Raw genomic sequence first — 57,671 nt, forward strand, 5'->3', positions numbered from 1 at the left:
TTTGAATTTAATGAAGCTGCTTATTATCAATATTTTACATTGGAATTATTTTTAGTTTTATTCTTTTGTGTTAGGGATAGCAGCTTTGTTTGAGCTCTTTTGCCTAACAAAAAGCGAGTGCGAATAGCCCGACTTTCTTTTTAATTCTCAAAATTAAAAAGAAAGAAACACCCTTATTATCTATTTAAAGTGTACTTATTATATATATAACTTAAATTTATATTGTATGAATTGTACTTTTCTAATATCTTTGCACACTTAAATTATAAATATGATTCAGATTACATTACCAGATGGTTCGGTTAAGGAGTACGCTAAAGGCTCTACTCCTATGGATGTTGCAAAAAGTATTAGCGAAGGTTTAGCTAGAAACGTTATTTCTGCTAAATATAATGATACCACTGTTGAAACAACCACACCAATGACCCAAAATGGTAGTTTGACTTTATATACTTTTAATGATGATGAAGGTAAAAAAGCTTTTTGGCATTCTTCTGCTCACGTATTAGCTCAAGCTATTACCACGTTTTACCCAGATGTTAAATTAACTATTGGTCCAGCAATTGATAATGGTTTTTATTATGATTTGGATTTAGGTGATGATGTTATTTCGGAAAAGGACTTCCCAGCTATTGAGAAGAAATTTTTAGAATTGGCTAGAGGAAAACACGAATTTAAAATGCGTGAAGTAAGCAAAGCTGATGCTTTAGCTAAATATAAAGAGGAAGGAAACCAATATAAAGTTGAATTGATTGAAAATTTAACTGACGGAGATATTACTTTTTGTGACCATTCTGATTTTACTGATTTATGTAGAGGAGGACACATTCCAAATACAGGAATAATTAAAGCTGTAAAAATTACTAGTGCTGCTGGTGCTTATTGGAGAGGAGATGAAAAAAACAATCAACTTACACGTATATATGGTGTTTCGTTTCCAAAACAAAAAATGCTTACAGAGTATTTAGCTTTATTAGAGGAAGCAAAAAAACGTGACCATAGAAAATTAGGTAAAGAACTTGAATTGTTTGCATTTTCATCTAAAGTTGGTCAAGGTTTACCTTTATGGTTACCAAAAGGTGCTGCATTACGTGAGAGACTTGAAGGGTTTTTGAAAAAAGCTCAAAAAAAGGCAGGTTATCAAACAGTAATGACTCCACATATTGGCCAGAAAGAGTTATATGTTACATCTGGACATTATGCTAAATATGGTGAAGATAGTTTTCAACCTATAAGTACTCCGAAAGAAGGTGAAGAATTTTTATTAAAACCTATGAATTGCCCTCACCATTGTGAGATATTCAATAACAAACCATACTCTTATAAAGATTTACCAGTACGCTTTGCTGAATTTGGTACTGTTTATAGATATGAACAAAGTGGTGAACTACATGGTTTAACACGTGTTAGAGGTTTTACGCAAGATGATGCTCATATATTTTGTACTCCTGATCAATTAGATGAAGAATTTAAAAACGTTATTGATTTAGTGCTTTACGTATTTGGATCGTTAGGATTTGAAGATTTTACAGCACAAGTATCAATAAGAGATATGCAAAATCTGGATAAATATATAGGTAACGTTGAAAATTGGGAAAAAGCAGAACAAGCAATTATAAATGCTGCTACTGATAAAGGTTTAGATTTTGTTATTGAAGAAGGTGAAGCTGCTTTTTACGGTCCAAAATTAGACTTTATGGTAAAAGATGCTTTAGGAAGAAGTTGGCAACTAGGAACTATCCAGGTTGATTACAATTTACCTGAACGTTTTGAATTACAATATAAAGGAAGCGACAATCAATTACACAGACCTATAATGATACATAGAGCTCCATTTGGTTCTATGGAACGATTTATAGCTGTTTTATTAGAACATACAGGCGGAAAATTTCCACTTTGGTTAACTCCAGAGCAAGTTATCTTATTGCCAATCAGTGAGAAATATCAAAAATATGCGGAAAAAGTTTTACATTTGCTAGAAAATGACGAAATTCGCGCCCTTGTTGATGACAGAAATGAGAAAACTGGTAGAAAGATTAGAGATGCTGAAGTAAATAAAATTCCATTTATGCTTATTGTTGGAGAACAAGAAGAAAAAGATGGTACAGTTTCTGTTAGAAAACAAGGAGAAGGAGATATAGGAACATTTAAAATAGATGAATTTGTTTCATTTATTCAAAAAGAAATAAATAGTACAATAAAACAATTTTAGTTTAATTTAAAATTTTAAGTTATAGCAATTAGAAGAAATAGACCGAGAAAACCTTGGAGAGTAATTAAAGAGGATCAACACAGAATTAATGAAAAAATTAAGTTTGTTGATGAAGTTAGATTAGTAGGCGATAATGTTGAAGTTGGAGTTTATCCACTCGCAAAAGCCAAAGCAATTGCAAGAGAGCAAGAATTAGATTTGGTGGAAATTTCACCAAAGGCTGTACCTCCTGTTTGTAAAATAATAGATTATAAAAAGTTTCTTTACGAACAAAAAAAGAGAGAAAAAGCTCAAAAATCTAAAGCTTCAAAAGTTGTTGTGAAAGAAATTAGGTTTGGACCTAATACTGACGAGCATGATTTTGAATTTAAAAAGAAACATGCTATTAAGTTTTTACAAGATGGTGCTAAACTAAAAGCCTTTGTATTTTTTAAAGGGCGTTCAATTATATATAAAGACCAAGGTCATATATTATTATTGAGATTAGCTACTGAACTTGAAGAGTACGGAAAAGTTGAGCAAATGCCTAAATTAGAAGGTAAACGTATGATTATGTTTATCGCTCCAAAAAAGAAATAATACTTCAATTTTATTATTGAAGAAAAATATTAAGCAAGATAAAAATAGATAGAAATGCCGAAAATGAAAACCAAATCTAGTGCTAAAAAGCGTTTTAAGCTTACTGGTACTGGAAAAATTAAAAGAAAGCATGCTTTTAAAAGTCATATTTTGACTAAAAAAAGTAAAAAACGTAAATTAAAGTTAACACATGATGGTTTAGTTCATAAATCAGATACTGCTAACGTTTTACAACAATTAACTTTAAAATAATAAAGTTAAAGGGAATTTAATTATTAACCTTGGAGTAGAGCTCAAACAAGTGTATTAATTTACCGCCTACTACAAAAACACATTAAAATTATGCCAAGATCAGTAAATTCAGTTGCTTCAAGAGCTAAAAGAAAAAAGATATTGAAGCAAGCAAAGGGTTACTTTGGACGTAGAAAAAACGTTTATACAGTAGCAAAGAATGCGGTTGAAAAAGGAATGTCATATTCTTATAGAGACCGTAAAAATAAAAAGAGAACTTTCCGTGCTTTATGGATTCAACGTATTAACGCTGGAGCTCGTATGTATGGAATGTCTTACTCACAGTTTATGGGAAAAGTTAAAGCTAATAACATCGAATTAAACCGTAAGGTTTTAGCTGATTTAGCTATGAACAACCCAGAAGCTTTTAAGGCAGTTGTAGATCAAGTAAAATAAATTTTAATTTCTTGCTTATATATAAAAACCCAATCAAAAGATTGGGTTTTTTTATATTTAAAAAGATGTTACTTTTCTATTTCTTTAAGACTCTCCATTTTTTTTAGTTTCATAAAACTTGTTACAGTTTCAAAGTGCTCTTTCACTCTTTTGTTTCCAAATTCAAAAACTTTTTCTGCTAATCCATCTAAAAAATCTCTGTCATGAGAAACTAGTATTAAAGTTCCATCAAAGTCTTTTAAAGCACTTTTAATAATATCTTTAGTTCTCATATCTAAATGGTTTGTTGGCTCATCTAAAATTAAAACATTTACTGGTTCTAATAATAGTTTTATCATTGCTAACCTTGTTTTTTCTCCTCCAGACAGCACTTTAACTTTTTTAGTTGTATCATCTCCACTAAACATAAAAGCGCCTAATAAATTCTTTATTTGCGTTCTAATATCTCCAACTGCAATTTGATCTATTGTTTCAAATACTGTTAAATCTTCATCTAATAATGAAGCTTGATTTTGAGCAAAATATCCAATTTTTACATTATGACCAACTTCTAGCTTTCCTTCAAAAGGAATTTCGCCCATAATTGCTTTTATCATGGTAGATTTACCTTCTCCATTTTTACCTAAAAAAGCTACTTTTTCTCCTCGCTCAATAACCAAATTTGCATTTTTAAAAACTACGTGATCTCCATAGCTTTTAGATAACTCATTTACAACAACAGGGTATTGACCGCTTCGTGGCGATGGTGGAAACTTAATTCTTAATGCTGAAGTATCAATTTCATCCACTTCAACCAATTTCAACTTCTCCAACATTCTAACACGTGATTGCACTTGGTTGGTTTTAGAAAATGTTCCTTTAAATCGTTCAATAAAGTCTGTATTTTCAGCAATCATTTTTTGTTGTTCATCGTATGCTTTTTGTTGATGTACTCTTCGATCTTTTCGTAATTCTAAATAATGAGAATAATTTGCTTTGTAATCGTAAATTCTTCCCATAGTAACTTCAATAGTTCTATTGGTAATATTATCTACAAATGCTCTATCGTGCGAAATAACAATAACTGCTTTGGCTGAATTGATTAAAAAATCTTCTAACCATTGTACGCTTTCAATATCTATATGATTTGTTGGCTCATCTAACAGAATTAAATCTGGTTTTTGCAGCAAAATTTTTGCCAACTCAATTCGCATTCTCCATCCTCCAGAAAATTCAGAAGTTGATCTATTAAAATCTTCCCAATTAAAACCTAATCCTTTAAGTACTTTTTCAACTTCAGCTTCATAATTTACTTCTTCAATTGCATAAAATTTTTCGCTTAATTCTGAAACTTTTTCAATTAATTTCATGTACTCATCACTTTCGTAATCAGTTCTCACGGTTAAAGCTTCATTTATTTCATCAATTTCAGACTTCATTGTAAATATTTCTGAAAATGCTTTTGAAGTTTCTTCTAAAACTGTAGCTTCATCTTTTGCTAATAAATGTTGTGGCAAATATGCAATTTTAGCTTCTTTTGGTGCTGAAATATTTCCACTACTTGGTTTTTTAACACCTGCAACAATTTTTAATAAAGTAGATTTCCCTGCTCCATTTTTACCCATTAAAGCTATTTTATCGTTTTCATTTATTGCAAACGAAACATTTTCAAAAAGTGTTGTGCCACCAAATTGCACAGAAACATCATTAACTGTAATCATTATTTTAAATTTTTAAGGCGCAAATATACGCTTTGAACCTATATATTTTTAAATTCCATAAAAAAAGCAAGAACGTTAATTCTTGCTTTTTTTATAATTTTAATTCTTATTTAAAGAACTTCTCCTATCTCTTTAAGCTTTTCTGTATTTTCAGCAAGCTTTAATTCTTCAACTATTTTATGAATATCTCCATTAATTACATTAGATAAATCATATAATGTTAATCCAATTCTGTGTTCTGTAACTCTACCTTGTGGATAATTGTATGTTCTAATTTTTGCTGAACGATCTCCACTAGCAACTAAAGAGTTTCTTTTTTCAGAATCTGCAGCTAGTTTCTTTTCTAATTCTTGTTCATATAAACGAGAACGTAAAACCTTCATAGCTTTATCTTTATTTTTATGCTGTGATTTTTGATCTTGACATTGTGCTACTAAACCTGTTGGAACGTGTGTTAAACGTACTGCTGAATAGGTAGTGTTTACTGATTGACCTCCAGGACCTGACGAACAAAAATAATCTACACGAATATCACTTGGTTTTAATTCTACATCAAATTCTTCAGCCTCTGGTAATACCATAACTGTTGCTGCTGATGTATGCACACGACCTTGAGTTTCGGTTTGTGGAACACGTTGAACACGGTGAACACCAGATTCAAACTTCATATCTCCATACACATCAGATCCGGTAACACTAAAAATAATTTCTTTAAAACCTCCAGATGTTCCTTCACTTATATCTTCAACTTCAGTTTTCCAACCTTTATCTGAGCAGTATTTGGTGTACATTCTGTATAAATCTCCAGCAAAAATACTTGCTTCATCACCACCTGTTCCTGCTCTAATTTCAACAATTACATTTTTAGCATCTTCTGGATCTTTAGGAATCAACATGAATTTAATTTTTTCTTCAAGTTCAGGAATTTTATTAGTAGCATCGTCCAATTCCATTTTTGCCATTTCCATCATTTCAGCATCAGAACCATCAGCAATAATTTCTTTAGCTTCTTCAATGTTATTTAACAACCCTTCATACTCTTCGGCTATTTTCATAACAGCACTCAAATCTTTATATTCTTTATTAATTTGAATATATCGCTTTTGATCGGTAATAATATCTGGTTGAATAATTAAATCCGAAACCTCGTCAAATCTTTGTTTTACTATTTGTAATTTATCTAACATGTAATTTTTTCTTGGATTGCAAATTTACAAATTTTTAATTGAAAATCATTTTCTAAATAAAATCTGTATATTTAATATTTATGAAAAGCTTTTTTATTCTATTATTACTCTTTACTAGTTCATGTTCAACAGATAACAATTCTAAACCAACTTGGTTAATTGGACATTGGGAACGAATAAACAATCAACCAAATCAAAAAACTTATGAAAACTGGACTAAAAATTTAAAAGGTCTAGGCTTCACTTTAAAAGAATTCGATACCATTTTTAAAGAAAATCTTGAAATTCTAACTAAAAATGATTCGTTATACCTTAAGGTTTCAGGAGTAAATGAGCTACCTACACTATTTAAATTCTCACATCAAACAAAATTTAGCTTTATTTGTGAAAATTCAACTAATAAATTTCCAACAAAAATTGAATATTTATTGGTAAATGATACACTAAAAGCAATTGTTTCTAATAATGAATTTAGTATTGATTTTAAGTTTGTAAAAAAATAGATTTCCTCGCTATTGTTCGCAATTAGAGTTCTACTAATATTTAAAAGTTCCGTATTCGCTTTTAATTGTTAGCTTTTTACTTTCTGAAGCTTCTACTCTACCTATAATTTTAGCGTCTACGTTAAATGATTTTGAAATTTTAATCAAATCATTTGCTACTTCTGGAGCTACATACAATTCCATTCTATGTCCACAGTTAAATACTTGGTACATCTCTTTCCAGTCTGTTTTACTTTGCTCTTGAATTAATTTGAATAAAGGTGGAATTTGGAACATATTATCTTTTACAATGTGTAAATTATCTATAAAATGAAGAATTTTGGTTTGAGCTCCTCCACTACAATGTACCATACCATGAATATCTTTTGACGTAAATTGTTCTAATATTTTCTTAATAATTGGCGCATAGGTTCTTGTTGGTGATAAAACTAGTTTACCTGCATCTATTGGTGAGTTTTCAACCTCATCAGTTAACTTTACATTTCCTGAATACACTAACTCTGAAGGTACAGCAGCATCAAAACTTTCTGGAAATTTTTCAGCTAAATACTTACTAAATACATCGTGACGAGCAGAAGTTAATCCGTTAGAACCCATTCCGCCGTTATAACCTTTCTCATAAGTTGCCTGTCCAAAAGATTCTAAACCAACAATTACATCTCCAGGTTTTATATTAGCATTATCAATTACTTCGCTACGTTTCATTCTAGCAGTTACTGTAGAATCTACTATAATAGTTCTAACTAAATCACCAACATCAGCTGTTTCTCCACCAGTTGAATGAATTTCAACACCAAAACCTTTTAAATCTTCTAATAATTCTTCAGTTCCATTAATAATTGCTGAAATAACTTCGCCTGGAATTACATTTTTATTTCTACCAATTGTTGAAGAAAGCATAATATTATCAGTTGCTCCAACACATAACAAATCATCAATATTCATTATTAATGCATCTTGTGCAATTCCTTTCCATACAGAAACATCTCCTGTTTCTTTCCAATACATATATGCTAAAGATGATTTTGTACCTGCTCCATCTGCATGCATTATTAGGCAATAGTCTTCGTCCTTTGTTAAATAATCTGGAACTATTTTACAAAATGCTTTAGGAAATAAGCCTTTATTTACATTTTTAATTGCATTGTGAACATCCTCTTTTGAAGCTGATACACCTCTTTGACTATATCTTTTACTTATTTCTGAACTCATATTGATTTAGTTGTATTGTTTTGCAAAAATAATTTTTCTTTTTCAATAAACATAAAAAGACCGAATGATTCTTCATTCGGTCTTTTACTAAAGGAAATTTATATATATTTATTCCCAATCTGGCATAAATGCATTAGAGAAATATTGTTCACGCTCGTTATCGTCTTCTATTGTCATTGTATAAATATCTTTTTGTGAAACACCATCGTTTGAAGTATTTACAAATATAACTTCCGCTTCATTTGGAGAAAATCTTGGATCTAAATCATTTGTTCCGGCATCTTTTCCTCCTGATAAGTCTAAAGTTGTATTGTCTTCAAAATTATATATATATACATGTGTATCTAATTGTCTATTACTAGCATCTTCATATTCAGAAACGTCGTAGCTATAAAGAAGTAACTTATTATTAATAGATATATTTAATCCGCCAGCTGCACCATTTACTCCTGAAAGAACAGTATTTAATACATTACCAGCTATATCTATTGTGAAAATTGAAACGTTGTAACCTGAAATATTGTTTGTTTTTAGAGCTATCATACTTTCATCGTTACTCCAATCACATTCAGTTATAAAACTTCCGTCGGTAGTCTGATAAACCATTTCTAATCCACTACCATCTTTATTTATTACATATAATTTATCATAGCTTGGATAAAGTAGTCTGTCTCCATTTGAAGACCATGAAAAGTCAATTTCATTTAAATTAAAACCGTTAATAGGTACAGATGAAGTAACTTGAGATATGTTTGAGCCATCATTACCCATTGTAAATAAATGAGTTTCATTATTATATGTTCTCATAAATGCAATTAAGTTTGCTGCTTGGTTTTTTCGAGGTCTCCAACTATTTTGATCTTCTGAAGTTAACAATACTTCATTTGAAACTTCTTCGTCTATAATATCTGCGGAATAAATTACATTATTACCATTATCTGCTTTATTTACATAAAAATATCGATTTTCTGGATTTGATTTTGTGGTAAAAGTACTTACAGCACTTAAAACTTCATCATTTATTTCATCTGTAGCAGCTACTTGCCAGAAATATTTTGTTCCATATTTTAAATCTGAAACTACATATGTTGTATCTGATAATTCTTCAACTGCTATTACTTCATCATTATAATCATTTTTTATTTCTAGTCTATAAACTATTGGATCTTCATCTGGATCTGTAGATTCCCAAATTAATTCAATAGATAGTTCTTGTTCATCACTTCCATCTTCAGGTGTTACTAAATTAGGTGCTGAAGGTGGTCTATTTAATGCTGTTTCATCTTCCATTTCAAAAATAACATTAACTTCAATACCATCAGACACTGTTGCTGCTTGGTAATCTGTTAAATAAGTATCTTTTTCAGCGCTAACTGAATATTCTCCAACTTCAACATCTTCAACTGTAAAATAACCATCAGCATCGGTAAATGTGGCATTATTTGTTGGGCTTAATGTAATTTTTGCATTTTCAATAGGGTTAAAAGTTTCGGCTTCAACAACTCTACCAGTAATTGTTCCTATACCAACTAAATCTACCGTATCTTCACTACAACCTAAAAATAAGCTAAATGAAAATAAAATTATATATTTTAATGTATTTTTCATATCTAGTTTTTTACTCAAATAATACTGATTTAACTCTATTGTAAGGTTTTCCTAAATAAAAGTTTAACCCTAACCCTACTTTCCAATAATAATCATCTTGTTTTCCTCTTTCTAATCCATCAATATTATCGGACATAATTAAATTTTGCTCTCCAAAAAGTTTAATACCTAAATTTGGCATTGGCAGATATTCTATTCCAACTCCATATTGAAATTTAATTTTTGGATTGTCTAAATCTAGATTGGAAATTGTACCTAATCCACCGTAAGCAAAGGGTGATAAATCATCAAAAGGAAGAAAATCATATTCTAAATTTATATCAAACGACATAAACTCGTCGCTAAAGGCTCCTTCGTTTTCTAATTCAAAATAGTTTAAACCTACATTCATATTTAGATTTGGCTTCTTAAAATAGAATTTATATGCTAAACTTGCTCCTAGTTTGCTATTTGGATTAGAATAATCTCCTGCAATATGGTTAGAATTGGCAGAAAAACTAATAGCTGTTTTACCTCTTCTATCTTCTAATTTTCGATCTAAAACAGTGGTTGCTGCAGCTTCTCTTTTTTCTTCTTCATATTTTTCTTTAATTTTATCTACAACTGGTTGTCCACCTTCAGGTTTCCATACTCCGTCAATTATTCCTTCAATAATTAACATTTCTACTGCTTTATCAATAGCTTCTTTAACTGCTAATTGAGCTGGCTCATTTCTTGTAACTCCTGTTTCAACCTCTAAAAGTCTTTTAAGGTTTACATATCTAAATAGATTTGCGGAAATACCTTGTGATAAAATAGTTTTTGATGTGTAAACGGTTTTTAATATTTGACCGTTTGAAGTAGAAACTGCTCTTAAATAAATAGAGATTCTGTCTTCTCTATATTCAACTGAACCTCCTGCTCCAAAATATCTTGCTCCAGAACCTCCAGTAATTATATTAGAATCATAAGAAACAACTCCACCTTCTAATAATACACCTGCAAATAAAAGCGGGGGAATGGATGCAACTTGCTCTTTGTTATTATTTTTATTGTATTCTTGCCTTGTTGAACGAATTATTTGACGCTCATTTAATAAATTACTAACATTTTCTCTTTCAATAGGAGAGAACCACTTTGAATCTTCAAGAGACTTAACTAACATAGTTGTAGTTCCTTGGGTAATAGCTGTACTCCAAGTAGATCCACTTTCTAATAATTTATATTGCCCTGTTTGATCTCTAAATTTATAAACACCAACAATAGTTGGTGTAACTGGTAAAATACCTTTTAATATTCCTTCTTTTGTTGTGTTTTCTCCAATTCTAGCTTTTTTTACGTCTAACGGTTGGTTAAAATATGCGCCGCAACCAACTAATAAAAAAAGTAGTGAAACAATTACACCAAACTTAATTTTGTTCATAGTAAATTTTAATTGTTAGGGATTATAATTTGAGTTGTTTCTCCGTTTGATGTGTCTAATACGTTTATTGCTAAACCTCCTACTGTGGGAGATACATCTACAACTAAACTACCAAAAACATAGGTTCCTACAGATAAAGTGTCGTCTCCAAATTCTTCTTGAAATAAATCTGAAGATAATGAATTTAACAATTGTCTGTTTAGTGTTTCTGTGAACTGCTCTAGTTCTGATTCCTCTTCATATCCAAAATCTGAATCTTCTTCAAAATCATTTTGTGCTTCAGCCGACGCTAATAACTGTTGATAATTAAAAGCATTAGAACCTCCTACAAAAAAAGGGCTTATAGGTTGATATACTATTTGTTGAGATTGCATTAAGAATGGAACAGATAGTAATGCAAATAAAAGAAGTATTTTTACATTTTTCATAGTTCAATATATTAATTTTAAATTAAAACTTTTTATTCTTGTACAACAATTTTCTTTTTGTTGCGTATGATTTAATTTTTAGAAGTGTTTGTTTTGCCGCTAATTCAATAAACTCCTGATCAGGTCTAGTCATAAACTCTAATAAAACTCTATCATCTGCTGTGACTGTTATTTTACTACTTATCCCTACACTAGGTTTTTCATCTATGTAAACTATAAAAGGATAATTAGCTCCAGCTCCTAAATAATTTTGATAGAAAGTATCGTAAAAATCTTTTCCTATTTTTGTTTTTACATCTTCAAAAACTAATCCTTTTAGTTCTATGCTGTCTTCTTCTATAATTTCCTTTACTTTTACTTCTTCTGCAGAAAATATTACTGTTGAATCTTTAGATACTAATTCATTATTTTTTCTAATGAAAAAATATACTTTGCATTTTTCACCTTTTTGAATATTTACACTAAGTTTAGATAATTCAATTTCTTCTTCAGGTTTTAAAGAAAATTCACCTGATTGACTGTTTCTAGATAAATTACCATTAGCTCCTTCTTTTAATGAAAAAAGTAAATAAGAAAACCCTTCTTTAAAAGTTAACTCATTATTTATTGCTACCCCTTTTATATCAATAAAATTATCAATAGTATTTGTAACTATTTTTGCTTCAACATCTTCTATTTGCCCAAAAACAACTGAAGAAATGAAGAATATAAGTATTTGAAATACAAATTTCAAAATTAATTATAGTTATTTATAGTTATAGTTTTGTTATTCGATTTTTGAACTATCTTAATATTATTCATTAAACTATTTTCCCCAAATATTTGAACTGCATTTCCTTCGCCTATTTGTTGAACATCCATATTAAGGTCGTCTCTTCCATAGTATGTTAAAAATTCATAAGAATTCTTATCTCCTATTTGAGTTGCATTAATATTATTTTCTGATGAATTTATATGAATAAGATTGCTATTACCTACTTGTAAAATATTCAATTCCGTTTTTGCAGATGGCGTTAATTGAATATTACTATTGTCTATTTTTTGTATGTTAATTTCAGTTGCTATAGTATTAACACTTTGAAAGTAATTACTAATAGCTAATGTGTTTTCATCTGAAACTTGAGCAAATAGTTGAATAGAAATAAAACTAAATACTATAAAGCAAATACTTAATACTGTATCTTTTTTTTTCTTCATCATAATCTCAAATTTAAGTAAAAAGGGGGACATAGCCCCCCTTTTTTTTATTGTTTATTTAGAACTTTTTAAATAATACAGTAAAAACCATATTAATTTCCAACTCCATTATATTGACCTACAAAAGACATATTTCCAACACCTATTTGAGTTACAGTACTTAAATGACTATCTCCAAATTGACCAGTTAATGCTAAATTATTTGTACCAATTTGTAAAACTTCTGAAGTATTTTCTGTTCCCATTTGTAATGTTCCACTCATGTTACCAACACCTGCTTGATATGTCCATGCATCATTATCAATACCGTATTGTTCTGTTAAAGAAATATTGTCAACTCCACCTATCATATCATAATCAGTTTGAATAGTAGTTGAAGTATTTCCTACACCGTCTTGTATAGTTATACTTAAGTTATCCCAACCGTATTGATCTGTAACTGAAGTATTGTATTTACCAAATTGTGCAGTATAACTTTCATTACCAGCAAACATTCCATACATATCACCTTCTTGATCTGTAGTAGCTACGTTACCTTTACCTACTTGTAATGTTTCACTATAGTTTCCTTCATATGCTCCACCAATTTGAGTTGTATAAGAATCGTTTCCATTTCCTCTTTGGTTAGTGTAAGAGTCATTATAATTACCATACTGATCAGTATCAGAATCATTATACTTACCGTGTTGGTCAGTAAACGCATAGTTATAATCTCCCATTTGCCATGTCCATTGAGTGTTCATTTTACCTCTTTGGTAAGCTTCACTAAAGTTTCCATAAACCATGTAGAAGAATCCTTGATCAGTTCTTGACCAGTTTCCATTTCCTCTTTGATCTTGGTAAGAAGTGTTATATCCTCCTATTTGATTTAACAAAGCTTCGTTATTTTTACCAAATTGATCTTGGAATCCCCAGTTGTCATAACCATATTGGAAAATATCAGCATAATTTCCTTTACCTTCTTGGTATTGGTCAGCTAAATTCCAGTCTCCATATTGAGTTACATAAGCAGTATTCATTTGACCTCTTTGAGTTTGGTAAGAAGTATTTGCAAATCCATCTTGCCATGCATCAGCATAGTTACCTATTTTTTGGTTTTTTAAAGTTTGTTGGTCTTGAAAAGCCCAGTTCCATGTACCAAATTGATGAACTATACCTGTGTTATAGTCCCAACGTTGTAACTGATTAGACCAGTTAATATCACCATTTTGGTAAGAGTATGTGTAATTGTTTTCTGCAAAACCTACACCTTGAGAAACTTCTGCAAGGTTCCCAAAACCAATTTGGTTAACTTCTGCAACGTTTGCATCACCTAATTGTTCAATGTAAGATTCATTTAAGTCTCCTAATTGATCAACGTAAGCTTCATTTGCCATACCGCCTAAATAATGCATGGATCCATCTTGCATAATTTCAGAATAGTTATCCATACCAACTTGGTTAACTGAAGCCAAGTTACTAATTCCGTAAGATTGAACGTCACTTACGTTACCTTGTGCAAACATTAATGATGCTGTCATCACAAAAGCTGCAAAACTTAATAATTTTTTCATAATAAAAATTTTAAACATTAGTAAATAAAAATTAATTTTTTTGATAAATTTATAGGGGAATATAAACTTCAATTAAGTAACTAAATACTTATATGAAAGCCATATAAATTCACAAATTGGGGGTAAAACAATTATTGAGGTTTAAACTGTGGGGTGTTTATGTTTTATGGGAATCATCAAACTACGAGAATTGTATTTTTCGCATTTTGATAGTATAAAAGTAATTTAATATTTCTATTTAACAAAATATTTAGATTCATTTTAAATAAATCGTAGAAGATTCCTAATAAATTGTAGAGAATTAAATATTAATAGTTTAAAAACTATCTTGTAAACAATAATTCTCTATATTTTGTTAAAGTCCACATTTCATCATCTACCATTATTTCAAGCTTATCACAGTGGTATCTAATAGCGTCTAAAAAAGGTTTTACCTTAACACAATAGGCATTTGCTTTTTTACTAAAGTCTTTAATTTTATTAGCTTTCTTACGTTCTTCTAACATTTCATCTACTTTTTTATGAATAGATTCTATGTGATCAGAAATATTTTTAATCAGTCTAATTTGTTGAAGTGCATGTTGTTCAAAATCGTTTCCAAATATCTCTTTTAATCCTTTTACATTTTTAATAAGCATATTTTGATAATGAACTGCTGTTGGAACTACATGGTTACCTGCTATATCTCCAAGCACTCTAGATTCAATTTGAATTCGTTTAGTATATTCTTCCACTTCGATTTCATAACGAGCCTCTACTTCTATTTTACTCATTACATTTAATTCTTCAAAAAGACTTATAGCTTTTTTAGAAATTTTTTCTTTTAAAGCTTCTGGTGCTGTTTTATAATTACTTAACTTTCTTTTTTTAGCTTCCTTCTCCCATTCATCACTATATCCATTACCTTCAAATAAAATACTTTTTGAAGATTTTATATACTCACGTAGTACATTAAATATAGCTTCATCTTTTTTAAAGCTTTTATTATCTATCAGTTTATCAACTTCAGTTTTAAAATCTTGTAATTGTTTTGCTACTATTGTATTTAAAACCGTCATTGGATTAGCGCAATTAGCTGAAGAACCCACAGCTCTAAATTCAAACTTATTTCCTGTAAACGCAAAAGGAGATGTTCTATTTCTATCTGTATTATCTAATAGTACATCTGGAATTTTACCTACTACATTAAGTTTTAGATCTGTTTTTTCTTCTGGAGATAGTTTTCCATCTGTTACACTTTCTAAATCATTTAAAACTTTGGTAAGTTGCTCTCCTATAAATATAGACATAATAGATGGTGGAGCTTCTTTTTTACCTAATCTATGTTCATTTCCTGCTGATGCTATTGATGCTCCAAGTAACTCTTCATAACTTAATACAGCTTTTATGGTGTTTATAAAAAATGTTAAAAACTGTAAATTACTCATTGGTGTTTTTCCTGGTCCTAATAAATTAATACCTGTATCTGTGGTTAATGACCAATTATTGTGTTTACTTGATCCATTTACACCTTCAAAAGGTTTTTCGTGAAACAATACTTTAAAATTATGTTTAGATGCGACTCTTCCCATAATATCCATTAATAGAGCGTTATGATCTACAGCTAAATTAGCTTCCTCATTAATTGGCGCAACTTCAAACTGATTTGGTGCAACTTCATTATGACGTGTTTTTATTGGAATTCCAACCAGCATACATTCATTTTCTAATTCTCTCATAAAACTAATAGCTCTACTTGGAATTGAACCAAAATAATGATCGTCTAATTGTTGACCTTTGGCTGAAGAATGACCTAATAGTGTTCTTCCTGCTAAAATTATATCAGGTCTACTAAACGCTATACTTTTATCTATTAAAAAATATTCTTGCTCCCAACCTAAAGAAGCATTTACTTTTTTAACATTCTTATCAAAATATTTACATACTGCAGTTGCAGCATCATCAAGTGCACTTAAAGCTCTTAATAAAGGTGTTTTATAATCTAAAGCTTCACCTGTATACGAAACAAATATTGTTGGTATACATAATGTTGTACCATATATAAAAGCAGGAGATGTTGGATCCCAAGCAGTGTACCCTCTTGCTTCAAAAGTATTTCTAATTCCACCACTAGGAAAACTAGAGGCATCAGGTTCTTGTTGAACTAAAGCAGATCCTGCAAATGCTTCAATAGCCATATTATTTTCTGTAACTTCAAAAAAAGCATCGTGTTTTTCTGCAGTTGCACCTGTTAATGGTTGAAACCAATGAGTATAATGTGTAACTCCTTTAGATATAGCCCAATCTTTCATGGCTGCAGCTACTTGACTCGCTATTTTTCTGTCAATTTTTTTTCCATTATCTACAGCGTACTTTACACCTTTAAATGCTTCTTTAGAAAGGTATTGTACCATTGTTCTTTCATTAAATACATTTATTCCAAAAAAATCAGAACGCCTACCTAACTCCTTAACCTCTATAGGTTTCCTACCTTGTGCTTTTTGCACTGCACTAAAACGAAACTTTGACATATAATATTTATAATATAATACGAAGATACATATTTTTTTAGATAACTATTTTACAATTATTTTACTTTTTTTTGAATTATTTTTCAATAACCCCTTTAAAAAATAGGGTATTTACAAAAATAAAACACATATAAACATTTAATCCCCTAAAATTTTTACAGTAAACCAGTTTTGCATATTTTTACGGAAAATATTTTAAAATTCGTATTAAATTAATTAACACTATGGCAAAAATTAAATTAGAATATATTTGGTTAGATGGATATTTTCCAACTCAAAATATGAGAAGTAAAACCAAAGTAGAAGAGCATGAAAATTTTCAAGGAACAGTTGAAGAATTAGGACTTTGGTCTTTTGATGGTTCATCTACACAACAAGCTTCAGGAGATTCATCTGACTGTATTTTAAAGCCAGTTGCAATTTACCCAGATCCACAACGTATTAATGGTTATTTAGTAATGACTGAAGTTATGAATGCAGACGGAACTCCGCATGTTTCTAATGGTCGTGCTACTATTGAAGATGATGACAATGATTTCTGGTTCGGATTTGAACAAGAATATTTTATAATGAGTACTAAAACTGAATTACCATTAGGATTCCCAAGAGGTGGATATCCTGCTCCACAAGGTATGTATTACTGTTCAGTTGGTGGTTTACATACTCACGGACGTGATTTAGTTGAAGAGCATGCAGATTTATGTATAGAAGCTGGATTAAACTTTGAAGGAATTAACCAAGAGGTTGCTTCTGGACAATGGGAATTTCAATTATTTGCTAAAGGAGCTAAAAAAGCAGGTGATGAAATTTGGATTGCTAGATATTTACTAGATCGTTTAACTGAAGGTCGTAACATGTATATTGAATATCACCCAAAACCATTAGGAGATACTGACTGGAATGGTTCTGGAATGCACGCTAACTTCTCTAACTCAATTTTAAGAACTTGTGGTTCTAAAGAAAAATACGCTGAAATTTGCGAGGCTTTCCGTCCAGTAGTTAAAGAACATATTGAAGTTTACGGTGAATTTAACGATCAACGTTTAACTGGTAAACACGAAACTGCTTCAATCAACGATTTCTCTTGGGGAGTTTCAGATAGAGGAGCATCTATTCGTATTCCAATTATTGCTGTAGAAAAAGGATATAAAGGATGGTTAGAAGACCGTCGTCCATCTTCAAATGCAGATCCATATAAAGTTGCTGCAAGAATTATTAAAACTGTAAAACCAGTTAAATAAATTTTTAAATTATACGTAACGCTTTAAATTAACGTTACTAATTCATAAATAAAAGGTAGTGATTTTATATTACTACCTTTTTTCTTTTGTATGTTTTTTATTTTATTTAGCTTTTTTACCTAATTAAACATTAGTGAATAACCTTATAAATATCACCAAAAGTTATTGAAAATTTTAAAAACAATTACAACTAATTTTCTTCATATTTAATATCTTTTTTAATATTAAAATCTTGTATTAAAAAAATGCTATTCTCTCTACAATAAAATTTTAATTGAACGGCATTTAAAGTATTAAAAGCAAGTATACATAGACTACTTAAAGGCTTTATAATCATTTTTTAGCTTTATAATCAAAAACTATCAAACTTCTATTGTTACTTTTTTTTAATCTAATTTCGAAGCTTATATAACTCCAAAATAAATGGCTAATTTTTTATTATACATATATAAAAAAAAGCGAGCTAAATGCTCGCTTTTTTTATGTTATAATTTAAATGAAATAAATAATACTAAAAGAATTTAGCTCTATTATCTATCACATCAGCTTTATCTTCTAATACTGTATTTAATTGGTATGATTTACTTTTTAATTGGTTTACAATATTCTTACGGAAGTTCTCATAGTTATCTAATGACGTTGGTTCTTCTCGCTTTGTAACCTTAACTATAAATACTCCTTTTTGACCTTCAATAACTTCTGAAGTTGTATCAATTGGTAATGTAGACATTGCTCCAACAACAGCTGGCTCATTACCTACACCAGATAATAATGGGCTTGCTAATGATACTGAAGAAGCATTACGCACAACAGTTGTATTATTTGTGGCAATTTCTTCAAGCGAAGCACCTTTCATTTTATCTGCAAGTAATTTAGCTTTTTTCTGATTTGTTAAAATTGGTCTAACTTTAGTAATCACTTCTGAACTTAACTCATCTCCATTAGCATCTGATTTTTGTGTTAGAACAACTACAGCATATCCTCTTTTTCCATTTATATCAATATCAAAACGTTTAGATGAACCAACCTCTGTATCGTTTTCAAATGCCCATTTTACAATAGAACGTTGACTACCCATACCTGGAACATTTTCAGCTAAATCTTTAAGATTTAAACCTGATAAAACAGTATATGATTTCTCTTTTGCTAACTCTGCTAAATCTCCACCATCCACTAATTGAGAAGCTAAAGTTTCAGCATTTTGAAAAATACTATTTTCAGTATCTTCTGAAGCTTCAATAGTTCTACCATATGTTGCTAATTTAACAGCATCTTGGTATTTAGTTTGTTCTTCAATTTTAATAATATGAAATCCAAAAGCAGTTTCTACAATATCAATACTTCCTGCTTTATTTTTAAAGATAAAATTAGCAAAGTCCTTATCAAAATTAGGAGAGAAAGCTTGATCTTTTCTTACCCATCCAATATCTCCTCCTTTACCTTTTGTACCGTCCGTATTAACTTCATCTGCAATTTCAGTATATTTAGCTTTATTATTTTTTACTAATGTAAAAATACTATCAACTGTTTTCTTTGCTTCTTCTTTTGTTTTTGTAGAAGTTGAACGCGTAGTTCCAATAAAAGGAACAATAATATGACTTGATTTTACTGAATCTGGCATTTTAGTAATTTCAACAACTTTAGAAATTTTATATGCACCAGCATCTTTATAAGGTCCAACAACTGCATTTAATTCAGCTCCCATAATATCTGCTTTTACAGCAGTTGGTAATTGAGATTCAAATTTATAACTATTATCTAAAGCTATATCAGATCTATTATTTATTAAGAACTCTTCATAATTTGTAGCATTTTTTAAACCAGGAACTTTAACAGTAGCTTTAGCAGCATTACTATACTCTTCCTTATCTTCAATATGCGTTGCTACTTTAGCTTTTAATTCTTCTTCATCACTTGCAGAAGGATTAATATCAAATTTTACAAACTGAATTGAGCGTGTAGCTTCAGCTTTGTATTTTTTAGGATATTGTTCTATATAGTCTCTTACTTCTCCTTTAGTAATTTTTACAATACTATCAGGTATACTAGTATAAGGAACGTACACATATTGAGCATCCATTTTTAAATTATCGAATTGATAATTACGCTCACCTTCTTTTAATGAAGCTCCTAAACCTGCACTTACTAATGTAGTGTATGCTTGGCGTTGTAAGTTTACTTTAATGCTTTTTTCAGTTGCTAACCAACTTAACCATGCTTTAGAATTTCCTTCTTCAGCATCTGCTTTCATATTAGCAATATATTCTTTTAGCTTTTCTTCATCAAAAAGATTGGCTTCATTTTTAAACATTGGTGAATTTTGAACATTAGGTATAGCAACCATTGCTTCCCAAATATCTTTTTCTCCAACAACAATACCTGCTTTTTCTAATTGATCTGCAAATACTTTTTCGCTTACCATTCCATTCCAAACAGTATTTACGGCTTGCATTTGAGAAGATCTTCCTCCTGATTGTGTGCGATATGTTTCTACTTGACGTGCAAACTCTTCTCTGTCTATATCTTCTCCGTTTACTGACCCTATTGAGTTAACTTTTGTTGAACTAAAAAAGTTCTGAATCGATGATGGGTCCAAAACAAACGCAAACAAAGCCAATCCTACAATAAGGATTAAAAACATTGAACGATCTCTAATTTTTGATAAAATTGCCATTCTTATTATTTCTTTTAATTATAGTGTGCGAAAATACAATTTAGTATTTAATAATAAAAGTGAAATACTTATAATTAATAACAAAAAAGTACAGAATCTGAAGATTATTCCTGTTTGTCTAAAAGTTTGACATAAACTTCTGTTATTCTTGAAGATTCAACGGACAACATTTTAAAATGAAAGTGTTCAATTTCAATTACTTCGCCTTCTTTAGGAATGTCTTCGTTATGATAAACTATATAACCTCCTAAAGTTTCATAAGCTTCGTTTTCTTCTATATTTAGATCATACGTTTCGTTTAAATAATCTACTTCTAGCCTAGCAGAAAACTCATATTCACTTTCATTCAATACTTTTTCAGTAAGTTCAACAGTATCATGCTCGTCAATAATTTCTCCAAACAATTCTTCTACAATATCTTCTACTGTTATAATTCCCGATGTACCTCCAAATTCATCCAAAACTATTGATAAACTTTTTTTCTTTTTGATTAATACATCTAGTACATTATTAATCATCATACTTTCAGGAACTAACTCTACTGGAAGTAATATTGAACGAATGTTTTTTGGCTTTTTAAACAGTTCAAAAGCATGTGCATACCCTAAAACGTCATCTAAAGAATTTCTATATACTAGAATTTTTGAATAACCTGTTTCTATAAACAGTTTTTTTAGGTTAGTTATAGTTTCATTAATATCAACAGCAATTATTTCAGTTCTAGGAATCATTATTTCCCTAGCTTTTACATTGTTGAAGTCTAGCGCATTTTGAAAAATTTGAATTTCAGAATCTACTTCTTCAAAATCACTTGTATTTTCAAGCTGTTCTGATATGTAATTTCCTAATTCTTCTTTACTAAATTCTGTTTGTTCAGCATCTTTTGCAGTGTTAAAAAACAATTTTAAAACAAAATCTGAAATTGCTGTGATAAAGTTAGATATAAAATAAAATATTACATAAAATACATAAGCTGGAATTGCAAAAAATTTCAGCATTTCATTTGCATAAATTCTAAAAATAGCTTTTGGCAAAAATTCTGCTGTAATTAGAATAATAATTGTTGAAATAACTGTTTGAATTAGTAATTGCGAAAAGTCGTTTAGATTTTCAATTGGTAAAACATCTACAATTAGTTTACCCATAAAAATTGAATAAACTACTAGAGATATATTATTACCAACTAACATTGTAGTAATAAATTTAGAGGATTTTGAAGTTAACCTTCCTAAAATTTTAGCAATAACACCTTCTTTTTTCTTTTCTAATTCTACTTGAAATTTATTTGCAGAAATATAGGCTATTTCCATACCTGAAAAAAAAGCCGAAAGTAATATTGAACATACTATAACAAAAATTTGAAACTCCATTTTATTTGTTTCGCTTTTCTATTTTTTTTCTAAATCTTTTTCTGAAAAAGTACATAAAAATTGCTATCACAGAAAATAAAAGCATTAAATATGCTTTTTCTCTACTTTCAGACCATTTAAATATTGCTTCTACTATAAATATTATGGCAATTATTAAATAACCGTACTCAAATATTTTCCAAACTTTTTGCATAATTATTCTCTTACTTGTATTACTCCTCTTTGATTTTTTACTAGCCATTTTTCAAGATCTTCAGAGGCTTCGAATCCTGTACCATGTATTGTATCTGTTTTGGTATAAAATGTGAATTTACTTTCGGTAAAAAAGTAATGCGTTTTTTGATCCCAATAAATTTGATCTGTTTCTAATCTATTTTGTTGTGCAAAATTTTCAATAACAACATTATTACTAATTTCTGATACATTGGTTTTCCCATAACTTTTAGCGTAATCACCTTCAATTGTTAAAGAGTCTCCATTTTTTTCAATTTTAGTAATTTTAATTCCTTTCGGAAATTCAGAATATGGATGATTTTTTCTATTGCTATAATCCAACATTATTGGTGCCCTCATTCTAATATCTATTCTTCCTGAATCTGTATGTTTATGATCCACATTATTAACTTCACCAATTGGCATATTTTTATCGGCAAGAAAATCCCTTACTTCTTTTGCGTTATTGGAACAAGAAAAAAGCATTACCATTGTTAAAACAACAGCAATGCTTTTTAAAATATTTTGTATGGTTGAATTTAACATTCAACAAATATATTAATTTCTAACTATTAAAATTAGTCTTTAGTTCTAACTCTTACAGATTCTCCAATCCAACATCCAATTCTGTGAGTATCTCCAACTTTAATTCCTTTTTCAGAAGTAAAAATATCTTTTTTACTTGGCATATTAGCGGTGTAACTGTTAATATATCTATTTGCTAATGAACTAATACTTGGATCTATTTGTTTTGCTTTCATTGCTTTGTTTGCTGCAGCAACATAAACTAATCTTTTAGTAACAACATCTGTACCACAAGAGTTAGCACTTGAAGCATACATACCAGCAATAATTAAATAAGCTTTACCCATAGTAGGTGCATATTTTAATGCTTCATAACAATTTGCTCTAGCCTCTGATTTTCTACCTTTTTTACTTAAAATTTGAGCAACTTTTATTAAGTTTTTTGCTTTTTTATATGAATCTGTTTCTTGGTCAATGGCTTTTTTAAAGTACTCCATTGCTTTATTATCTTCTCCATTTTTCATTAAGATTCCAGCGTAGAATACTGAAGCTTCTGGTGATGGATCAGCGTGTACATATGCTTCTACTAATGTTGCATAGAATGGATCTTCTGTACATTCTTTATTATACATCCTAGATACCGCACGTCTTAACCAAACAGGATCTGTTTTCTTTTCTTCAAAATACTTTTTATTTAAAGGTATTAAATTTTCACATGTAGAAATTTCTGAAATTTTAGAATCTAAACCAGATTCAGCAATTGATAGGTTTGTTAAAATTTGTTGGTAAATTCTTCTATTCTTCTTATCTCTTGAACTTAAAGTTAACGAGTCTTTTGCGTTAATAGCCTCAATTTTTTTACCATAAGCCGCTCTTTTTAATTCAACACCTTCACCAACCTCATCATACGTATCAAAAACAACTTGTGGGTTTGTATCTTTATTTCTCTGCATAATAACATCAAAATACTTATACATATTTTTTACAGACATAACGGTAGGATCTTCTTTAAAAGATACTTCTAACAATTCGAAAACTTCATCGTCACTAGCACCTTGAGAAGCTTTTAAACTTGCCAATGTATCATAAACATCTGCTTTATCTTTTGGGTAGTATTTTAAACGTTGTGTTAACACTCTTTCAACAAGTGCAGCAGCAGTAGCTTTTTCACCTTGAGGCGCTTTTTTTAATCTATCCATTGCTATTTTGTAACCATATTTGTATATGTTTACAGATAAATCTGGACAATTATCCATACACCACATCCAGTTTTCATAAGCAGCATCATATTTTTTTGCTGAATAATCTCCCTTAAATAAATTGTATTTAATACTGCAATCTGCATTTGCTTGACCAAACATCAAACTTGTTACAGACATAAATATAAATAATGCTAAAATTTGCTTAATTTTTTTCATCGTTATTTGTTTTATTAATATATCTCTTGTTTTTTAAACCATCTATCATTCAAGGAAATTCCCAATTTTACATTAAAATAATTCTCTTGAATTAAACCTTTACTTGTTTTACCTCTTTTTCCAAATTCAAACCCAACATTTAAATTTGATAATTGTTTGCTAACTGGTAAGCCTACTCCAAAAGATATGCCAAAATCGTTTATCTCTGAAAAATTACTTCCTACACCTGTAGGGTTTACCATTAATCCTGTATTTTCAATTCTTAATCCTGCTCTATAAGTTACTCTTTGCCAATAACTTGTTATTGAATTATATTTAGGTATAAAAAAGGCACCTATTGATATTTTTGAATAATCAGTATAATTAACTTTTGAATAACTATTATAAAAATCTCCTGAAAGTTCTATAGGCTTCTGGCTTGAATAATCAACTTCGGCATACCATTTATTTTCTTTTCCAATACCTACTCCTAAACTTGTTTTAAGAGGATTTTTTATAACACCATTTCCTTCAGCATTTAATATAGTGTCTCTTGGAGATTCATAAGAACTATAACTTACAGAATATAAATATTCATCACCCTTTAAGTCTATTTCATTTTCAAATTCAATATTAGCTCCAACTGTTAAATCTAAATTATTATTAATTTTAGTTTTATAATTAATACCTGTATTAAATGCAAAAGAAGAAATACTTGCATTAGATTCATATTTTGAAGCCCTTGATGAACCATTAAGTTGGTTAATAATGCTATTTTCAACATTTCCAAAAATATAATTTCCTTGTAAACCTATACTTAATCCTTTATAAATTTCATACCCTACTCCTAAAAACACTTTGTTTGATCCACCAGAACCTTCGTATAAAGAAATTTCACTAATAGTTTCTCCATCTGTATCATAAACCGGACTGGTTAATGAATACCCAACCGATGTGTTTGGCATTAAACCAAATGTAAATGCACCCTTATTTAAAGGAATTCCAACTGTAATATAAGATAAATATGAAGCCGATGTGCTTTGCTTTACATCTCCCTCCTTTACTGATAAATTTTTCATTTCTCCACTAATAGCGTAAGTAGTTAAAAATAATGAAGTGTTTGCTGCTGGGTTAAACATATTAATATGGTACTTACTACTTACTGCTGCATTAATACCTCCCATACTAAATTGTTCAGCAGTTACAGCTCTATTTGATTCCCCAATTCCATAAAATGAATAAAGAGAAACGTTAGTGCTTTGAGCAAAAGTGAATATTGTTTGCAGTAGCATGAAAACTACTATTATATTTTTTTTCATTTACAGTATATTATGAAGCAAAATTGAATTTAATCCTAACAATAAAAAATTAGGATTCGCAAATATGCTATTTTTTAAGTTATTTGACAAGAAATTAATGTCTCCGCCTGTTAAAACAACCATTAAATCTTTATTTTTTTCTTTATACAAATCAATATAACTATCAATTTCATTTATAACAGACATAGAAACTCCAACATGAATACATTCTTCAGTAGAATCACCAATTAACTTTGTAGGAAACTTAATTTCGAGTTTTGGTAACTTTTTAGTAAAATAATTTAAACTTTTATAACGCATATTTAACCCAGGTGAAATAGCTCCGCCATAATATTCACTAATTGAATTTACAAAATCATAAGTAATACATGTTCCAGCATCAATTACTAAAACATTTTTATGGGGATAACATTTAGTTGCCGCAGCAATTAAAGCTATTCTATCCACACCTAACGTTTTTGGAGTTGAATATTTGTTTTTAAAAGGTATTTTTGTTTTTGAATTGAGTGTTAAAAGCTTAATTTTATTCTTAATTTTAAAAATAACATCTTTTTTTATATCAGCAACAGAAGAAATAATTCCGTCTGATATTTGATATTTTTCAATTAAAAAGAAAGCTGTTTTTTCCAATTCTGAATACGTAATTATTTCATTATGAATTAATTCCTCACCATTAGAAACGGCTAACTTTATTCTAGTATTTCCCACATCAATTATTAAGTACATTTGTCTTTTTTAATAAGTTTCAAAAATACAATAGATTTTTTAAAAAATGTTTTGATTAGTTATAAAAATACACTTATATTTGCAACCGCTAAGGCAATGGTACCTTAGCTCAGTTGGTAGAGCAAAGGACTGAAAATCCTTGTGTCCCTGGTTCGATTCCTGGAGGTACCACAAATAACACCCTGTAAGCATTATGTTTACAGGGTTTTTTGTTTTTAGGGTACAAATTAGGGTACAATAAAAAAGCACTACAATTTAATGCAGTGCTTTCTATAAATAGTTATAAAGAATTAAAAATTAAGCCGCCGTACCAGAGCCTAAATAACTACTATTTGATACTTTACTTCCATCTTCTGAAACAAATGCCATAAAAACTTCTATTGTTTGACCTGAATAAGACGCAGGAATAGTCAACATTTGAGTTGTTAATGATCTATCAGCACCATCCAAAATATAAACAGATTCTTTTCTTGCTGAATTGTAAACTAAAATCATTGCTTTATCAGTTGCTTCTGCATTACCATCTGCTGAATTGTCATCCCATTCAAAAGTTACATTTCCAGGGGTAGACACATCGAATGTTGGATTTAAAGCAGCCGACAAACTTCCTTTGCTTAATAAAGCATTAGAATAATCAACTTCAAAATCAGGAGCTATTCCTGTAATTGCATTGCTCAATATTTCAGACATTGCAGCATTGAACTCTGTTTTCTTAATCGCATAGTTTTTATAACCTACCTTTATAAAGTCTTTATTAGGTTGTAAAAACTCTAATGTAGCAGTAAACTTGTTTCTTTGATTTACTTGTCCTGTTGTTCTTGGATTAGCTACGCTACTTGGTTTAATTCGTAGGTAGTCTATGCCTTTCCAACTACCCCCGATAACATTTCCGACTTTACCACTTAATCCTCCAAGGATTCCTTGATTTATTTTACCCATATTACTAAAAAATTAAAATTACACTTTGGGGTTGGTACGGTTTTCATATAGCTTTACTTATAAGACGATAAATTTACGATTTTATTACGCTCATTTGACTATTCAATACTCGTTTACAGCCATTTACCTCATTTTACAAGTATTTAGAAATTAGCACGGATAAAAGCAACTTTTAGTTGGTTTATCAGTTTTAATTGCTCTTTTAAATTATTTTCTTTTTCTTCAATAACTAAAACCTTTTTTAGATTGTTATTCGATTCACTTTTATTATTAATATGCTTTATACAAGCTGTTTTTAACAACTTTAAACAATCGTTTATAGTTATGAATAAAATTACACTCCCCTTTAAATAAGGTTCAAAATAGCGACCTAAAAACAACGAATAACACAAGTAAAAAAGCGTGTTTCGTTCATCTTCAGTTGATACAGCAATTACAAAACAGTTAGGGCAAGGATTCTCCAGAGGTTTACCACTGTTTAAGCCTTTATTTAAAATAAAAAAGTGCGGTTTCGTGTAGGTTCTTCCTACGTTGTGAGTTTTAATTTCAAAATTTGACATAGCTAGGTATTAAAAATTACTTCGCTACGCTTCGCATATTAATTTCTAAACAAAAAGAAAAAAGAAAGCACGAGTGTTGGTTGTGTGGTAGATGCTGTCAAGGTTTTTGGAAAAAATACAACCTGTACTATTATGCTGAATCGAAACCGAATGCATATGAGGTGGAGATTTTTTTCAAAACCCATAGGGCTTGACCTTGATTGCAATGGTGTGGCTGGTGAAGGAAACAACCGATATTTGCAATGTTTTTTATTTTTTTACTTTGTACTAAATTTTATTAGTATGGAAAATCCTTTTGAAATTATTGTAGAAAAACTGAATGCTATTGAAAATAGATTAGCGTCAATTGAAAACAAGTTGCTGACATCAAATAATACTACCAGAAACGCAATTGAAATAATGAGTTTAAAACAATTATGTGAGTATTACGATTTTACCAAAAGTCATATTTATAAACTTACCTCTAATCGTGAAATACCTTTTTATAAGAATGGTAAAAGGTTGTATTTTAAGAAAGACGAAATCGATCAATGGATATTAGAAAATAGAGTAAAAACGGTAAAGGACATTGAACAAGAAGCGAATAACTATTTAATGAGAAAAAAAAGGTAAGACTAAAAAAAGAATTTTATTAAATGATTCGGAAGTCTGAAATATGATATTAAAATCTGTATTCAAAGTTGATATTAGCAGGTAATCGCGTAGCAAATGCGGTAGCATTTAAGCGAGCCGCCTAGCGAGTTGAGCGAGGGTGTTGTGGCAAAAGTACGTTGCCGTAGGCATAAGTACGTGCAACAACTACGTGGTACACGCAAAGAGTGGCGGTGTTTTTGATGCGGTTGGAAAAGCAAGTGCAATTTATGTAGTGAGGAATGTAGGAATGTTGTGTACTTTATTTTTAAAATTAGTCGTTGGTATTTAGTTGTTGGCTTGTTTGGAAAATAAATAATGTTTGAAATCAAATTTATAAAGTACCATAATGACAAATGAAGAACGGAATACATTGCTCTTGTGTGCGTTTGCAATATGTAATAAATCCGTTGTGTGTTATTTTACTAAATTATTATTGAGAAAATCAAACATCAAATTTATTGAAATTATATTACCACTTGCAACGGTTTATTTTATATGCAAAATGGCTGCAATCAAAAACTGTGACACTCTTTTTTAGCCCGAAGCGAGTAGCAGGCGAGCCAAATAGTGTAATAGCGGTTTACCCTTAATTAAAATGAATTTATACCTTATTGGTTGTTAAGGGTAAAAGATAGCTATGCGTGAGTAATGCGCGGAATGTGTGTAGTAAAATAAATAAATTGTGCTAAATGAGGCGTGTCAACGAATTAGTGCTATTTATGGTAACTACAAGTTTTATTTAGTCGTTTATTGTTAGTTGAAGGTTTCTCGTTTAAGATAATTGCGGTTTTTATGGCTAAAAAAAACTTTTAGATATATTTTATGAAACAAAATGGAGCGTATTGCGAACACCTTATTACCTGCACGAATGTTTGTACTTTGTACTGCTGTTTGTATTGGAAACGAATTTAATTTGCATCTGGTTTCGTTTTGTGTGTTTACTAGAAGTAGATTAGTTTAAAAAAGGTATGACTTGTATTTGTATTGATTAAACCAAACAATGAAATAAACACATTGTTGTAAATAGTTTTTTATCTTATTATTTCTTTAATTTCTTCAATCGTAAAAGCTGGACGTTTTGAATGAATCATTGCGTGACAGTTCGGACAAACAGGAATTAAGTCTTTTATTGGATCAACTTCATATTCTTTTCCTATTTTTGAAATCTGATTTATATGATGAACGTGAATAAATCCTTTGCCAATTTCACCAAAATGCTTTTCAAAGTCATATGAACAAACTTTACAAGAATAACCAAAATGCTTTAAACATCTTTTTCTGGCTTCAGGATTTCTTTCGTATCGAGTTTGTACAATGTCTTTAGATTTACCTTCTTTATATGTTTTTTTAAATTGTGTTGTAACATCATTAGAAACAAAACTATTCTTTATGTATTTATTGTCTCTAATAAAGTTAAACCAATTAGATTCTAAACTTTCCAAAACTTCTTCTTTTATTGAAATTCCGCTTTGTTGAGGAAACCATTGTTGCAAATTGTTTTTATCAATACTTTCTAAAGATTCTTTGGCAAATAACTTGTTTTCTTTTGGATTAATTAGGATATCGAATTCAATATCTATGTAGTTAGTCGTTTTATATTCTGTTCCGTCCCAATGAGGCGCAACATAATAAGAAGATTTGGCATAACCACTTCCCATTATTCCTCTTGGTTCGTAACCTAATCTAATTAAGAAAACTCTGTCTCCTTTTCTAATACTTTTTGAATTTCCACAGCTCCATCTACTTTCAACATATCCAACTTTTTCAAGATGTTCAATACTTTCTTGTAAATCATCCCAATCCCATCTATTAGGATTCCAAGCAAAAAGGAATGTGTTCATATTGTACTGTTTTTAAACTACTTACAACGGCCTCGGCTATGAGTAGTTGCGTGGGTTAACACTTAACTTTGAAAGTACGCACCAAATTGAAAATCCGCCAGGATTTTCAGAAGTAGGCGAGAACAAGCAATCACTTATAGCTATTGTTGCCAGTAGTTTTTATAAATATTTTATATCGTTCATTAAATCTCGATATTTTAGCATACGTTCAGAATCAAATTCTACGATTCCATTTTTGCTAGTTCTTTCGGATCTCACCATTACCTCTTGAACTTCTAAAATTTGTTTTTGGATATTCAAAGTTTGAGCAGTTGAGACATAAGGTAAATTTTTCGGTTTGTATTCACGAAAATAATCTTGACAAAAGAAGAAAGCTGTATTCAAATCTTTTACGCTTTCTTTATCAATCCAAGTTTTTTGTGCTAAATGAACTAACCAATCCCAAACTAAATATCCGTTGTAATCTCTTGTTTCCCAAAACCTACTACATTCAATAATATAATCGTGACCTCCTTTTGCCACTAAAGCATCTGACTCAACTTGCCAAATTCCGAATCTGATGATTGCCATTGCTTCCATAAAACCCTCATAATCAAATGTTCCTTTTTTGATTGTGTACTTAACAGCTTTGTCAAAATCAGAATGATTTTCGTCAAAATTGTTTGGAATTTCGCCATTTGACCAAAGGTCATATAGAAGGTCTTTTGCGTCTTTTTCTGTCATTATGTCTAAAATTTAACGTCTAATTTTTCGTCAAGTAAGTTTTCTAATTCTGTTCTAAAAAATATATTATTTGTTCTGATTTTTGCTCTGTCACAAACAGCATCAACTTCTAAATCACTATCTAAAAATGGTTGAATTGATAATTCAGCATTCATAGTCCTCAAATATGATTTAACAAATACGTCAAATTCTTTTTGATTTGTTGGACGTATTATTAATTCCTCTATTGTTCCGCCTCTATATTTTTGCCCGATTAAATGCCCATTTTTATTTTTTAATTCGGTTGCTTCTTTAAAATTCATATCCTTTATTTTTGGTAGTTCAGTTCTGCTGTTCCCAAATTACTGGCAACTTGTTATAAACCAATAAAAACTGCTTTTAGCAAATGTAATTAGCAATTTTTAAAGTATTATCAAATTTAGTTAAATGATATAAAAATACAAGGTTGTTTACCCCTTTTTTCAATGTGTAAATATTAGTGTTGTAATTGTATGTTGGTTAAATGATGTATTTAAATTTCTTTTGGTGAGATTCTGAATCAAGTTCAGAATGACGTGTTTTTATTAGAATTAAATGATTCTGAAACATATTTCGATTACACTAAATGACTTACTAAAAGTGCAAAGGCTAAAAGTAAGTACCACCTTTTTTGGTGGTTCTTACTGTGGGAATTGGAAGCCTTATAAAAAGAACTGTTAACGAAATGAAATAATGCTGTAAATTAGAAAAGAGCTTACCAATCGTCTTTAGATTTTTTTGAAATATAACTAAACATATGTTCTGCTAAACCTTCAACATTATTTTTTATTTGGGTAGTATATTGTTTTTCAAAAATTAATCCCTTCTCCATATATTCATCAATTAATTTAGGACTATTAAGAATTTTGGTATAAGTTTTTCTTATTTTTTTATCTGAAACTAAACCATTTGTAGGATTTACATTTATCACTTGTTTTAGAAAACTTATATAGCTATCTCTATTTAAACAAGCAAGCGATTGGTTATATGGAGTTTTAATTATTTTACCTTGTATAGATGTTTCTATTATAAATGTATGAAAGTCTAATTTATATTTAGATTCTTTAAAAGCAACCTCAATTATTGAATATACCTTTTGCTTAAATTTATAACCATTACTAATAATGTCAATATCAAAATAACCTTTAGCTATAACCTTCTCTTTTGTATTTAACTTAATAACTTCATTTGAATCTTTAAAGTTTATGGCAATCCATTCTAATGCTTTTTGATGAAGCTGTTCTTTAGATAACTTAATATCATACACTTTAGAAAAACTACCTTCAGAATTTAGAGTATCTATTTTGAATTGAGAATAAATAATAAATGGAAATACGAAAACAATAATAAGAAGTAACTTTTTCATTTTTTTTAATCAAATTTAAACATTTTCAACTTAAAATCAATTTTAAAAAAGGGTCAATTCATTTTTATCAATAAGTTGAGGAACTTTACCTTTTAGCCAATGTATTTCAGCTTCTACATTACTATTCTTTGTAATAAATATAATGGATTTTACATACTCTTTACTTCTAGTTGTATTATAACCAGCAAATGTTGGTTTTTCAATTCTTAATTCTGATGAAAAATTATGAAATTCAATACAACGTGTATTCTCTATATCCTTATAGCAATGTGATTCTTTTAACAATTGATCTTCGTATTCTGAATTATATGAATAATTTAAAATAAGATTTTCAAATGGCACAATAAAAGGTTGAATAATTGAATTATTTAGACATTTACGATAACTTGAAAACTCTTTACTTTTCAGTTTTCTATCTAAATAATTTTGCTTGTTTAATTGTTTAGCTTTTTCTTCTAATTCTTTGAGTTCTTTTTCTTTTTGAAACTTCCTATTCAACCTATCTACTTCCTCTCTCCTTTTTAACCATTTTTCTTTTATTAGGTTTCTATCATCAATTAATCTCTGATATTTTATTTTTTTTGCTAAACTATTTTCTAATTGTAATAATTCATTTACAAATGTTTCTTTTTGAAGTAAATAAGAATCTACATTTTTTGTAATAACAACTCTGTAAATACCACTATCTAAATCGATAAATAAATTATTGGATTTGGCATAATTACAAGTTATCCATTTTTTTAATTTCTCTGTAAGCTTATAAAAGTGATTGTATTTAATATATATTTCAAATTCTTCTATAGAATATTTAGTAAAATCCAGAACTAAATAAGGTATATACCCATATTTTAAATGTGCATTATATCTACTATCTATTTCCTCAATATCAACTGATAAAGTGTGCTGAAACTCAATCGCTATATTATCAACAACACTATCAATTCTATGACTTTCTCCATCTACATTTATTATCCTCTCAAAAGATTTAACTCCGTACTTATTTACACCATAATTTTGTTCAATTAAATTGTATTGCCAATTAAAATGCCATTCACTTAATTCAAAGTCTGTTTTACTATCATTTATTAAAGTTTCTCTTCTTAAATGAGGTTTACTCCGACGCATAACTGAATAAAATATTGTATCAAAATAGTTATACCATACACCTTTTTTAGGTGTGCAATGTTCTATTTTACTAACAGATACTATTTCCCTCATATTAAAAGCTATATAACGTTAGATATTCTCAAAACTTTTGATTATTACTACGTTGTTTGAATATGTTATATCTCCATCTAAATACTTTATTTTATTTGTTATAATATCGCTTTCACTTTTAATCAATACAATTTGCCAATCTATACTAACTGGAAAAATTAAAGGGGTTTTAAAAGTTTTATTATCTTCTTCAAATTCTATATTCCAAACTTTATATGGCTCTTTTGATCGTGCTTGATAAGGCTCACAATCCCATAATTTTATGATTGCCTTTATGTTTTTACTTTTAGTTGTTTTTGGAGTTTCAACTAACTCTTTATACATACTTATCTTATTATCATTTAAAACTTCAGAAAAAAAACTAAAACCTACTTTTTCCCAAAAGTGTTTTGATTTTTCAGGAGAACAAAATAACGTTGTTACTAAAGCTCCCTTTGACTTAAAAAATAGCAATACTTCTTTAATAAAAAAACGTGCAATCCCTTGACCTCTTATATCTGGTTTAATTGAAATAATATCAATTATGGAAAAATTATTATCAAGATTATAAACTAAAAAACCAATAGGGTCTTCATTTTTAAATATTACTATTAAATTTTGCTCATCAAATGCTTTAGAAATAGTACTCCAATTATTATAAAACCCTTCTCCAGTATTTTTAACTTCCTCAAGAAGCCATTTTTCTATAGTTTCTATGTGACTAAATGTAGGGTTAAAATTTAGACTTAACATATTACAATTATTTTTTTACTATTACCATATTGGTATTATCATATTTATAATCTATAATTTTTTCTGTAGTTATTAAAGCTACAGCTTGTTCTACAGCTTCTAATGGAACTATAAACCATTCTCTTGGTGTATGTCTAATACCTTTTCTATCGAATACATCAACCTCTAAACAAGAGTTTCCAAAGAATTTATGAATTATGTTTTCAAACTTTTGGGCATTCATATTGTAACATTTCCAAGCTGATTCTAATTTAACAGCTGCCATTAAATATGTAGGTTCGTTTTCAGCATTTTTTATACGTTCCTCGATAGATGTTCTTGAATATCCAATTTTATAAAGATTTTTTATAGATGAAATTTCTTCTTTCTTACTTTTTGATGTTAGTACATAAATATAACCTGCTTCTTTATCATTTTCATTTATATCACTAAAGTTTTCTATAAATTCTTCTGCAAAATCATTTATATTTTCAGTAACTACTTTACCATTTGCATACAAGTTTTTTTCTACTGAACGCTTTAATATATTGGATTCTGTACCATTTTCAAAAATACATCTTGTTCTTCCATCTTTTCTAACCCTAGTACCATCTTCTTTGTAGTGGTCTTCTCTATCATAATTAATACTTTCTAATAAAAACAAAATTCCATTATGAACATAATAACTTCCTTCTCTTAAATTTGCTTCTTTAAAGTCAACTAATTTTCGTTTACCCAAACTTAAATCATTTTGAATAGTTGTAAAAAGGTGCTCGTACTTATCAAAGTCTTTACACACAACTCTTTTACCCATAAAATCTGTTTTTGCGCGATTAAAATCTTTAGGAGTATGTTTAAAATCAAATAAGCCTTCTTCTTCATCATTAAAAATATCTAATGAATCATCATCAAAAATATCATCAATAGAATTTATCTCTTTTTTTACTGTATTTAATAAGCCATAAATATCTTGTGGCTCTAATGCTTCCATTTTTTTATGGTTTTCTCTTAAACCTTTTAATGTAGCATATAATTGATATTCAGAAATATTTGTTGGGTCTGGTTTTGGTTCTCTCTTATTTTTCTCAAAGAAATCGTTAATAGTGTCAAAAGATGCAGCTAACCTTTCATCTGAAGTTCTAGCAGCCGATTTTTTAGGTTTTACAATTAAAATACCTAATGGGTCATTTTCAAATATTTCATTTAAAATACTATCCTTATCCATTACTTTGCGCTTCTTTTTTTCTTTTTTCGTCTTTTAAATAAATGATGCATTCTGCCATTCTTTTTTCAGATTCAATAACTGAATTAATATTTGGCTGACGATTATGCGTTTTAATAAACTCTTGAATTTTAGGCCATAATATTTTAGCTTCTTCAAAATCCATTTTAATACGAGTCGCTTCAATAGTGTCTTGTATAATTTTTAAAACTTTAGAAGAAACAGCTTTTGATAATACTTCAAATGCTTCTTGGAATGGATTTACTTTGTCTATTAAATCTATATGAATATCATCTATATCTACAAATGAACCTGCCATTCTTATAAACCTTTTATCTGCAACTTCTTTTATAGTTCCATTTTTTACAACTGAATCTACTACAACGTGCTGGCGAACTTCTTCCACTTGTTCTTCCGTAAGGTCTGGATATTTTAATCTAATTACTTTTGGTATTAACACCTTATTAATTACTTCAGGGTCTATAGAAGCATCAGGCATTGCCTTTAACATTGTTGGGTCTTGAAAAATATCTGCTTTTAAATCTGTAAGGTCAGTTTCAACAATATCTTTAACTCTTTGTGAACTTGGTTCTTTTAAACCTCTAATTTTAATTTCTCCTGGTTTAGCTTTATCATCATCAGAAACTTTGGTTTTAAAATTCCAATTTGGAGCTAACACTTGCTCCATTAATAAGGATGCTGTAATTGCTTTTAGCATATTATTTACAGAAAACTTTACTTCATCATCAGCAGCATCTGGTTGTGCTATCAAATTGGTAAATTGAGCGTGTGTTTTATTATCGCTATCTCTTGTTGCTCTACCTATAATTTGAATTACTTCTGTTAATGAACCTCTGTAACCAACTGTTAAAGCGTGTTCGCAATAAGGCCAATCAAAACCCTCTTTTGCCATTCCTAAAGCTATAATAATATCTATATCATCTACACTTTTTATATTGCGTAAATAGGCTTGTATTTTATCTCTTTCTTTTGATGTATCTTCAACTAAATCAGCAATTTTTAAAACCTTACCATCCGTTTTTCTTTTTACAAATATTACACCTGTATCTGTATCTTGTTTTACAACATCGCCAATTGCATCTATAATAAAATCAACTTCGTTATGCTTATCTTTAGTAGATTCACCTGAATTAACACTTGGTATATGCAATATTGTTTTTTTATCAGTATCTAATACTTCCATAATAGCATTGGTATATTTACCTTGATAAAAGTGATACCCAATACCTAATGTTTTTAAATAATTATAACCGTTTAATTGTTCGTAATAATTGTAGGTAACTTTTGTGAATTTTGCTTCATCTTCAGGCAATAGAATAGGTACAGAATCTCCTCTAAAATAAGAACCTGTCATTGCAACAATATGTGCTGTTGAGTTACTGATGATACTTTTTAAAATTTCCCCTAACTTATTATCACCTGCTACAGAAACGTGATGAAACTCATCAATAGCTAATAAAGTATTATTAAATTTTGTTTCGTCTAAACCTTCACAAGCAAAACGTAATGTAGCGTGTGTACAAATTAAAATTTGCTCCTCATTCTCCATAAAATTATGGAAAGCAGAAACTTTACTTTTACTTCCATCGCTTCCTGGAGTACATAAATTATATTCTTCTTTTGGTAACCAATCTGCAAAAAAACCAAAGGTTTTTAAATCTGTTGTAGCAAATGAACTTCCAATAGAGCGTTCTGGAACTGCTACAATTACTTTTTTAACACCTTGATTTATTAATTTATCTAAACCTAAAAACATTAATGCTCTAGATTTTCCAGATGCTGGAGGGGATTTTAACAACATATATTTTGCATCACGATATTCAAATGCACGTTCCTGCATTTCTCGCATACCATATGCGTTTGTGCTTTTACTGTTACCTGTTTGATTGTATTCTACGTTTACTAAATTTGGCATAGCTATTTTTTCTTTTTCAATCTTTTTATTTCTTTATCAAAGTCAGAAGTAATTTTTTGTGTTTTATTAAAAATATCATATTCATTACCTGCTTTATTTATTGCTTGTTTATGAGAAATATGTCCTTTACCTTCCAATATTTTATACTCATTAAATTCTAAAAATTTATTTACACTTAAAGCTAAAGACTCCATTGTAAATGTATTTCTACGCTCAATAATATTTTCTATATAATCAAAGTAACTTGATACAGTTCTTTCTAACCGTTTAATTTCATCTTCTTGCAGATAGTTTTTAGCTACTGCTGTATCTGTTTTAATAATGCGACCTTCAGGTGCATTTTTCCAAGTTGTAAGTCCCATATTATCCTCTTTACTATTTGCCTTTAAATAAACAATTTCAGCAGCGGTTTTACCTGTTATTGCGAAATGAAATTTATTTTGAACTGTCGCATAAAAGTTTTTAGTAATTTCTGATTGAGGGTTGTAATCTATGCTACATTCTGCAAAAATATCTGTGATTTGTTGGTAAATTCTGCGCTCACTTGTCCGTATTGAACGAACTCTATCTAATAATTCTTTAAAATAATCTTTACCAAAAATGGTGTTGCCTTGTTTTAAACGATTATCATCCATTACAAAGCCTTTAATAACAAATTCTTTTAAGGTATTGGTAGCCCAAATTCTAAATTGTGTTGCTTGTGCAGAATTAACACGATATCCTACAGAAATAATTGCATCTAAATTGTAATAGGTTGTTTTGTAATTTTTACCATCATTGGCAGTTGTTTCCAAAATGGAAATAACTGAATCTTTCACCAATTCTTCTGTTGCAAAAATATTAGAAAGGTGTTTGCTAATAGCAGGCACACCAACACCAAATAAGGCTGCTATCCCTTTTTGTGGTAACCAAATTGACTCATCAGCCATTAAAACAGTTAACCTAACATCTCCACTAGGAGCTGTGTATAGTATAAATTCTGATTGATTTGGAATTAAATTACTCATATCTTTTTCTTTTTACGTGTTTTCTTTTCTTTAGCAAACAAGGTATCTTTTTCTTTTTCTTCTTGTATCATTTTTTCATAGAGTTTGAATAGGTATTCTAACCTATCTTCATCACTATTAAAAGGGGTGCTACGGTAACAACGTTCTACTGCCAAATCGTTTAAACGGTGTGCTTCTTTTAAACCTGCTGGCATTTTATCAGGGTCGTATAATTGAGCTAATGTTTTTTCTGAATGTTTGGCACGTTCATTTAAAATAGATAAAGTACATTGAGTGAGTTCTTCTTTGCGGTTTTTGGATATGTTTGGGAATGGAAAACTATACCAACAAATACCTGCAGAGTATCTAAAATCATTTTTTAATTTACCTGCCAAACTTTTAACCCAACACATATGAATTTTGGAATTTAGTATTGAAAAAATATTTGGTTCTGCATCCAGTATTACTTGAGCAGCATCTGAAGCAATATTAGATTCATCCAAAAACTTCATAGGTATATATTCTCGTCTTATAGTAGAAACTCTTGGAAGTACAATTTGAGTTTTTTTAGCAGTATTAAGCATACAAAATTGATGAGGTCTATCAGCACAAGATTTTGCATTTGTTGCACCTTTTAACCTTATCTCTCTAACTTTATCAATTCGATTCTTAATTGAATCAATTGATATCGCAAGTTTTAAGTTTTTATCACTAATCCATAAGCAATACCTTTCAATATCATTTATTAATTCTCTTGAACCATAAATTCTTCTTATTAAACTTTTTGCCTCTGGATATAATTCTAATAAAGCATCCTTCTCTTCTATATTTAATTGCAAGTGTCCATCATCTAAAACAATGTTCCCTTGAATCATTTTAGGGAAATTACTTAAAGGTTTAGTTCTCTTTTCAATGAATATATTTGATGCGTTTAATAGGTAACCATTTATATTTTTCACCTTCTGTTTATGATTTTCAATATAAATATATTTACTTTTTGCAGTGTTAATTTTCCTTAAACCTATTATTGAACAAATAACAGCAGCTTTATTTTTAGCATTATTATTCCACGCAAAATCTTTTACTGCAAAATCTATTTCAACATTTAATTTAAAAATATTTGGCCATAAATCAAATACTTGAGTCCCCTGACATATCGAATTTGTACTAACAAATGCAGCTTTTATATTATCTGATAAATAAGCTGCCCCCTTGAAAAACCAGCAGCCTATATAATCAATATTATTATACTTTTTTAAGTTTTTAAAAACCGTTGCGGTATCCTGTTTTTGATTTGCATCTTGAAGTTTCCCCCCTAAATAAGGTGGATTCCCTAAAATATAAATTTCATCGTTTTTATTTTTAGGGCACACTTGTTCCCAATCTAAACGCGTTGCATTTCCTTGCACAATGTTACCTGCTTGTGTTAACGGCAATGCAGGGTTTGTACGTCCAAACTCTTTAAAAAACTCAACGTTCATTTGGTGTTCTACTAACCATAAAGCTAGTATTGCTATTTCGTGTGCAAAATCGTCTAACTCAATACCGTAAAATTGAGATAAAGATATTTGAGATAATGCCATAGTACCTAACTCTTTAAACACTTGCATTTCTAACCTACGTAATTCTTTATAAGCAATAATTAAAAAGTTACCGCTACCACAAGCAGGGTCAAATATTTTTATAGTTTTAAGTCTGTATAAAAGTTGATTTAGTTTTTTAGAATTGCCTTTAGCGTTTTCAAACGCTTCTTTTAAATTGTTTAAAAACAGTGGTTCTATTACTTTCATAATATTAGGCACAGAAGTATAGTGCTGTCCTAAACTACCACGCTGGTCTACAGAAATAACCGCCTGAAACATTGAACCAAAAATATCAGGATTTATAGCGGACCAATCTTGTCTTCCACTTTCTATTAATACCTTACGTGATACACTTGAAAATTTAGGAACATTTATTTTAGTAGCAAATAAACTTCCGTTTACATAAGGGAAAGCATCTAGAAATGTAGGTAACTCTGTTCTTTGTTTATTCGGTGTATCCAGAACTTTAAAAAGATTTGAAAGGTAAGTATCTAAATCGCTACCATCTTTTTGTGTATGTGAATCTACAGCATTTGTAAACTGACTGTCTTTAAAAATATTGGTATCTTCAGCAAAGAAACAAAACAATAAACGAGATAAGAATACATTTAACTCGTGTATAAATTCAGGTGAATTGTTTGGATTGTCTTTTTTAATTTCATCAAACAACTTTGCCATTTTAACGGCAGCTTTTACATCAGCTGGGTTTTCTTCTTGATGTATTGCTTTTTCCATTCCTGCCCAAGGCAAAAAGAAATCGTAGTTTTTAGGTAAATCTTTTAAAGCTATGTCTAAACTATCATTAGTTTTAGTATCAATAGCTAATAAAGTTTTATAATCGGTTACAATTACAAACCTTTGTTTGTGTTTTATTTCTTTAACTATTTGAGTAATTGCTAAATGTAAATCTTCTTTGTATTCTTCTTTAAAAAATAGTTTCTTTTTTAGAGATACTTCACCTTTAATTTCAGATAGGTTTGCAGTACCTTTTTTTAATCTTGTAATTGTAGCTTTTGGTAAGTTATAAGCTAGTAAAAGGTTGTATATAAAAGTTTCTTTATCAAAATCATTTATCAGGTTCAACAGCTTTTTTTCAACTTGTGTAGTATTCATTCACATTTTTTTATAAAAGTAAAAATATATATTGAAATTACATTACTGTTTTACGTAATACTATTTCATTTAAATTAAAATACTATATTTGAGTATTAGGTTATTTTCATAGGTAACCTTTCTTTTTCATAGCAATTTTTACCCACCTCTATTTTTTTCAATTTTTGAGGTGGGTTTTGTTTATATACGGTTATACAATATAATACCTTTATACTAACTATTGTTTCAGTTGAGATATATAACATTACTAAATAGCTTATATATTGCTTTATTTATGTTTCCAATTTTTTCCTTTTACGAATGTTAAATAATGGTACTATATGGTCAATTTCCTGTAAATAGTATTTATTGTCTTTAAATATAATATTGTTCGTATAGATAACATCATACTCTTTTAAACCTTGTAAATCGAACTTTGAAATGTTTAATTCTCTAAAGGTTTTTGTTACCTCAATATATTTATATGCTGCTGCTAAAGATTTTATACGTGAAGCTTTGGCAATCGAAATATTAAAGATTGCATTAACACCGTTTACAGATATAGGTGCTGCTTTTAATTTAAAATTGAAGGAAGGAAAAAGAAAATGATAGGTAGATTGCTTTATTTCTACGCTTTTCTCTTTTTTAACCTTCCTCCAAAAATCTTTGTGAAGATAACTATATAGGGCTGCACCTAAAATTGCTCTAATATTATATGTATCAACTGATTCAACTTCAATACTTGCTCTGGAATACCATTTATAATCTCTTCTAATTCTATCAAACGAGTTGAAAATATAGTATTGCGTTTTACTATTTTTACTTATCCAATTTAGGTTTAATAATCTTTGTAAATTAGCTTTAACTGTTTTAGGGTTTAATTTTAAAACTAATGCGATGTATATTATTTCTTCTTTTGTAAATTTAGATTTCCCTTCAGGATATAAATGTTTTAAGGTTAAAAATACCCTAAAAGGATTTTCTAAATTTTGCTCTAATACATAAACACATTGCTCAATTGGAACTAATAAATAAGAATTGTTAGGGTTGTATCTTTTTAGCTTACCTTTTTTTTTAACCCTACTTTATTTTGTTGAACAGTATTTTTAATATCATCCAATTCGTAATAAATTGTACCACCAATTTTAGATGGATTTAAAATTCCTTCATTTTTCCAATTGGTAAGTGTTTTGTCACTTATTTTAAATAACTGTTTTACATCTGCATTATCTAACAATCGAATTTGATTGTCAATTTTACTCTTATCAAACTCTTTTGTAATTATTTCTAATCTGTTTTCAATTTCTTTTATGTGTCTAACACTTAAAAGGTATAAGTCTTTAAAATCTTTCATTAAGCTGTTTTTTTAGAATTAATTTGAATTAATACTTGATCTAGCTCATTACTTTTATATCGGATTGTATTTCCTAATCTATAAGGGTTTAAAATTCCTTTACGATTCCAATCTGATATTGTAGACATTGAAATTTTTAGAATTGTAGCAACTTCTTCTCTTGTTAGATATTCTGGCTGCTCAATTGGTTGAAAGTTTTTAGAAAACTTTTCTAGTTCTGTTTTAAAGTCATTAATTATAATGTCTTTTAATTCTTGCGGTGAAGTACCGTGTACTTGTGTTACTTTTTCTACCATAATACTTTATTTTACTGTTAATTATGGGTAAAATTAGTTCACATAAAATGTGCGTTGAATATGCAGTAATATGCGTTTATAGGCTAAATTATTTTTTTAACTCTTTTAAGTGATTTTTTAAGCAGATTTCAGCATCAATGTGGTAATTTTTACTATCGGAGGTACTCCTACCGCCATATGACTCTTCAAATTCATCGTTTATGAATTCGATAAACATCTTTTTCTTTGTGTGCTTTTTAAAAATAGTTTGTCTAATTTCTCCAACATTCCACATAGTCATAATTTTAGCTTGTTTGGCATCAAGGGTTTTTCGTAAACTAAATTCGTGTACTATTCTCTCAAAAAGTAATTTTCCGTTCTCATCTTTAAATATTGGGTTTAAATTGGAAGGTTGAAATTGTTTAATTTTATCTATTGATTTTGTTAAACCTAGTTTTGGTTTTAAACTATTTATATGTTCTAAAAGCTTATCTGTTTCAATTTTTAATGCATATAAATAAAACTGTTCTTGAATAAACTCAATTTCTGAAAATTCTTTATAAGGTATTTGCTGATAGTAATCATTTATTTTTAATATTTTTTCAAGTTCCTTATTATTCACTTCTGGCAATTCCTCAACATTAATGTTGTACTTTTTCACATACTTATCTAGTATTGTAGTTTTTATTAACTGAAAACCAGAAGACTTAATATCCTCTTCTACCTTATCTATATAAAACTGAATTTTTATTGGCTCTAATTCTAAAATCCTACTTTCAATTTCTTCTTTTACAATATCAATGTAGTTTAGCAAGTACATATTATGATAAGAAAAATAATTGTGCTCAATTGCTAAATTATCATACCTAGAAAGTTTATCTCCGAAATTAAGTACATAGTTTTTTTCAACTGTATTCTTGGCAAGTTGTATTGATTCTTTTTTAGTTTTTAGCTTAATAGATTTATTATTTAACAAATCTTCGACAAACTCAATTACTAATTCAGAATAATAATTACTAAAATAGGAATTAAAATTCACATTAATAGTTGTTACAATATCATTATCAACATCATTAACATCCATCCTTTTATTGAATAGCAACCTAAATTCATCATTGGAAATATTAAAATTTAAAACATCTTCAAGACTTGTATTATATTTATCTAAAAAACCATTTATTTTCTTGATATTCTCCTCTCCACATTCTTCTGACCACTTTCTTATTTGTAATATCACATATTTAAGATAATCTAATGCATTTTCTCCTAAAGACATTTTATTCTCTAGAATTTCACTTTTTAAGTTTTGTAATTGATATTGTAATTCAAATAAATTATCTGCTGTGCTCAACTTATAAAATTCATTAAAATCAATACGTCGACAATAAAGATCGAGATATTCTCTTTGCATAACTTTTTTCTATAAAAATAATATTAAATATTAAAAAAACCACTTTTAGCTATATGAGCTGCTCTTTCTTCATCTTTGATGCGAATGTATTTGTAAAATTCTTTCTCTGTAGAATGACCTGTAAACAGCATTATATCGAAGATATTCATCCCTTTTTTATATTTATTAGTGCAGAAACTTCTGCGTGCAGTATGACTGGAAATTAAATCGTATTTGGGAATCATTTTTCTAACTTCTTTACCTCCTTTTGTATACTCGCATTTTACAAGTTCATTAAACTCTAAAATTTCACCTATCTTTTTTAAATACCTATTCATTACAGGTTCTGACATTTTTTTAGGAGGTAAACCATTGTAACGTTTATCCATAATTTCTCGAATCTCTTTTGTGATAGGACACATTACAATTCTATTGTATTTCTTATTTTTATGTTGACGAAATTTAAAATAATCAATTCCATCTTTTGTAACAATATCATCTTTTGATAGCTTGTTATAATCGCTTATTCTTTGACCTGTATAACACCCAATTAAAAAAATATCTCTTGCTCTTTCATACTCTGGATTTTTAGATAAATCCTTTTTATGCATTTCTGCAATTTCTTCTTCCGTTAAAAATATTTCAGTTGTAATTTCTTTTACTACTTTAAAATCTTTGCTTTTAAACTTTATATTTTCTGTGTAGCCTTCAATAAGTGCATAATTCATAAAACTTTTAAGAGTTTTGATATGCTTACCAATTGTATTTAAAGAGAAATCTCCATCTTCTAAATATGACTTAAAACTGTTGTAAAAATTCATATCTATAATATCAAATGTTAGGGTAACATTCTTTTCTTTTTCGTAGCTTTCTAAATGCGTTATAGCTTGCTTATAGACTCTTTTAGTTACTGGCGTTATGGAATTACCTTTATCAGTAATAAACTTATTACATACACCTATAAAGTCTAATTCTTCATTAGTAGGTTCTTTTTTCTTTTTACGAACTATAATATCAAGTTCATCCTTTAACATTTGATTATTTACAGCCTCGCCGTATTCATTATATAATTCTCTATATTTCTCTAATAACTCCTCTTCGTACTTTTTTAAAGATGAGTTTACTTCATCTTTGTTAGTTAAGGAACTAATATTTTTAATTCTCTGTTTTTTGAAATCCCAATGTGCAAAACAACTTTTAAAACCTGTTGAGTATTTAAAGCGTTTTGTACCGTAGGTAAAAAACAAATAGATTAAACTTTGTTTAGATTTATTATTTTCTAATAACTTTATTGAATCTTTAAATGCATACCGAACTGAACCTTTCGACCTGTGTATCAATGTTTTCATAGCTTTTTTTTGTACTATAAATATACAAAAAAGGGTGCTAAATAGGGTACAAATTCATTTGTTTTTATTCAAATTTCATTGTTTTTATTCACACTTAAATTACTGAAAAACCCTTATTCCATAAGGGATTAAAGGGTGTTTTGTGTTTTATCGTTTCGAATAGATATGATAAAATTAGTACTGGAGGTACCACAAATAACACCCTGTAAATTATAAGTTTACAGGGTTTTTTGTTTTTAATAGGCAAAAAAAAAGCTCCAATTGGAGCTTTTTTAAAATAGAGAATTTATTATTAATTCCAGAATAATGAATATAATACTACTAAAATCAACATTACTGCAAAGGCTCCAATATTAAATAAAGGACTTGTTTTAAATAATTCTTTTGTAATTTCAATACCTTTCTCATCATCTTTTCCTTTGTGCTGAATCAAACTCGCTACTACAATAACAACCATTGTTAAAACTGCTGTTAATCCCATCTGATCCATCCATGGCATTGAGGTAGCTTTAAATGCTACTGCAATTGGAATAGAAGCTAAAGCACCTATAATAGCAGCTTTATTTGTTGTTTTCTTCCAGAATAAACCTAACATAAATACAGCTAAAATACCTGGACTCACAATCCCTGTATACTCTTGGATAAATTGGAATGCTTGATCAATTCCTCCTAAAAGTGGAGCCATAATACAAGCTATTACTAAAGCAACTGCTGCAGATAATCTACCAACATTTACTGTAGATTTATCACTTGCATTCTTATTAATATACTGTTTGTAAATATCCATTGTAAAAATGGTTGAAGTTGAATTTAACATAGATGCTAAAGAAGATACAATAGCAGCAGCTAAAGCTGCAAAAGCTACTCCTTTTAAACCTGTTGGTAAAAACTGTAATAACCAAGGGTAAGCTTTATCTGCCTGTTCTAAAGAAGGTAAGTTTTTTAAACCTGCTTCTCCTAAACGCGCCATAATTTCTGGATCATTTACCATAACATAAGCTGCAATACCTGGAACAACAACAATAACTGGAATAATTAATTTTAAGAAAGCTGCCATTAAAATACCTTTTTGAGATTCTTTTAATGATTTAGCCGCTAATGTACGTTGAATAATGTACTGGTTGAATCCCCAATAGTATAAGTTAGCAACCCATAAACCTCCAACTAAAACACCAATTCCAGGTAGGTTTTTAAATTCAGGATTAGATTTATCTAAAATCATTACAAAACGATCTGGTGCTGCTTCAAACACTGTTTGTAAACCAGCCATTACACCTTGTCCATCTGAAACTGTATTTAACGCAATATACGTTGTAACTAAACCTCCAAGAACTAAAAATATAACTTGAATAACGTCTGTCCAAGCTACTGCAGATAAACCTCCATATAATGAGTAAGCTGCAGCAAATAGTGCTAACCCCATTACTCCATATATCATAGGAATACCCATTATGGTTTCCAATGCTAACGAACCTAAATATAATACTGAAGCTAAATTCACAAACACATACAATCCAATCCAAAAAACAGCTAAAATTGTTTTTAAATTGGTAGAAAATCGTTTTTCAACAAATTCTGGAATGGTATACAGTCCTTTTTCAATAAATATAGGCAGGAAATATTTACCTACAATAATTAATGTTAATGCAGCCATCCACTCATATGAAGCAATAGCTAAACCAAGCGCAAAACCAGAACCAGACATTCCTATAAATTGCTCTGCAGAAATGTTTGCAGCAATTAAACTTGCTCCAATTGCCCACCATGGCAAACTTTTACTTGCTAAAAAGTAATCTTCTGCGTTTTTCTCATGACCTTTTTTATCACGAGACACCCACAGCCCTACACCTAAAATCAATACAGCATATGCTATAAAGATGATATAATCTAATAAATGAAAATTTGATGTCATATTTATTTAATTTGGTTAATTTATTTTACAATTGAAGTTCCTTCACTTGGATTCGCTTCAAAAGCGGTTAATTTTATATTGAACTTTTCAAAATAAGCTTTTTCTGCTTCTTTGGTAAATTTCTCTACAGCGTCTTCATGAATAATATTAATGGTACATCCACCAAAACCACCACCCATAACACGAGAACCAATCACTTCATTATATCCTTTAGAAAACTCAACTAAAAAGTCTAATTCAGGACAGCTAACTTCGTATAATTTTGAAAGACCTTCGTGAGTTTTATACATATTCTTACCCATACGAGCCAAATCATTATTATTTAAAGCTTCAACAGTATCCAAAACTCTAACCTTTTCATCAACTACATACGAGCAGCGATTGTAGACAACATCATCCATTTCATTTTTAAATTCTGCTAACATTTCAGGTGAAACATCTCGTAAAGAATTTACATTAGAATATTTTGATTGAATGATTGCAACTCCACTTTCACATTGTGCTCTTCTCTTATTATATTCACCGTCTGCTAAATTATGAGAAACATTGGTATTAAGCAATAAAATTTTATATGGTTTAATATGAATAGGAACATATTTATATTCTAAAGACTGGCAATCTAATAAAATTACATTTCCTTCCTTACTCATTACAGATGCAAACTGGTCCATTATACCACATTTTGTACCTACATAATCATGCTCTGCTTTTTGACCAATTTTGGTAATAGTAATTCTATCTAAACCACAATCAAATAACTCATTTACACCAAAACCTAATCCACATTCTAAAGCTGCTGATGAGCTTATACCAGAACCTACTGGAATATTACTATCTAAAACACAATCAAAACCTCGTAATTTATCAGTATGTTGTTGAACTCCATGTATTACACCTAAAATATAGTTTGCCCATTGTTGATCTCCAGGAGATACATCTTCTAGACTAAACGTGTAACTAGTGTCAAAATTTGCACTATAAAGGTTGCACACTGTATCACTGCCATTTTTCTTAAACATAAATCTAATTTTTTTATCTATGGCAGTTGGTAGAACAAAACCATTATTATAATCGGTATGTTCTCCTATAATATTAATTCTCCCTGGAGAATCTACTAAAAGTTCGTAATCTTTTGGGTTGGTACTTAACTTGCTCACTGTTAATTAACTTTTAAAATTAAAAAATAAATGTCAAATTTACATTTAATAATTTTAAAAATGAAATTTATATTAAACTCTTTTAAAAAAACATTTAATTCTCTAGTTTAAATTAATATAAATGTATTTTGTACATTTGTATTTGATAAAAATGTGTTTTAATTATCACTTATTTCAGCACAAAAACTTTCGCATTTAGAATGAAATTCAATTCAATAAAAATAAGCTTTATATTTTTTTTAGGAATAGTACTATTTTCTTGTAATTCAGATAAAGCAAAAAAAGAACAGTATACTGTAGTTAACGAAGTTAAACAAACATTTGTTGGCGGAAATACTTGTATAGCTTGTCATGAAGAAGAATATAAGCTTTGGAAAGGCTCACATCATGATCAAGCCATGAAAATTGCTGACTCTGTATCTATTTTAGCTAACTTCAACAATACTTCATTTACCCACAATAGTGTTACCAGCAAATTTTATAAAAAAGATGGTAATTTTTATGTAAATACTCAAGGAAAAGATGGTAAATATCATGATTATAAAATAGTTTATACTTTTGGTTTTACGCCACTTCAACAATATATTGTACAATTTCCAAATGGTGCTTACCAATGTTTATTAACTGCATGGGATTCAAAAAAAAACAAATGGTTTCATTTACAGCCAAATTTAGATATTCATCATGAAGAATGGATGAACTGGACTGGCGGTTCCCAAAATTGGAATACTATGTGTGCTGATTGCCATTCAACAAATCTGCACAAAAATTATTCTGATAAAGATCAATCTTATAAAACTACTTTTTCAGAAATCAATGTGAGTTGTGAAGCCTGCCACGGACCTTCTAGCGAACATGTTAAATATTACGAACAAGAAAATCCAACAGGTACACCTCCAAAATCTCATATGGAAACCGGAATGGATTCTAAAGAATTAGTTCAAAAATGTGCTCGTTGCCATTCTAGACGTTCTCAAACTACAGATTATTACAATTATGAAGGACATTTTTTTGACCATTATGAACAACGATTATTAATTGATCCAATTTACTTTTTAGATGGACAAATAAGAGATGAAGATTATGTGTATGCCTCTTTTGTTCAAAGCAAAATGTACTCTTTAGGAATTTCATGTAGAGATTGCCATGATGTACATTCAATGCAGTTAAAAAAACAAGGAAACGATTTATGCCTAACGTGTCATGTTCCTGCTCAATACAATACTCCAGAACATCATTTTCATAAAGAAAACACAGAAGCATCTCAATGCATTAATTGCCATATGACAGGAAGATATTATATGGGTAATGATTTTAGACGAGATCATAGTTTTAGAATTCCTAGACCTGACCAATCTGAAAAATATGATACTCCAAATGCATGCAACGGTTGCCATGACGACAAAAGTGCAAAATGGGCTGCAGACTTTATTAAAGAAAAATATGGAGAGCAAAGAGCAGATCATTTTTCAGATCATTTATTAAAAGGGTATTTTGAAGATAAAGAAGGATTTCATGAAGTTATAGCAAATTCTGCATATCCAGAAATTGCAAGAGCTACTGCAGTTAACCAATTAATGAATCAAAATATAACACAAGACGATGTAACTAAACTAATTGCATACTTAAATGATGACTCTGCCTGGGTAAGAGCAGAAACCGTAAGAGCAATTGAAAAAACAGGAATTGACACTTATAATGCTTCATTACAACCTTTATTAAAAGATACTATAAGAATGGTTCGTATTGCTACAGCTAGATATTTTAACATGAAAAATATAGATGTAAATGCTGATCCAAATTTCGATAAAGCAAATAAAGAATTTCTTAATCAAATGGAGTTAAATTTAGATTTTGCTTCAGGTCAACATCAAAAAGCTCTATACTATCAATCTAAAAACAATAATGAAGGCGCCATTAAATGTTATGAGAAAGCATTAAAAATTGATAATTTTTACAATATGTCTCGCATGAATTTAGCATTATTATATTATCAAAATGGAGACAAAACTAAAAGTGAAACATTGTACAAAAAAGTAATAGAACAAGAACCAAATTTTGCTCTATCTTATTATATGTTAGGATTGTTATACAATGAAAATGGTGATACTTCTAAAAGTTTAAAATATTTAAAACTTGCAAGTGAAAAGGAACCAGCTTCGGTAAATGCATTTTATAATTATGCATTAAAATTACAAGAAAACAAAGATTTTAACAAAGCAGAAAAAGCTGTTAATAGAGGATTAAAATCTTTTCCAAATAATGAGCGCTTACTTTATATTAAAACTATTATTTTAGTTAACTCAAATCAGTTAAGTAAAGCTTATCAAACGTGTTCTGTTTTAAATACTAATTACCCAAACAATCAAAACTATCAACAATTAATGCAAAACATTCAGTTAAGCATTCAAAATAACTAAAATTGCTTCTTTATGAAACTAATTGATAACTCACACATTTACAACACTCAACAACATATTTTAGTTGCAGTTGATTGTGTAATATTTGGATTTATAAATAATAAATTAAAATTATTATTATTTAGAAGAAAACTAGAACCAGCTAGAGGTGATTGGTCTTTAATTGGAGCATTTATTAAAAATGACCTATCTACAGATGATGCCGCTAAACAAGTTCTACTAGAAACAACAGGTTTAAATAATATTTATTTAGAACAGCTAAAAACCTATGGCGCTGTATACAGAGATCCAGCTGAACGAGTTATTTCGGTAGTCTACTATAGTTTAACTAGTGTTACTGAATTTGAACTTGAAAGTGTTGAAAAATATGATGCACATTGGTTTGATTTAAATGAAATTCCAGAACTTATTTTTGATCATAGAGAAATGGTTGAAGATGCTATTGAAAGATTAAGAAATAAAGCAAAACATCAACCAATAGGATTTAATTTATTACCAGAATACTTTACTATTCCAGAACTACAATCTCTATATGAATGTATCTATCAACAAAAATTAGACGCCAGAAACTTTAGAAAAAAAATTCTATCATTTGATATTCTAACCAAAACAACAAAAAAAGATAAATCTGGATCTAAAAAAGGTGCTTTTCTTTACACTTTTGATGAATATAAATTTCAAAAGCTTAATGCTGAAGGTGGGAATTTTGAAATTTAACTAATTTAAAAACTCTAAATTTTTTATTAAGTGTACTATTTACATTTAATAAATTTTATATATCTTTGAAAAAAATTAGTTAGCTAACTATAAATATATTATGAACAACGACTTTTCATCAACACCACATCGTAGATACAATATTCTAACAGGCGAATATGTACTAGTATCACCTCATAGAACTAAACGTCCTTGGCAAGGAAAAAAAGAAAGCGCTTCAAAAAAAGAACAAATTAAGCACGATCCAAATTGCTATTTGTGCGCGGGAAACACTAGAATTAATGGAGAAGTAAATCCAGACTATAAAAGTACGTTTGTTTTTAAAAACGATTTTGGCGCCTTATTAGAAGATAGCACTCCTTTTTCTTATAATGAAGGTTTATTAAAGGCTGAAGATGAAACTGGGATTTGTAAAGTAATTTGCTTCTCTCCAAACCATTCTGAAACTTTACCTGATATGGAAATTTCAGCTATTGAAAATGTAATTTCTGTATGGCAAAAAGAATATAAAGAGTTAGGTACAAACCCAGCAATTAACCATGTTCAAATATTTGAAAATAAAGGTGCAATTATGGGTTGTAGTAATCCGCATCCACACGGACAAGTTTGGGCTCAAAAATCTATACCTAATGAAGTTATTAAAAAAACTCAAAAACAACAAGAGTATTTTGATGCTAACCAACAAAGTTTATTAGTTGATTACGTAAAACAAGAAATTGAATTAAACGAAAGAGTAGTTTTTGAAAATGAAACATTTGTAAGTGTTGTTCCATTTTGGGCAGTTTGGCCATATGAGGTTATGATTTTACCAAAACGTCAAATTCAAAATATTGCTTTATTAACCAATGCCGAAAAAACTGATTATGCTGAACAAATTAAAGTAGTAACTCAAAAATACGATTTACTTTTCGACTGTTCATTCCCATACTCTAGTGGTATTCATCAAGCTCCAACAGATAAAGATTATAATGCCTGGCATTTTCATATGAGTTTTTACCCACCATTATTACGTTCTGCAACAGTGAAAAAATTTATGGTTGGTTACGAAATGTTTGGAATGCCTCAACGCGATATTACTGCAGAAGTTGCAGCTCAAAGCTTAAGAGAGTTATAAACAATTTTTAAATATTAATTATAAAATAAAAGCTACCAAATTGGTAGCTTTTATTATTTATTTAATCATCGTCTTCGTCGTCTAGACTAATTTCATCAACATCAATGGTGTCATCAGAAATATCTACATCTTCATCCATATCATCATCAACATCAAAACTCTCCATACTATCAACTAATTGATCGCTAATTTTCACCATATACACAGTATCTTCAGTTTTCACTTCTACAGCTTCTATGTATTGCCCTTTATGATTTGTAAAATGAATTACATCTCTTATTCCATAACCATCAGGAAATTTCTCTACTAATAAATTAAGAATTTCAGGAGTCAGTTTCTTAAAATCTACTATTATTCTCTTCAAAATAAAACAGTTATAATTGTACGTTAATTAATTATGTATTACTAATTCTTTCGTCCAAATATAAAAAAATATTTTAATCAGAAAACAAAAACAAGCATGAAAATCTATTTATTTTCTAGGCGTGCATAAGTTAGCTAGAACCCTTAATTAAAGCATTTTAAGACTATTCACTTCCATTTCAGTTAAGTGTCTCCAATGTCCTCGAGGTAAATTCTTTTTAGTTAAACCAGCAAAAATTACGCGATCCAATTTAACAACTGTATAATTAAAATGTTCAAAAATTCTTCGTACAATTCTATTTCTTCCTGAATGAATTTTAACTCCAACTTCTGTTTTTGATTGATTTTCTATATACGAAATATCATCAACAATAACTCTTCTTTCATCTAACATAAAACCATCAGAAATTTTATACAAATCAGACATTGCCAATTTTTTATCTAACGATGCATGGTAAATTTTTTGAATATTATGTTTTGGATGTGTTAACTTTTTTGCCAATTCTCCATCATTGGTAAACAATAATAACCCAGTAGTATTTCTATCTAAACGCCCAACAGGATAAATACGTTCTTTTGTTGCAGCTCCAATTAAATCCATAACAGTTCTTCTACCTCTATCGTCATCCATAGTGGTAATAAAGTTTTTTGGTTTATTTAATAATACATACTGCTTTTTTTCAGGACTTATTAATGAGTTATCAAATCTAACCTCATCAATTTCCTGAACCTTATAACCCATTTCAGTTACCACCTTTCCGTTGACTGTTGCACTACCTGCTGCAATAAAAACATCAGCCTCTCTACGTGAACATATTCCAGCATTTGCTATGTATTTATTTAAACGAATTCCTTCAGTAGGTTGTGTTTTTGAAGGTGTTTTTGAAGTTTGTTTTGATTTTTTAGTGGCTTCTGGCTTATCTCTAAAGTTTTTTTTAGAGCTAAATTTTTTACCAGTTGATTTACGAGGATTGCTATCTTTAGCTTGTCGTCCTCTCGACGAGTTTTTATTTGATTTCATTCTAAATTATTTTTTTGCAAAAGTAACTTTAATCCTTTAATAATCTAATAAATAGATCAATTAAAAAGGTAACAAATTAAATGCTACATGTATCTATTAGTATAAAATAATAATAAACTTATAAAACTCTAATTATGAAAACTAAATTATTTATCGCTTTTTTAATAATCTCAAGTATCATATTTGCACAGAAAAAAACAAAACTAAATTAAATACGCAGCAAAAAATTACAGCAAAAAACTCTATTAAAAATATTAACCAAAATGTATCTTACTTAAAATTTGATGAACTTAAAGGTAAAACCAATACTAAATCTTTTAAAAAAAATATTAAAATTGGCGGAACTGAAAAACCTTATGCTAGAGTTTCAACTTCTACAAATAATTCAAACAAGTTTTGGATTAATTATAAAATAAAAGAAGCTAATGCTGAAGTTAAAAAAGAATATAACTAGAAAAAGAGTTGTTGTTGCTAAAAGTAATATACAATGTGATCCAAATTAGTACAAATATAATTAAGAAGACGTTTATTAAATTCCTCTTTTTTTATGTTTAACTTGGTAACAACTTACTAATTAAAACCGAAGTATCTATTAATGAAAGGCTAAACACCCCAGCTAAAATTAAAAGTTTTAACATCCAATGCAGCAAGGTGTAATTTCTTTTACTTTTACTAAACCATAAAAACAATAAAAATAGAATTAGTGTAAAAATACTTCCATAAAAGTAATATTTCATCCTTCCAACTTCAGGATATTTTAATAGAAAGTAAATTGGATTTAATGTTAAAACAACTAAAAAGGATATTAATATTTTTGTAAAATACTCTCCGTATTTAACTGCAATAGTTTGATAATTTTTAACAAAATCTCCTTTAATTCGTTCTAAATCTTTCACCAATTCTCTAATTAAAAGAATAAAAAATAAAAATGCTGCATGAGTAAAAATAATTTCTGAAAAATTTTTATAGTACACAAAAACAGCAAAAAAAGGCAATAAGGATAATACCGCAGCAGAAAACAACCCTGTTAATGGATACTTTTTTAGTTTATGTGAATAAAACCAAATTCCAAAAATATATACCGCAAAAAATAATGCTGCTCGCCAAGAAACTAAAAAACCAAATCCAACTCCAACAAAGTTTAAGAAAAAATATATACGTAATTTAATTCTTTGACTAACAATTGTATCTATTTTTGTTTTTAGAGGCTTGTTAATCTTATCGGTTTCAAAATCGTAAAAATTATTTATAATATATCCTGAAGCAATTACACATATTGTTGAAAGTACAATAAAATACAAGTGTAAATCAAACAGAACAAATTTTAAAGATGTTTCAGGTGAAAAAATAAATATAGAAGCTAAATATTGAGCCACAACAATTAATAAAATATTGTAACCACGCACAACCGAAAATAAGCTCAAAATTTTAATATATAAAGGCTTATTTTTTTTACTGTTATTTTTAGAAATTTCGAGTAAATCCATTAAAGTAGTTGCTACTTTTAAAAGTAAATTAAAATCTATAAACTAGTTCTAACTTATAGTTTTTTAATATAGTTTTAGTTTTTTCAAAATCTTTAGTAAAACCTAAAATATATCCTCCACCACCAGAACCACAAAGTTTTAAATAATAATCGTTAGATTCTATACCTTTTTGCCATACATTATGAAATTTTTGAGGAATCATTGGTTTAAAGTTATCTAAAACAACTTTAGAAAGTTGTTTTACATTTCCAAATAGTGATTTTACATTTCCGCGTAAAAAATCATCAATACAAGCATCAGTGTGTTTCGCAAAATCTTCATTTAGCATTTTTCTAAAACCTTCGTTTTTCATTTTATTCATAAAAATGTTAATCATAGGTTCTGTTTCACCAATTATTTCTGAATCTAACAAAAATACTGCTCCTTTTCCTTCTTGCTGTGCAGGAATTCCTCTAGCTTCTAAATCATTTTTTGAATTTATTAAAATAGGAATACTTAAATATGAGTTTAAAGGATCTAAACCTGAACTTTGACCGTGAAAGAAAGATTCCATTAACGAGAAAATTTGCTTTAACTTCAACAATTTATCTCTTGTTAAATTTTCTAAAACTGTTATTTTATCATCAGCATACTTATCGTAAATAGATGCAACTAAAGCTCCTGAACTTCCAACTCCATAACCCATTGGTATACTAGAGTCAAAATACATTCTGTCTTCAATATCAGCTTTAAATTCTTCTAATCTAAAAGTAACTAAACTAGTTTCTAACTCTTTTAAATACGTATAAAATTTGGTTAAGTTTTTATTTGATATTTTAGCCTCTTCAGTTAACTCTTCAGTCTTTTTTAAAGCACCTTGGTAACTGTTGTATGGTATTGCTAAACCTTTGGAATCTTTAATAATTCCATATTCACCAAATAATAAAATTTTTGCGTAAAAAAGTGGTCCTTTCATAGATACTAACTATTGGATAATCGTTTTGCCCCAAATCCAATTCTGTCGCAAATATAATGATTTTCTTGACAATATTGAACTAACTCTTTTATTATAAAATTGTTAACGGCTTCTTTTTCATTTTCAGGAAACAAAATATGTACGTTTGCTCCTGCATCTAACGTAAAACAAATATTAGAATTTGTTTCAGCTCTAAAAGCCCAAATTTTATTAATTATTTTTAATGTATTTGGTTTCATTAAAATAAAGTATGGGTTGCTTGTCATCATCATAGCGTGTAGGCTTAAAGCTTCACTTTCTACAATAGCAACAAACTCTTTTAAATCTCCATTTTTAAGTATTTCTGAAATTTTTGAAATATTCTCATTTGCTTGTTTAAAACGTTGTTGTGCAAATGGATGACCGTGCATTAATTTATGCCCAACTGTACTTGAAACTTGTTTTTCTCCTTCATCTACCAATAAAATAGTATCGTGGTAATTTTTAAAGTTTTTATGAACTTTAAAAGGAAATTTCACTCCAAATAAATCTGAACTTTCTTTAATTTCTGAATGTTCCCCCCAAACAATGATATCACCTTCAATACTTCTGCAAGCACTTCCAGAACCTAAACGCGCTAAAAACGATGCTTTTTTATTGAAATATTCATCCGTCATTTCGACTCCGCTCAATGACCGTTCAATAGACATAACACACAATGCCAAAGCACTCATACCACTTGCTGAAGATGCTATACCACTACTATGTGGAAAAGAATTTCTAGATTCAATTACAAAATCAAAATCTTTTAAAAATGGAACATAGTGTTCTATTCTTTTAAAAAAAGTGGCAATTTTCGGTTTAAAATCATCCTTTTTTTCACCTTCAAAATAAACTTCGAAATTAAAATCACTATGATTAGATTCTGAAACAAGTTCAGAATGACGTTCTTTTAACTTATACTCTAAAGTAGTTAATGTAAAACAAGCATCTAGTGTAAAACTTATAGATGTGTTTTCAGGAATTTGAGGCTCTTGCTTTCCCCAATACTTAACCAAAGCTATATTGCTTGGCGTTTTCCAGGTAGCATTTCCACTTTTAATTGAA

50 protein-coding genes and 1 tRNA gene (1 of these 51 running past the window's edge) are annotated in these 57,671 nt (G+C 29.1%); 12 read left to right on the forward strand and 39 right to left on the reverse strand.

Annotated elements, in window-relative coordinates; translation table 11 throughout:
• Positions 1–271: 271 nt before the first annotated feature.
• The 4 genes from thrS to rplT all read left to right on the forward strand — a co-directional run bounded on the left by thrS (position 272) and on the right by rplT (position 3,478).
• Positions 272–2,212, forward strand: a complete 1,941-nt coding sequence (thrS, locus tag R3X25_RS09915) for a threonine--tRNA ligase (RefSeq protein ID WP_317674349.1) — start codon at positions 272–274, stop codon at positions 2,210–2,212.
• Positions 2,213–2,275: 63 nt separating this feature from the next.
• On the forward strand, positions 2,276–2,791 hold the full coding sequence (gene infC, locus R3X25_RS09920) for a translation initiation factor IF-3 (RefSeq protein ID WP_317675059.1): 516 nt from the start codon (positions 2,276–2,278) through the stop codon (positions 2,789–2,791).
• 54 nt (positions 2,792–2,845) lie between these two features.
• On the forward strand, positions 2,846–3,043 hold the full coding sequence (gene rpmI / locus R3X25_RS09925; protein ID WP_317674351.1) for a 50S ribosomal protein L35: 198 nt from the start codon (positions 2,846–2,848) through the stop codon (positions 3,041–3,043).
• 90 nt (positions 3,044–3,133) lie between these two features.
• A complete protein-coding gene (gene rplT, locus R3X25_RS09930; RefSeq protein ID WP_090126398.1) occupies positions 3,134–3,478 on the forward strand; it encodes a 50S ribosomal protein L20 in 345 nt (114 codons plus the stop codon).
• A 68-nt stretch (positions 3,479–3,546) separates the two neighbouring features.
• Here the strand turns inward: rplT and R3X25_RS09935 are convergent, their stop codons facing one another.
• Together R3X25_RS09935 and prfA are read right to left on the reverse strand one after the other, a co-directional pair.
• Positions 3,547–5,178, reverse strand: coding sequence for an ABC-F family ATP-binding cassette domain-containing protein (locus R3X25_RS09935; protein ID WP_317674354.1), 1,632 nt, complete (start codon positions 5,176–5,178; stop codon positions 3,547–3,549).
• 110 nt (positions 5,179–5,288) lie between these two features.
• Positions 5,289–6,365 carry a peptide chain release factor 1 gene (gene prfA / locus R3X25_RS09940; protein ID WP_317674356.1) on the reverse strand — a complete coding sequence of 359 codons (1,077 nt, stop codon included), beginning with the start codon at positions 6,363–6,365 and terminating at the stop codon, positions 5,289–5,291.
• 80 nt (positions 6,366–6,445) lie between these two features.
• Between prfA and R3X25_RS09945 the strand changes: the two genes are divergently transcribed.
• A complete protein-coding gene (locus tag R3X25_RS09945) occupies positions 6,446–6,868 on the forward strand; it encodes a hypothetical protein (RefSeq protein WP_317674358.1) in 423 nt (140 codons plus the stop codon).
• A 33-nt stretch (positions 6,869–6,901) separates the two neighbouring features.
• Here R3X25_RS09945 and R3X25_RS09950 read toward each other — a convergent pair whose 3' ends face one another.
• From R3X25_RS09950 to R3X25_RS09985, 8 genes are all read right to left on the reverse strand, one after another.
• Positions 6,902–8,080: an AIR synthase related protein gene (locus R3X25_RS09950; protein ID WP_317674360.1), complete on the reverse strand. Its 1,179-nt coding sequence runs from the start codon at positions 8,078–8,080 to the stop codon at positions 6,902–6,904.
• Positions 8,081–8,188: 108 nt separating this feature from the next.
• On the reverse strand, positions 8,189–9,688 hold the full coding sequence (locus tag R3X25_RS09955) for a carboxypeptidase regulatory-like domain-containing protein (protein ID WP_317674362.1): 1,500 nt from the start codon (positions 9,686–9,688) through the stop codon (positions 8,189–8,191).
• Positions 9,689–9,698: 10 nt separating this feature from the next.
• Positions 9,699–11,090: a CsgG/HfaB family protein gene (locus tag R3X25_RS09960; protein ID WP_317674364.1), complete on the reverse strand. Its 1,392-nt coding sequence runs from the start codon at positions 11,088–11,090 to the stop codon at positions 9,699–9,701.
• An 8-nt stretch (positions 11,091–11,098) separates the two neighbouring features.
• Positions 11,099–11,518 (reverse strand): curli assembly protein CsgF, encoded by a 420-nt coding sequence (locus tag R3X25_RS09965; RefSeq protein ID WP_317674366.1) that lies wholly within the window; start codon positions 11,516–11,518, stop codon positions 11,099–11,101.
• Between the two features lie 22 nt (positions 11,519–11,540).
• Positions 11,541–12,251 carry a CsgE family curli-type amyloid fiber assembly protein gene (locus R3X25_RS09970; protein WP_317674368.1) on the reverse strand — a complete coding sequence of 237 codons (711 nt, stop codon included), beginning with the start codon at positions 12,249–12,251 and terminating at the stop codon, positions 11,541–11,543.
• 2 nt (positions 12,252–12,253) lie between these two features.
• The gene (locus tag R3X25_RS09975; RefSeq protein ID WP_317674369.1) at positions 12,254–12,718 is read right to left on the reverse strand and encodes a hypothetical protein; all 465 of its coding nucleotides are present in this window, start codon (positions 12,716–12,718) and stop codon (positions 12,254–12,256) included.
• 89 nt (positions 12,719–12,807) lie between these two features.
• Positions 12,808–14,268: a hypothetical protein gene (locus R3X25_RS09980; protein ID WP_317674371.1), complete on the reverse strand. Its 1,461-nt coding sequence runs from the start codon at positions 14,266–14,268 to the stop codon at positions 12,808–12,810.
• 323 nt (positions 14,269–14,591) lie between these two features.
• On the reverse strand, positions 14,592–16,778 hold the full coding sequence (locus R3X25_RS09985; protein WP_317674373.1) for a glutamine synthetase III: 2,187 nt from the start codon (positions 16,776–16,778) through the stop codon (positions 14,592–14,594).
• 224 nt (positions 16,779–17,002) lie between these two features.
• On the opposite strand from R3X25_RS09985, the gene R3X25_RS09990 reads away from it, so the two are divergent.
• On the forward strand, positions 17,003–18,019 hold the full coding sequence (locus R3X25_RS09990) for a glutamine synthetase beta-grasp domain-containing protein (protein WP_317674374.1): 1,017 nt from the start codon (positions 17,003–17,005) through the stop codon (positions 18,017–18,019).
• Positions 18,020–18,530: 511 nt separating this feature from the next.
• On the opposite strand, the gene R3X25_RS09995 is transcribed toward R3X25_RS09990, so the two are convergent.
• From R3X25_RS09995 to R3X25_RS10020, 6 genes are all read right to left on the reverse strand, one after another.
• Positions 18,531–20,693, reverse strand: coding sequence for a peptidylprolyl isomerase (locus tag R3X25_RS09995; RefSeq protein ID WP_317674375.1), 2,163 nt, complete (start codon positions 20,691–20,693; stop codon positions 18,531–18,533).
• Between the two features lie 104 nt (positions 20,694–20,797).
• Positions 20,798–22,063 carry a hemolysin family protein gene (locus R3X25_RS10000; protein WP_317674376.1) on the reverse strand — a complete coding sequence of 422 codons (1,266 nt, stop codon included), beginning with the start codon at positions 22,061–22,063 and terminating at the stop codon, positions 20,798–20,800.
• Positions 22,064–22,258: 195 nt separating this feature from the next.
• Positions 22,259–22,822 carry an LPS export ABC transporter periplasmic protein LptC gene (gene lptC, locus R3X25_RS10005; RefSeq protein WP_317674378.1) on the reverse strand — a complete coding sequence of 188 codons (564 nt, stop codon included), beginning with the start codon at positions 22,820–22,822 and terminating at the stop codon, positions 22,259–22,261.
• A gap of 32 nt (positions 22,823–22,854) precedes the next feature.
• A complete protein-coding gene (locus R3X25_RS10010; protein WP_317674380.1) occupies positions 22,855–24,219 on the reverse strand; it encodes a hypothetical protein in 1,365 nt (454 codons plus the stop codon).
• A 14-nt stretch (positions 24,220–24,233) separates the two neighbouring features.
• A complete protein-coding gene (locus tag R3X25_RS10015; RefSeq protein WP_317674382.1) occupies positions 24,234–25,517 on the reverse strand; it encodes a hypothetical protein in 1,284 nt (427 codons plus the stop codon).
• On the reverse strand, positions 25,518–26,243 hold the full coding sequence (locus tag R3X25_RS10020; RefSeq protein ID WP_317674384.1) for a type III pantothenate kinase: 726 nt from the start codon (positions 26,241–26,243) through the stop codon (positions 25,518–25,520).
• Between the two features lie 98 nt (positions 26,244–26,341).
• Here R3X25_RS10020 and R3X25_RS10025 point away from each other — a divergent pair.
• Positions 26,342–26,414, forward strand: a tRNA-Phe gene (locus tag R3X25_RS10025).
• 126 nt (positions 26,415–26,540) lie between these two features.
• Here the strand turns inward: R3X25_RS10025 and R3X25_RS10030 are convergent.
• Together R3X25_RS10030 and R3X25_RS10035 are read right to left on the reverse strand one after the other, a co-directional pair.
• Complete coding sequence (locus R3X25_RS10030) at positions 26,541–27,182, reverse strand: DUF6266 family protein (protein WP_317674386.1); 642 nt, start codon at positions 27,180–27,182, stop codon at positions 26,541–26,543.
• A 143-nt stretch (positions 27,183–27,325) separates the two neighbouring features.
• Positions 27,326–27,742 (reverse strand): DUF6943 family protein, encoded by a 417-nt coding sequence (locus tag R3X25_RS10035; RefSeq protein WP_317674388.1) that lies wholly within the window; start codon positions 27,740–27,742, stop codon positions 27,326–27,328.
• A 282-nt stretch (positions 27,743–28,024) separates the two neighbouring features.
• Here R3X25_RS10035 and R3X25_RS10040 point away from each other — a divergent pair, with 282 nt between their 5' ends.
• Positions 28,025–28,354 carry a helix-turn-helix domain-containing protein gene (locus tag R3X25_RS10040; protein WP_317674390.1) on the forward strand — a complete coding sequence of 110 codons (330 nt, stop codon included), beginning with the start codon at positions 28,025–28,027 and terminating at the stop codon, positions 28,352–28,354.
• 1,052 nt (positions 28,355–29,406) lie between these two features.
• Here the strand turns inward: R3X25_RS10040 and R3X25_RS10045 are convergent.
• The 10 genes from R3X25_RS10045 to R3X25_RS10090 form a co-directional block, all read right to left on the reverse strand.
• Positions 29,407–30,216, reverse strand: coding sequence for an HNH endonuclease (locus tag R3X25_RS10045; RefSeq protein WP_317674392.1), 810 nt, complete (start codon positions 30,214–30,216; stop codon positions 29,407–29,409).
• Between the two features lie 159 nt (positions 30,217–30,375).
• On the reverse strand, positions 30,376–30,939 hold the full coding sequence (locus R3X25_RS10050; protein ID WP_317674394.1) for a hypothetical protein: 564 nt from the start codon (positions 30,937–30,939) through the stop codon (positions 30,376–30,378).
• A 5-nt stretch (positions 30,940–30,944) separates the two neighbouring features.
• Positions 30,945–31,241, reverse strand: coding sequence for a hypothetical protein (locus R3X25_RS10055; RefSeq protein ID WP_317674396.1), 297 nt, complete (start codon positions 31,239–31,241; stop codon positions 30,945–30,947).
• Positions 31,242–31,672: 431 nt separating this feature from the next.
• On the reverse strand, positions 31,673–32,323 hold the full coding sequence (locus R3X25_RS10060) for a hypothetical protein (protein ID WP_317674398.1): 651 nt from the start codon (positions 32,321–32,323) through the stop codon (positions 31,673–31,675).
• Between the two features lie 42 nt (positions 32,324–32,365).
• Positions 32,366–33,541, reverse strand: coding sequence for a hypothetical protein (locus R3X25_RS10065; protein WP_317674400.1), 1,176 nt, complete (start codon positions 33,539–33,541; stop codon positions 32,366–32,368).
• 18 nt (positions 33,542–33,559) lie between these two features.
• On the reverse strand, positions 33,560–34,273 hold the full coding sequence (locus R3X25_RS10070) for a GNAT family N-acetyltransferase (RefSeq protein WP_317674402.1): 714 nt from the start codon (positions 34,271–34,273) through the stop codon (positions 33,560–33,562).
• Positions 34,274–34,280: 7 nt separating this feature from the next.
• On the reverse strand, positions 34,281–35,477 hold the full coding sequence (locus R3X25_RS10075) for a GIY-YIG nuclease family protein (protein WP_317674404.1): 1,197 nt from the start codon (positions 35,475–35,477) through the stop codon (positions 34,281–34,283).
• A complete protein-coding gene (locus R3X25_RS10080) occupies positions 35,470–37,410 on the reverse strand; it encodes a DEAD/DEAH box helicase (protein WP_317674406.1) in 1,941 nt (646 codons plus the stop codon). Before R3X25_RS10080 ends, R3X25_RS10075 begins: the two co-directional genes overlap by 8 nt.
• Before the next feature lie 2 nt (positions 37,411–37,412).
• Complete coding sequence (locus R3X25_RS10085) at positions 37,413–38,417, reverse strand: virulence RhuM family protein (RefSeq protein WP_317674408.1); 1,005 nt, start codon at positions 38,415–38,417, stop codon at positions 37,413–37,415.
• The gene (locus tag R3X25_RS10090) at positions 38,414–41,092 is read right to left on the reverse strand and encodes a class I SAM-dependent DNA methyltransferase (RefSeq protein WP_317674410.1); all 2,679 of its coding nucleotides are present in this window, start codon (positions 41,090–41,092) and stop codon (positions 38,414–38,416) included. Before R3X25_RS10090 ends, R3X25_RS10085 begins: the two co-directional genes overlap by 4 nt.
• 420 nt (positions 41,093–41,512) lie before the next feature.
• Here R3X25_RS10090 and R3X25_RS10095 point away from each other — a divergent pair, with 420 nt between their 5' ends.
• On the forward strand, positions 41,513–41,680 hold the full coding sequence (locus R3X25_RS10095) for a hypothetical protein (RefSeq protein ID WP_317674412.1): 168 nt from the start codon (positions 41,513–41,515) through the stop codon (positions 41,678–41,680).
• A gap of 448 nt (positions 41,681–42,128) precedes the next feature.
• On the opposite strand, the gene R3X25_RS10100 is transcribed toward R3X25_RS10095, so the two are convergent.
• The 6 genes from R3X25_RS10100 to galK all read right to left on the reverse strand — a co-directional run bounded on the left by R3X25_RS10100 (position 42,129) and on the right by galK (position 48,508).
• Entirely contained in the window at positions 42,129–42,425 is a 297-nt protein-coding gene (locus R3X25_RS10100; RefSeq protein WP_317674413.1) for a helix-turn-helix domain-containing protein, read from the reverse strand.
• Positions 42,425–42,721 carry a helix-turn-helix domain-containing protein gene (locus R3X25_RS10105; protein WP_317674417.1) on the reverse strand — a complete coding sequence of 99 codons (297 nt, stop codon included), beginning with the start codon at positions 42,719–42,721 and terminating at the stop codon, positions 42,425–42,427. The genes R3X25_RS10100 and R3X25_RS10105 overlap by 1 nt, the downstream gene beginning before the upstream one ends.
• An 88-nt stretch (positions 42,722–42,809) precedes the next feature.
• Positions 42,810–44,111, reverse strand: coding sequence for a hypothetical protein (locus tag R3X25_RS10110; protein ID WP_317674419.1), 1,302 nt, complete (start codon positions 44,109–44,111; stop codon positions 42,810–42,812).
• Between the two features lie 23 nt (positions 44,112–44,134).
• Positions 44,135–45,439, reverse strand: a complete 1,305-nt coding sequence (locus R3X25_RS10115; RefSeq protein ID WP_317674421.1) for a site-specific integrase — start codon at positions 45,437–45,439, stop codon at positions 44,135–44,137.
• A 292-nt stretch (positions 45,440–45,731) separates the two neighbouring features.
• The gene (locus tag R3X25_RS10120; protein ID WP_317674423.1) at positions 45,732–47,351 is read right to left on the reverse strand and encodes a sodium/sugar symporter; all 1,620 of its coding nucleotides are present in this window, start codon (positions 47,349–47,351) and stop codon (positions 45,732–45,734) included.
• A 20-nt stretch (positions 47,352–47,371) separates the two neighbouring features.
• A complete protein-coding gene (galK, locus tag R3X25_RS10125) occupies positions 47,372–48,508 on the reverse strand; it encodes a galactokinase (protein ID WP_317674425.1) in 1,137 nt (378 codons plus the stop codon).
• Positions 48,509–48,708: 200 nt separating this feature from the next.
• On the opposite strand from galK, the gene R3X25_RS10130 reads away from it, so the two are divergent.
• From R3X25_RS10130 to R3X25_RS10140, 3 genes are all read left to right on the forward strand, one after another.
• A complete protein-coding gene (locus tag R3X25_RS10130) occupies positions 48,709–50,928 on the forward strand; it encodes a tetratricopeptide repeat protein (protein WP_317674427.1) in 2,220 nt (739 codons plus the stop codon).
• Positions 50,929–50,940: 12 nt separating this feature from the next.
• Positions 50,941–51,645, forward strand: a complete 705-nt coding sequence (locus R3X25_RS10135; RefSeq protein WP_317674429.1) for an NUDIX hydrolase — start codon at positions 50,941–50,943, stop codon at positions 51,643–51,645.
• A 100-nt stretch (positions 51,646–51,745) separates the two neighbouring features.
• A complete protein-coding gene (locus R3X25_RS10140; RefSeq protein WP_317674431.1) occupies positions 51,746–52,759 on the forward strand; it encodes a UDP-glucose--hexose-1-phosphate uridylyltransferase in 1,014 nt (337 codons plus the stop codon).
• A 61-nt stretch (positions 52,760–52,820) separates the two neighbouring features.
• Here the strand turns inward: R3X25_RS10140 and R3X25_RS10145 are convergent, their stop codons facing one another.
• The 5 genes from R3X25_RS10145 to R3X25_RS10165 form a co-directional block, all read right to left on the reverse strand.
• On the reverse strand, positions 52,821–53,123 hold the full coding sequence (locus tag R3X25_RS10145; protein ID WP_317674433.1) for a hypothetical protein: 303 nt from the start codon (positions 53,121–53,123) through the stop codon (positions 52,821–52,823).
• Between the two features lie 147 nt (positions 53,124–53,270).
• A complete protein-coding gene (locus R3X25_RS10150) occupies positions 53,271–54,143 on the reverse strand; it encodes a pseudouridine synthase (RefSeq protein WP_317674435.1) in 873 nt (290 codons plus the stop codon).
• A gap of 551 nt (positions 54,144–54,694) precedes the next feature.
• Entirely contained in the window at positions 54,695–55,630 is a 936-nt protein-coding gene (locus tag R3X25_RS10155) for a geranylgeranylglycerol-phosphate geranylgeranyltransferase (RefSeq protein ID WP_317674437.1), read from the reverse strand.
• Positions 55,631–55,658: 28 nt separating this feature from the next.
• On the reverse strand, positions 55,659–56,585 hold the full coding sequence (locus R3X25_RS10160; protein WP_317674439.1) for a mevalonate kinase: 927 nt from the start codon (positions 56,583–56,585) through the stop codon (positions 55,659–55,661).
• 5 nt (positions 56,586–56,590) lie between these two features.
• Positions 56,591–57,671, reverse strand: the 3' portion of a protein-coding gene (locus R3X25_RS10165) for a diphosphomevalonate decarboxylase (protein WP_317675061.1). Its footprint extends 41 nt past the window's final position; the window shows 1,081 of its 1,122 coding nt (coding positions 42–1,122); its start codon lies beyond the right edge, outside the window — the gene reads right to left on this strand; the stop codon is at positions 56,591–56,593.

It is taken from the genome of Lutibacter sp. TH_r2 (assembly GCF_033101135.1).
Lineage (GTDB): Bacteria > Bacteroidota > Bacteroidia > Flavobacteriales > Flavobacteriaceae > Lutibacter.

What these genes read in the sequence shown, in the direction of transcription:
- thrS (WP_317674349.1), top strand. Translation starts at nt 272, where the DNA reads ATGATTCAGATTACATTACCAGATGGTTCGGTTAAGGAGTACGCTAAA.
- rpmI (WP_317674351.1), top strand. Translation starts at nt 2,846, where the DNA reads ATGCCGAAAATGAAAACCAAATCTAGTGCTAAAAAGCGTTTTAAGCTT.
- rplT (WP_090126398.1), top strand. Translation starts at nt 3,134, where the DNA reads ATGCCAAGATCAGTAAATTCAGTTGCTTCAAGAGCTAAAAGAAAAAAG.
- R3X25_RS09935 (WP_317674354.1), bottom strand. Translation starts at nt 5,178, where the DNA reads ATGATTACAGTTAATGATGTTTCTGTGCAATTTGGTGGCACAACACTT.
- prfA (WP_317674356.1), bottom strand. Translation starts at nt 6,365, where the DNA reads ATGTTAGATAAATTACAAATAGTAAAACAAAGATTTGACGAGGTTTCG.
- R3X25_RS09945 (WP_317674358.1), top strand. Translation starts at nt 6,446, where the DNA reads ATGAAAAGCTTTTTTATTCTATTATTACTCTTTACTAGTTCATGTTCA.
- R3X25_RS09950 (WP_317674360.1), bottom strand. Translation starts at nt 8,080, where the DNA reads ATGAGTTCAGAAATAAGTAAAAGATATAGTCAAAGAGGTGTATCAGCT.
- R3X25_RS09955 (WP_317674362.1), bottom strand. Translation starts at nt 9,688, where the DNA reads ATGAAAAATACATTAAAATATATAATTTTATTTTCATTTAGCTTATTT.
- R3X25_RS09960 (WP_317674364.1), bottom strand. Translation starts at nt 11,090, where the DNA reads ATGAACAAAATTAAGTTTGGTGTAATTGTTTCACTACTTTTTTTATTA.
- R3X25_RS09965 (WP_317674366.1), bottom strand. Translation starts at nt 11,518, where the DNA reads ATGAAAAATGTAAAAATACTTCTTTTATTTGCATTACTATCTGTTCCA.
- R3X25_RS09975 (WP_317674369.1), bottom strand. Translation starts at nt 12,718, where the DNA reads ATGATGAAGAAAAAAAAAGATACAGTATTAAGTATTTGCTTTATAGTA.
- R3X25_RS09980 (WP_317674371.1), bottom strand. Translation starts at nt 14,268, where the DNA reads ATGAAAAAATTATTAAGTTTTGCAGCTTTTGTGATGACAGCATCATTA.
- R3X25_RS09985 (WP_317674373.1), bottom strand. Translation starts at nt 16,778, where the DNA reads ATGTCAAAGTTTCGTTTTAGTGCAGTGCAAAAAGCACAAGGTAGGAAA.
- R3X25_RS09990 (WP_317674374.1), top strand. Translation starts at nt 17,003, where the DNA reads ATGGCAAAAATTAAATTAGAATATATTTGGTTAGATGGATATTTTCCA.
- R3X25_RS09995 (WP_317674375.1), bottom strand. Translation starts at nt 20,693, where the DNA reads ATGGCAATTTTATCAAAAATTAGAGATCGTTCAATGTTTTTAATCCTT.
- R3X25_RS10000 (WP_317674376.1), bottom strand. Translation starts at nt 22,063, where the DNA reads ATGGAGTTTCAAATTTTTGTTATAGTATGTTCAATATTACTTTCGGCT.
- lptC (WP_317674378.1), bottom strand. Translation starts at nt 22,822, where the DNA reads ATGTTAAATTCAACCATACAAAATATTTTAAAAAGCATTGCTGTTGTT.
- R3X25_RS10010 (WP_317674380.1), bottom strand. Translation starts at nt 24,219, where the DNA reads ATGAAAAAAATTAAGCAAATTTTAGCATTATTTATATTTATGTCTGTA.
- R3X25_RS10015 (WP_317674382.1), bottom strand. Translation starts at nt 25,517, where the DNA reads ATGAAAAAAAATATAATAGTAGTTTTCATGCTACTGCAAACAATATTC.
- R3X25_RS10020 (WP_317674384.1), bottom strand. Translation starts at nt 26,243, where the DNA reads ATGTACTTAATAATTGATGTGGGAAATACTAGAATAAAGTTAGCCGTT.
- R3X25_RS10030 (WP_317674386.1), bottom strand. Translation starts at nt 27,182, where the DNA reads ATGGGTAAAATAAATCAAGGAATCCTTGGAGGATTAAGTGGTAAAGTC.
- R3X25_RS10035 (WP_317674388.1), bottom strand. Translation starts at nt 27,742, where the DNA reads ATGTCAAATTTTGAAATTAAAACTCACAACGTAGGAAGAACCTACACG.
- R3X25_RS10040 (WP_317674390.1), top strand. Translation starts at nt 28,025, where the DNA reads ATGGAAAATCCTTTTGAAATTATTGTAGAAAAACTGAATGCTATTGAA.
- R3X25_RS10045 (WP_317674392.1), bottom strand. Translation starts at nt 30,216, where the DNA reads ATGAACACATTCCTTTTTGCTTGGAATCCTAATAGATGGGATTGGGAT.
- R3X25_RS10050 (WP_317674394.1), bottom strand. Translation starts at nt 30,939, where the DNA reads ATGACAGAAAAAGACGCAAAAGACCTTCTATATGACCTTTGGTCAAAT.
- R3X25_RS10055 (WP_317674396.1), bottom strand. Translation starts at nt 31,241, where the DNA reads ATGAATTTTAAAGAAGCAACCGAATTAAAAAATAAAAATGGGCATTTA.
- R3X25_RS10060 (WP_317674398.1), bottom strand. Translation starts at nt 32,323, where the DNA reads ATGAAAAAGTTACTTCTTATTATTGTTTTCGTATTTCCATTTATTATT.
- R3X25_RS10065 (WP_317674400.1), bottom strand. Translation starts at nt 33,541, where the DNA reads ATGAGGGAAATAGTATCTGTTAGTAAAATAGAACATTGCACACCTAAA.
- R3X25_RS10070 (WP_317674402.1), bottom strand. Translation starts at nt 34,273, where the DNA reads ATGTTAAGTCTAAATTTTAACCCTACATTTAGTCACATAGAAACTATA.
- R3X25_RS10075 (WP_317674404.1), bottom strand. Translation starts at nt 35,477, where the DNA reads ATGGATAAGGATAGTATTTTAAATGAAATATTTGAAAATGACCCATTA.
- R3X25_RS10080 (WP_317674406.1), bottom strand. Translation starts at nt 37,410, where the DNA reads ATGCCAAATTTAGTAAACGTAGAATACAATCAAACAGGTAACAGTAAA.
- R3X25_RS10085 (WP_317674408.1), bottom strand. Translation starts at nt 38,417, where the DNA reads ATGAGTAATTTAATTCCAAATCAATCAGAATTTATACTATACACAGCT.
- R3X25_RS10090 (WP_317674410.1), bottom strand. Translation starts at nt 41,092, where the DNA reads ATGAATACTACACAAGTTGAAAAAAAGCTGTTGAACCTGATAAATGAT.
- R3X25_RS10095 (WP_317674412.1), top strand. Translation starts at nt 41,513, where the DNA reads ATGTTTAATTCTCTAAAGGTTTTTGTTACCTCAATATATTTATATGCT.
- R3X25_RS10100 (WP_317674413.1), bottom strand. Translation starts at nt 42,425, where the DNA reads ATGAAAGATTTTAAAGACTTATACCTTTTAAGTGTTAGACACATAAAA.
- R3X25_RS10105 (WP_317674417.1), bottom strand. Translation starts at nt 42,721, where the DNA reads ATGGTAGAAAAAGTAACACAAGTACACGGTACTTCACCGCAAGAATTA.
- R3X25_RS10110 (WP_317674419.1), bottom strand. Translation starts at nt 44,111, where the DNA reads ATGCAAAGAGAATATCTCGATCTTTATTGTCGACGTATTGATTTTAAT.
- R3X25_RS10115 (WP_317674421.1), bottom strand. Translation starts at nt 45,439, where the DNA reads ATGAAAACATTGATACACAGGTCGAAAGGTTCAGTTCGGTATGCATTT.
- R3X25_RS10120 (WP_317674423.1), bottom strand. Translation starts at nt 47,351, where the DNA reads ATGACATCAAATTTTCATTTATTAGATTATATCATCTTTATAGCATAT.
- R3X25_RS10130 (WP_317674427.1), top strand. Translation starts at nt 48,709, where the DNA reads ATGAAATTCAATTCAATAAAAATAAGCTTTATATTTTTTTTAGGAATA.
- R3X25_RS10135 (WP_317674429.1), top strand. Translation starts at nt 50,941, where the DNA reads ATGAAACTAATTGATAACTCACACATTTACAACACTCAACAACATATT.
- R3X25_RS10140 (WP_317674431.1), top strand. Translation starts at nt 51,746, where the DNA reads ATGAACAACGACTTTTCATCAACACCACATCGTAGATACAATATTCTA.
- R3X25_RS10150 (WP_317674435.1), bottom strand. Translation starts at nt 54,143, where the DNA reads ATGAAATCAAATAAAAACTCGTCGAGAGGACGACAAGCTAAAGATAGC.
- R3X25_RS10155 (WP_317674437.1), bottom strand. Translation starts at nt 55,630, where the DNA reads ATGGATTTACTCGAAATTTCTAAAAATAACAGTAAAAAAAATAAGCCT.
- R3X25_RS10160 (WP_317674439.1), bottom strand. Translation starts at nt 56,585, where the DNA reads ATGAAAGGACCACTTTTTTACGCAAAAATTTTATTATTTGGTGAATAT.